39 protein-coding genes and 1 riboswitch (1 of these 40 only partly in view) are annotated in these 51,134 nt (G+C 69.5%); of the genes, 19 read left to right on the top strand and 20 right to left on the bottom strand.

The window, feature by feature from the left end; genetic code table 11:
- Window positions 1-171: 171 nt before the first annotated feature.
- On the top strand, window positions 172-546 hold the full coding sequence (locus UYS_RS18515) for a hypothetical protein (RefSeq protein ID WP_156821618.1): 375 nt from the start codon (window positions 172-174) through the stop codon (window positions 544-546).
- Window positions 547-720: 174 nt separating this feature from the next.
- On the opposite strand, the gene recD is transcribed toward UYS_RS18515, so the two are convergent.
- The 3 genes from recD to recC are packed head-to-tail and all read right to left on the bottom strand — an operon-like array spanning window position 721 to window position 10,453.
- Window positions 721-2,940, bottom strand: a complete 2,220-nt coding sequence (gene recD / locus UYS_RS0212435; RefSeq protein ID WP_016855846.1) for an exodeoxyribonuclease V subunit alpha — start codon at window positions 2,938-2,940, stop codon at window positions 721-723.
- Window positions 2,937-6,800, bottom strand: coding sequence for an exodeoxyribonuclease V subunit beta (recB, locus tag UYS_RS0212430; RefSeq protein WP_016855845.1), 3,864 nt, complete (start codon window positions 6,798-6,800; stop codon window positions 2,937-2,939). Before recB ends, recD begins: the two co-directional genes overlap by 4 nt.
- Window positions 6,797-10,453 carry an exodeoxyribonuclease V subunit gamma gene (gene recC / locus UYS_RS0212425; RefSeq protein ID WP_016855844.1) on the bottom strand — a complete coding sequence of 1,219 codons (3,657 nt, stop codon included), beginning with the start codon at window positions 10,451-10,453 and terminating at the stop codon, window positions 6,797-6,799. Before recC ends, recB begins: the two co-directional genes overlap by 4 nt.
- A gap of 169 nt (window positions 10,454-10,622) precedes the next feature.
- Here recC and UYS_RS0212420 point away from each other — a divergent pair, with 169 nt between their 5' ends.
- Together UYS_RS0212420 and UYS_RS0212415 are read left to right on the top strand one after the other, a co-directional pair.
- A complete protein-coding gene (locus UYS_RS0212420; RefSeq protein ID WP_016855843.1) occupies window positions 10,623-10,952 on the top strand; it encodes a hypothetical protein in 330 nt (109 codons plus the stop codon).
- A gap of 13 nt (window positions 10,953-10,965) precedes the next feature.
- Complete coding sequence (locus UYS_RS0212415; protein ID WP_016855842.1) at window positions 10,966-11,454, top strand: metallophosphoesterase family protein; 489 nt, start codon at window positions 10,966-10,968, stop codon at window positions 11,452-11,454.
- Between the two features lie 86 nt (window positions 11,455-11,540).
- On the opposite strand, the gene UYS_RS0212410 is transcribed toward UYS_RS0212415, so the two are convergent.
- The 9 genes from UYS_RS0212410 to UYS_RS0212370 form a co-directional block, all read right to left on the bottom strand.
- Complete coding sequence (locus UYS_RS0212410) at window positions 11,541-13,064, bottom strand: malonate--CoA ligase (RefSeq protein ID WP_016855841.1); 1,524 nt, start codon at window positions 13,062-13,064, stop codon at window positions 11,541-11,543.
- Window positions 13,061-14,428 (bottom strand): malonyl-CoA decarboxylase, encoded by a 1,368-nt coding sequence (locus UYS_RS0212405; RefSeq protein ID WP_016855840.1) that lies wholly within the window; start codon window positions 14,426-14,428, stop codon window positions 13,061-13,063. The genes UYS_RS0212410 and UYS_RS0212405 overlap by 4 nt, the downstream gene beginning before the upstream one ends.
- Before the next feature lie 13 nt (window positions 14,429-14,441).
- Entirely contained in the window at window positions 14,442-15,776 is a 1,335-nt protein-coding gene (locus UYS_RS0212400) for a TRAP transporter large permease (protein ID WP_016855839.1), read from the bottom strand.
- Window position 15,777: 1 nt separating this feature from the next.
- Window positions 15,778-16,302 (bottom strand): TRAP transporter small permease subunit, encoded by a 525-nt coding sequence (locus UYS_RS0212395; protein WP_016855838.1) that lies wholly within the window; start codon window positions 16,300-16,302, stop codon window positions 15,778-15,780.
- Window positions 16,303-16,363: 61 nt separating this feature from the next.
- Window positions 16,364-17,365 (bottom strand): TRAP transporter substrate-binding protein DctP, encoded by a 1,002-nt coding sequence (dctP, locus tag UYS_RS0212390; protein WP_026068536.1) that lies wholly within the window; start codon window positions 17,363-17,365, stop codon window positions 16,364-16,366.
- A 383-nt stretch (window positions 17,366-17,748) separates the two neighbouring features.
- Window positions 17,749-18,240: a methylated-DNA--[protein]-cysteine S-methyltransferase gene (locus UYS_RS0212385; RefSeq protein ID WP_016855836.1), complete on the bottom strand. Its 492-nt coding sequence runs from the start codon at window positions 18,238-18,240 to the stop codon at window positions 17,749-17,751.
- A gap of 26 nt (window positions 18,241-18,266) precedes the next feature.
- Complete coding sequence (locus UYS_RS0212380; RefSeq protein WP_016855835.1) at window positions 18,267-19,646, bottom strand: AlkA N-terminal domain-containing protein; 1,380 nt, start codon at window positions 19,644-19,646, stop codon at window positions 18,267-18,269.
- A 316-nt stretch (window positions 19,647-19,962) separates the two neighbouring features.
- Window positions 19,963-20,091 carry a putative transporter small subunit gene (locus UYS_RS18885; protein ID WP_016855834.1) on the bottom strand — a complete coding sequence of 43 codons (129 nt, stop codon included), beginning with the start codon at window positions 20,089-20,091 and terminating at the stop codon, window positions 19,963-19,965.
- Window positions 20,092-20,147: 56 nt separating this feature from the next.
- Window positions 20,148-21,860 carry a sodium:solute symporter family protein gene (locus UYS_RS0212370; protein WP_016855833.1) on the bottom strand — a complete coding sequence of 571 codons (1,713 nt, stop codon included), beginning with the start codon at window positions 21,858-21,860 and terminating at the stop codon, window positions 20,148-20,150.
- Window positions 21,861-22,455: 595 nt separating this feature from the next.
- Between UYS_RS0212370 and kynU the strand changes: the two genes are divergently transcribed.
- The 4 genes from kynU (at window position 22,456) to UYS_RS0212350 (ending at window position 27,571) form a co-directional block, all read left to right on the top strand.
- Entirely contained in the window at window positions 22,456-23,688 is a 1,233-nt protein-coding gene (gene kynU, locus UYS_RS0212365) for a kynureninase (protein WP_016855832.1), read from the top strand.
- A complete protein-coding gene (locus UYS_RS0212360; protein ID WP_016855831.1) occupies window positions 23,688-24,485 on the top strand; it encodes an alpha/beta hydrolase in 798 nt (265 codons plus the stop codon). Before kynU ends, UYS_RS0212360 begins: the two co-directional genes overlap by 1 nt.
- 87 nt (window positions 24,486-24,572) lie before the next feature.
- Window positions 24,573-25,880: a DUF2252 domain-containing protein gene (locus UYS_RS0212355; RefSeq protein WP_016855830.1), complete on the top strand. Its 1,308-nt coding sequence runs from the start codon at window positions 24,573-24,575 to the stop codon at window positions 25,878-25,880.
- A 212-nt stretch (window positions 25,881-26,092) separates the two neighbouring features.
- Entirely contained in the window at window positions 26,093-27,571 is a 1,479-nt protein-coding gene (locus UYS_RS0212350) for a protein adenylyltransferase SelO (protein WP_016855829.1), read from the top strand.
- A 52-nt stretch (window positions 27,572-27,623) separates the two neighbouring features.
- Here the strand turns inward: UYS_RS0212350 and UYS_RS0212345 are convergent, their stop codons facing one another.
- From UYS_RS0212345 to katG, 4 genes are all read right to left on the bottom strand, one after another.
- The gene (locus tag UYS_RS0212345) at window positions 27,624-28,163 is read right to left on the bottom strand and encodes a GNAT family N-acetyltransferase (protein ID WP_016855828.1); all 540 of its coding nucleotides are present in this window, start codon (window positions 28,161-28,163) and stop codon (window positions 27,624-27,626) included.
- A 45-nt stretch (window positions 28,164-28,208) separates the two neighbouring features.
- Window positions 28,209-29,258, bottom strand: coding sequence for a homocysteine S-methyltransferase family protein (locus UYS_RS0212340; protein WP_016855827.1), 1,050 nt, complete (start codon window positions 29,256-29,258; stop codon window positions 28,209-28,211).
- A 254-nt stretch (window positions 29,259-29,512) separates the two neighbouring features.
- A complete protein-coding gene (locus tag UYS_RS0212335) occupies window positions 29,513-30,436 on the bottom strand; it encodes an AEC family transporter (RefSeq protein ID WP_016855826.1) in 924 nt (307 codons plus the stop codon).
- Between the two features lie 243 nt (window positions 30,437-30,679).
- Window positions 30,680-32,857, bottom strand: a complete 2,178-nt coding sequence (gene katG, locus UYS_RS0212330; protein ID WP_026068535.1) for a catalase/peroxidase HPI — start codon at window positions 32,855-32,857, stop codon at window positions 30,680-30,682.
- A gap of 432 nt (window positions 32,858-33,289) precedes the next feature.
- Here katG and UYS_RS0212325 point away from each other — a divergent pair, with 432 nt between their 5' ends.
- The 3 genes from UYS_RS0212325 to UYS_RS0212315 all read left to right on the top strand — a co-directional run bounded on the left by UYS_RS0212325 (window position 33,290) and on the right by UYS_RS0212315 (window position 36,418).
- Entirely contained in the window at window positions 33,290-34,789 is a 1,500-nt protein-coding gene (locus tag UYS_RS0212325; protein ID WP_016855824.1) for a CoA-acylating methylmalonate-semialdehyde dehydrogenase, read from the top strand.
- A 392-nt stretch (window positions 34,790-35,181) separates the two neighbouring features.
- Window positions 35,182-35,532, top strand: a complete 351-nt coding sequence (locus tag UYS_RS17385) for a YbaY family lipoprotein (RefSeq protein WP_016855823.1) — start codon at window positions 35,182-35,184, stop codon at window positions 35,530-35,532.
- Window positions 35,533-35,647: 115 nt separating this feature from the next.
- The gene (locus UYS_RS0212315) at window positions 35,648-36,418 is read left to right on the top strand and encodes a hypothetical protein (RefSeq protein ID WP_016855822.1); all 771 of its coding nucleotides are present in this window, start codon (window positions 35,648-35,650) and stop codon (window positions 36,416-36,418) included.
- Window positions 36,419-36,542: 124 nt separating this feature from the next.
- On the opposite strand, the gene UYS_RS0212310 is transcribed toward UYS_RS0212315, so the two are convergent.
- A complete protein-coding gene (locus UYS_RS0212310) occupies window positions 36,543-37,220 on the bottom strand; it encodes a hypothetical protein (protein ID WP_026068533.1) in 678 nt (225 codons plus the stop codon).
- Between the two features lie 112 nt (window positions 37,221-37,332).
- A riboswitch (TPP riboswitch) is annotated at window positions 37,333-37,445 on the top strand.
- Here UYS_RS0212310 and UYS_RS0212305 point away from each other — a divergent pair.
- Window positions 37,435-38,823, top strand: coding sequence for an SLC5/6 family protein (locus UYS_RS0212305; RefSeq protein WP_016855820.1), 1,389 nt, complete (start codon window positions 37,435-37,437; stop codon window positions 38,821-38,823). (Overlaps the previous riboswitch by 11 nt.)
- Before the next feature lie 69 nt (window positions 38,824-38,892).
- Window positions 38,893-40,581, top strand: a complete 1,689-nt coding sequence (gene ilvD / locus UYS_RS0212300) for a dihydroxy-acid dehydratase (protein WP_016855819.1) — start codon at window positions 38,893-38,895, stop codon at window positions 40,579-40,581.
- Window positions 40,582-40,671: 90 nt separating this feature from the next.
- On the opposite strand, the gene UYS_RS0212295 is transcribed toward ilvD, so the two are convergent.
- Both UYS_RS0212295 and UYS_RS0212290 read right to left on the bottom strand, forming a co-directional pair.
- On the bottom strand, window positions 40,672-41,343 hold the full coding sequence (locus UYS_RS0212295; RefSeq protein WP_016855818.1) for a hypothetical protein: 672 nt from the start codon (window positions 41,341-41,343) through the stop codon (window positions 40,672-40,674).
- Between the two features lie 89 nt (window positions 41,344-41,432).
- Window positions 41,433-41,708 (bottom strand): XRE family transcriptional regulator, encoded by a 276-nt coding sequence (locus UYS_RS0212290; RefSeq protein ID WP_026068532.1) that lies wholly within the window; start codon window positions 41,706-41,708, stop codon window positions 41,433-41,435.
- Window positions 41,709-41,956: 248 nt separating this feature from the next.
- On the opposite strand from UYS_RS0212290, the gene UYS_RS0212285 reads away from it, so the two are divergent.
- The 6 genes from UYS_RS0212285 (at window position 41,957) to UYS_RS0212260 (ending at window position 49,691) form a co-directional block, all read left to right on the top strand.
- Window positions 41,957-43,375, top strand: coding sequence for an APC family permease (locus tag UYS_RS0212285; RefSeq protein ID WP_016855816.1), 1,419 nt, complete (start codon window positions 41,957-41,959; stop codon window positions 43,373-43,375).
- 178 nt (window positions 43,376-43,553) lie between these two features.
- Complete coding sequence (gene glaH / locus UYS_RS0212280; protein ID WP_016855815.1) at window positions 43,554-44,534, top strand: glutarate dioxygenase GlaH; 981 nt, start codon at window positions 43,554-43,556, stop codon at window positions 44,532-44,534.
- A gap of 91 nt (window positions 44,535-44,625) precedes the next feature.
- Window positions 44,626-45,822 (top strand): L-2-hydroxyglutarate oxidase, encoded by a 1,197-nt coding sequence (lhgO, locus tag UYS_RS0212275; protein ID WP_016855814.1) that lies wholly within the window; start codon window positions 44,626-44,628, stop codon window positions 45,820-45,822.
- A gap of 188 nt (window positions 45,823-46,010) precedes the next feature.
- Window positions 46,011-46,973 carry a TAXI family TRAP transporter solute-binding subunit gene (locus tag UYS_RS0212270; RefSeq protein WP_016855813.1) on the top strand — a complete coding sequence of 321 codons (963 nt, stop codon included), beginning with the start codon at window positions 46,011-46,013 and terminating at the stop codon, window positions 46,971-46,973.
- A 23-nt stretch (window positions 46,974-46,996) separates the two neighbouring features.
- On the top strand, window positions 46,997-47,620 hold the full coding sequence (locus UYS_RS0212265) for a DUF1850 domain-containing protein (RefSeq protein ID WP_016855812.1): 624 nt from the start codon (window positions 46,997-46,999) through the stop codon (window positions 47,618-47,620).
- Window positions 47,621-47,684: 64 nt separating this feature from the next.
- Window positions 47,685-49,691 (top strand): TRAP transporter permease, encoded by a 2,007-nt coding sequence (locus UYS_RS0212260; protein WP_016855811.1) that lies wholly within the window; start codon window positions 47,685-47,687, stop codon window positions 49,689-49,691.
- A gap of 89 nt (window positions 49,692-49,780) precedes the next feature.
- On the opposite strand, the gene UYS_RS17755 is transcribed toward UYS_RS0212260, so the two are convergent.
- A complete protein-coding gene (locus UYS_RS17755) occupies window positions 49,781-50,518 on the bottom strand; it encodes a YbaY family lipoprotein (protein WP_016855810.1) in 738 nt (245 codons plus the stop codon).
- A 305-nt stretch (window positions 50,519-50,823) separates the two neighbouring features.
- Between UYS_RS17755 and purE the strand changes: the two genes are divergently transcribed.
- A protein-coding gene (gene purE / locus UYS_RS0212250) for a 5-(carboxyamino)imidazole ribonucleotide mutase (protein ID WP_016855809.1) crosses the window boundary here: on the top strand, window positions 50,824-51,134 show its 5' portion. 199 nt of this gene lie beyond the right edge of the window; the window shows 311 of its 510 coding nt (coding positions 1-311); its start codon is at window positions 50,824-50,826; the stop codon falls past the right edge of the window.

Below are 51,134 nucleotides of genomic sequence, written 5' to 3'. Positions count from 1 at the left end.
GGTGTGAGAGTGATAGCTGGCTCAACATTGGATTATGGGAGATGTATAAAATATTGACAGGGACGGGGATGAAAACTGAAGTTCTCAGGGTTTATCCATTGAGGAATGTTGTCTTCGGGCAATAAAAGGGGTGACGGTATGCGAAGTGGGTTACTGTTGGGTGGGCTCTTAATGGTGTCCTCTACAGCTATTGCGATGGATTACAGCCATCCTGGCTCACCATCCAGCACGACAGACTGCGTACAATACGCAACCTATGTTACAGATGGTGTTAAAGACTTCATATCATTAGAGGCGCCAAGGGATTTATCTAGAGAAGACCTTGATGAACTGATGGAGAAACGTGATGCAGAGCAAGGCGAGGAATTTTATAACGAGATTAGAAGAATGATGATTTACGATGCTTATGCTTGGTACAGAAGCACCAAATACGCTTACGACCCCGAAATGATGTATATGGAAATTCGTATGGAGTGCGAGATGGCCATAGCTGATAAGGATTATGAAGAGGACATGAAGGATTTGGAACGGCTGATGGGGGACTGACGGTGTGTACAGTAACGGTAGTTAGCTTAAACAAGTAAATCCAGCCGATCTTTAAACCACTACGCGTTTTTTCGGTAGACTGACTTGATGGTCACATTATAATCGCCTGAATGTCTGCTCCTGGCCGAAAGCTGACCTGCAATTTTGCCGAAATAAGAAGGGAGATGAAGACCATCAACTCCCCAACCCACTCACCCGCATCACTCTTCTCTGCGCCGCGTCCATCAGCTGGCCGCGGCCGGTTTCCACCAGCGTCAGCCAGTGGCGCGCGCGGGTGATGCCGGTGTAGACCAGCTCCCGGGTGAGGATGGGGTTCGGCGCGTCGGGCAGCACCAGGGCAGCGTGGGTGAACTCCGAGCCCTGGGACTTGTGCACCGTCATCGCGAACACCGTCTCCACCGCCTGCAGGCGCGAGGGCAGCACCCACTTGATGCGGTCGGTGCCGTCACCGGCGGGGAAGGCCACCCGCAGCAGGCGGCTGCCGTCGCCAAGCGCATTGTTCGGGCGCTGTGAAGAGTGCATTGCATCCGGGCGCGGCATATCCAGGGTGATGCCGATATCGCCGTTCATCAGCCCCAGGCCGTAGTCGTTCTTGGTCACCAGCACCGGGCGGCCGGGGTACCAGCGCTGGCGGCCGTCCTGGCTGTCGATCAGCTTTTCCCGCTCCAGCGCCTGGCGCACCCGCTCGTTCAGGCCTTCCACGCCCCAGGGGCCGCGGCGCAACGCGCACAGCAGCTGGAAGTCGCCGTGGGCGGCTAGCACCTCTCTTGCCCAATCATCGAAGGCGTCCTGATCCGCCTCAATCGCCGGGCGCCGCTCGGCCATCACGCTCAGGAAGTGGCGGTAGCCCACCGGCGGCGCGATGGCGGCGCGGGCGCCGGGCTGATGGCGAGAAAAGCGCTCCGGGCAGCCGGTCACGGCCAGGCGGGCCAGGCCGCGCTCGTCGTCGGCGGAGAGCTTCTGATGCGAGAGGTCGGCGAAGCCGGCGCTCAGGGCGTCGCCAATCGCTTTGCGCTTGGCGGAGGGCTCGGCTTCCAGGTTGATCGCCGCGGCCAGTTGGCCGATGCCGCTGTCGGCGGTGAAGCGGTGGCTGACGCGCAGCATGGCGATGGCTTGGTCCAACGGCTGGCCGTTGGCGTCCCGCGTCTCCGCGGGCAGTGGTTGGCCGGTGGCCTCACCCAGCCACTCGGCGGTGGCCGGGGTGTAGTGGCCGCCTTCGGCCCGGGCGCACAGGTCGCCCAGCACCGATCCGGCCTCCACCGAGGCGAGCTGGTCCTTGTCGCCCAGCAGCACCAGCCGCGCCCGGGGCGGCAGCGCCTCGAGCATCGCGGCCATCATGCCCACGTCCACCATCGAGGCCTCGTCCACCACCAGCACGTCCAGCGGCAGCGGGTTGTGGCGGTCGTGGCGGAAGCGGCGGGTGTCCGGGCGCGAGCCCAATAACCTGTGCAGCGTGCTGACGTCCTTCGGAATCACCTCGCGCAGCCGCTCGGGATCCTCGGCCAGGCCGTCGAGGTCCAGCCGTGCCACCTGGCCGGCGATGGACTCGTTGAGCCGGGCCGCGGCCTTGCCGGTGGGCGCGGCCAGGCGGATGCGCAGGGGCGGTGCGCCGTCCGCTTCGCTTTCCTCGTCTTCGTTATTCCCCATGGCCAGCGCCTGGAGCAGGGCGAGCAGGCGCACCACGGTGGTGGTCTTGCCGGTGCCGGGGCCGCCGGTGATCACCGCGAAGCGCGAGCGGCCGGCCAGGGCGCAGGCGGCCTTCTGCCAGTCGATGGCTGGCGGCGCATCGCCCCGCTCGGGAAAAAGCGCATCGAGGATCGGGCGCAGGCGGGCGGCGTCCGGCGCCTCGTCATTCTCCCCGCTACCGAGCCGGGCGAAGATCCGGCTGTGGATATCCTGCTCGTGCTGCCAGTAGCGGCGCAGGTAGAGCCGCGGGCGCGCATCGGTACCGGCGAGCACCAGCGGGGTGCTGCCGGGGCCGTCGGCGACGAGCTCGGGCTGGGCGAGGGCGGCGCGCCAGGCGTCCAGCTCCAGCGCGGCCATCACCCGGCTGGGCAGCGGCGGCGGGTCGTCCAGGCTGTCGCCCTCCGGCGGCAGCGAGAGCGCCAGGTCCGGGGTGGCCAGCGTCTGGGCCAGGTCCAGGCACACGTGGCCGCGGCCGAGCTGGTGGCTGGCCAGCGCCGCCGCCAGCAACAGCAGGGGTGAGGCCTCACTCATCCCGTTGGCCGCCGTCGCCTCGCGATGCAGGAAGGCGGCGAAGGCGCGGTCCAGCGAGCGCAGCCAGCCGCGTGCCACCCAGCGGTCGAGCAGGGCGAACAGCGCCGCGTGATCGGCCAGCGCGGTTTCGGGTGCTTGTTCGGACGCGGCGTCGTGGTTGGGGATATCCGGGGTCATGCGACGGCCTCCTCGGCGGCGCGGAACAGGGCATCGAGCGCGAGGATCAGCTCGCTCGGCGGGCGTTCGGCGTGCACGCCGCGGGAGGGCGCGCGGGTGCCGCGCAGGAAGACGTAGAGCGCCCCACCCAGGTGGCGCTCGATGTCGTAGTCCGGCAGCCGGGCCTCGAGCAGCCGGTGCAGGGCCAGCAGGTAGAGGCAGTACTGCACGTCGTAGCGCTTCTCGAGCACGGCCTCCGCCATCGCCGCCTCGGTGTAGGCGGCATCGTCCGCGCCCAGGTGGTTGGACTTCCAGTCGAGCACGTAGAAGCGCCCCTCGTGCTCCACCACCAGGTCGATGAAGCCCTTGAGCATGCCGTTCAAGGTATCGGGCTCCAGCGCCGGCCGCGGACGCCCGCCGAGTGTGTGAGCGCTTACGAGGGCGTCCATCCTGCGGGTGTTGACCCTGTGCGCGGCGAACCAGAACTCCAGCTCGACCCGGTAGCCGGCAAGCGCATCGAGGCTCAACGGTGCGGCCTCGCCATCGCCCGGCTTCGGCACCGGCAGCGGCGTGGTCAGTAGCTCCGGCAGCCACTGTTCGAGGGCGGCGATCTGGCCCTCCCAGCCGCGGCGGTTGGCGCGCCGGGCCAGGGTGTCGGCGCGCAGCTCGGCGTCTTCGGCCACCCGGGCGAAGCCTTCCTCGCCGGCCCACTCCAGCAGGCCGTGCAGGAAGGTGCCTGCAGAGGGCCCGCGGGGGAAGCGGTGAAGCGAACCCTCGCTCACCGTGGCGGCACTGGCATCGAAGGGTTCGTGGATCACCTCCATCGCCGTGGCCTCGTCGGCGGTGGTGGGCTCGGGCGACGGCTCGGCCTCGGCGGCGGCGTCGTCCGTTCCCTCGTCATCCGGCGTGGCGCCGGTGCGCAGCGCCGAGTAGCTGGCGATCCACCAGTGCTCGCGGATCGCCCGGGTGGGCGCGCGGGCCTCACCCAGCGGCGCGTCGTCGCCGGCGAGCTCGACCGGCGTGGCATCGGCCTCGGGGGCGTCCTGCACCGCGACCCGCCCCTCGCCATCGGCCAGTGCCTCGAGGGCCGGGCGCAGGTTGTCGGGCGAGAGCGCCTCGCCCCCGGAGAGCAGATGGCCGACGGCGCTGCGCTCCATGGCGTCCAGCGGCGCCAGGCCGAGCCAGGTGGCGTGGCGGGCGCGGGTCAGGGCGACGTAGAGCTTGCGCAGGTCCTCGCCCAGGCGCTCGTGGTCGGCGCGGGCGAGTATCGCCTCGTCGGCGGAGAGCGTCAGGCGCAGGTGGCCGTCGTCGTCATGCCAGCGCAGCGGCAGGTCGCCCTGCTTCACCGGGCGGAAGGCGGCGATGAAGGGCAGGAACACCAGCGGGTACTCCAGGCCCTTGGACTTGTGGATGGTGACCACCTGCACCAGGTCGGCGTCGCTCTCCAGGCGCAGGCGGTGGGTGTCGGACTGTGCGTGCGGATGCGCGCGGGACTCTGCCAGAAAGCGCAGCAGGGCGTGCTCGCCGTCGATCTCGGTGCTGGCCTCCTGCAGCAGCTCGCCGAGGTGCAGCAGGTCGGTGAGCCGTCGCTCGCCCTCGGGCACCGCCAGCAGGCGGCCGGGCACGGCGAAGTCGGCCAGCAGCCGGTGCAGCATGGGCAGCACGCCGCGGCGCTGCCACTGGCGATGATAGTCGCGGAACTGCATCACCCGCGCCTCCCAGGCGAGCTCGTCCTGCTGGGGGCCGCCGTTCAGGGCGTCGAGCTCGGAAAGCGAGAGCCCCAGGCTCGGCGTGGCGAGTGCCGCGCGCAGGCAGCGCTCGTCGTCCGGCGCGGCGCAGGCGGCCAGCCACCCCTCCAGCTCGGCGGCGGCCTCGGTCTCGAACACGCCCTCCTTGTCGGAGAGATAGACGCTGCGGATGCCGCGGGCAAGCAGGGCGGTGCGGATGGCGCGGGCCTCGCCGGCGTTGTTGACCAGCACGGCGAGGTCCGACGGCGCCAGCGGGCGCAGCTCGCCATCTTGGGTAAAGCCCGTCTGCCCGGCCTGGCCCTCGCGCAGCAGGCTCGCCATCTCGGTGGCGCAGCGCGCGGCCAGCTCGGTCAGGTAGGCCCCCTTGGGCAGGGTGTCGTCGGTGGCCAGGTGCCAGAGCGTCATCGCCGGCTGTGCGGCGCCGTGCCGGGTGAGTGAGTCCTTGCGACCGTTGGCGTCGACGGGGGCGAAGGGGACCGGGTTATCGTCCCCGCGGCGGAACAGGAAGGCGCCGGATTCGCTCTGCTCGGCGTGGGCGAACACCCGGTTCACCGCCTCGACCATGGGCGTGGCGGAGCGGAAGTTGGTGCCCAGCGTGACGTGGCGGCCGGCGGTGTCGCGCCGGGCCTGGAGATAGGTGTGGATATCGGCGCCGCGGAAGGCGTAGATCGCCTGCTTGGGGTCGCCGATCAGTAGGACGGCGCTGTCCTCTCTGTTTTCTTCCAGCTCATAGACCCGGTCGAACAGCCGGTACTGCACCGGGTCGGTGTCCTGGAACTCGTCGACCAGCGCCACCGGGAACTGCTCGCGGATGCGCGCGGCCAGCGTCTCGCCGGCCTCGCCCGCGAAGGCGGCGTCCAGCCGGTGCAGCAGGTCGTCGGGGCCGAGCTCGGCGCGGCGGCGCTGCACGGTCTCGCGGCGCGCGGCCATCCAGTGCACGGCGTGGGCGAGCAGGTCGGCGAACGGGTCGGGCAGCGCGGCGAGGCGCTCCGGGAGCTCGGCCAGCGCCTCCAGCGCCGGCAGGTTGGGCACGGGATCTTCCTTCCAGATCTCGGCGATGCCGTCGGGCGTCAGGCGCTTCCAGGCGGCGGGGGTGAGATCGGGGCTCGCGAGCTCGGCGTCATGGGCCCAGTCGCGCAGGGCGGCGAGCCAGTTGGCGCGGCTCCTGGCGTTGAGCTTCTGGCCGTTAAAGGCCTTGCGCTTGGCGGCGGCCTCGAGCAGCGCCTCCAGCTCGTCGAGCCAGGCCGGCCAGGGCGCCTTCAGCTCGGCCAGCGCCGCGGCGCGCTGCTCGCGGTAGTTCGAGAGCGCCTCGAACGGCGGCGGGGCCGCGGGCAGGGCGGCGGCGTGGGTGCGCAGCCGGGCGGCGGTGTCGTTGAGGGCGTCCGGCGTGGTCCAGTAGCGGGCGACGATGGCCAGCGCCTCGGGGTCGAGGTCGTAGTAGAAGCTGCGCCAGTAGTCCCGGGCGATCTCCAGGTCCATCTCCGACTGGTCCAGCGACATTTCCAGGGCGAACAGGCTGCCGCTGTCGAAGGCGTGCTCGCGCAGCATGCGGTGGCACCAGGCGTGGATGGTGGAGACCGCGGCCTCGTCCATCCACTCGGCGGCCAGCCGCAGCCGGCGGGCGCAGGTCGGCCAGCTCTCGCGGGGGTAGCTGTCGCGCAGGGCGAGCAGCGGATCGCCGCCCGGCGGGTCGCCGCTGGGCGGCGTTTCACCATCGGGCTCTGGATTATCCACACCCGGTTCGGCGAACAGGTCGCCGGTCTCGTTGGGAAACAACTCGGGCGCGGCGTCGGGCGCCTGAACCGGCATACCCTCCGGCTGGAAGGCGTCCGCCGCCTCCACCAGCCGGGCGCGGATGCGGTCGCGGAGCTCCTGGGTGGCGGCGTTGGTGAAGGTGACCACCAGGATCTCCGGCGGCGTCAGCGGCCGCGGGAAGCTGGCCGCGTCCGCTTCATCGCGCGGGCCGAGCACCAGCCGCAGGTAGAGCAGGGCGATGGTGAAGGTCTTGCCGGTGCCGGCGCTGGCCTCGATCAGCCGGCTGCCGGTGAGCGGCAGCGCCACGGGATCGAGCCGAGGCGTCTCGGCCGCGTGCAGGGTTTCTACGTTATTTCGAGCGGTATCGGGCGAGTTCATGAGTTCTTGCCTCCCTGGCCCTTACTCCCGTTCTTCTTGGCCTTCACCGCGTCGTGGAGGGGCGCGTAGAGCGCCGCGGTCAGTTCGGTGAAGCGCCGCCCGGCGGCCTCATGGCGCACCAGACCTTCGAGGTCGCGCCACTGGCGGGCGAGATACGGGTCGCGGCCCAGCTCGCCATGGTCGCCGTTGTAGCCGGTGCCATGGAAGGCGGTGACGGCGGCCTTCCAGGCCTTGTGATCGGCTTCTTCCGCCTTCTCCTCGCTGCCGAAGACGCGGGCCAGGGCGTCGGGGTCGCCGCCCTTCTCGTGCCAGGCGAAGGCGGTGTCGCGGGCCAGCGGCAGGGGGGTGGCCATGCCGGCGCGCCAGGCCCGGGCGATGGCCTCCAGGTGCGCGCGAGCGGTGCCGGCGTCCAGCGGCGCCAGGGTGCCGCCGCCGGCGCGGGAGAGCAGCACCGTGGTCATGGGGCCGAGGGCGAGCTGGCCGGCCAGGTGCGCGACCCAGGGGGCCAGCCAGTGCTTCCAGTGGTACTTGCCCTTGTTGACCAGGCTGCTGGTCATCAGCACCAGCCGGCAGCGCTCGCCGGCGGCGTTCTCGCGCAGGCCGTCCAGCCAGTCCTCGATGCGAAGGGGATCGCTATCGGTGGCGAGCTCCAGCGACACGGCGGCCGGTGTCTCCCAGGCGTGGGGCCAGGCCTCGAGCTGGTCGGCGTAGTCGCCGAGCAGGCCGTCCAGCGGCTCGACCAGGTGCTCGCGCATCAGCTCGGCGAAGCCGCCCATGGCCAGGCGACCCTCGCGTTCCAGGCGTTCCAGGGTGTCGTGCACGGCGGGCATCGGCGGCTCGGCGGCATCGACGGCGCGGCGCCCGGCCTCGATCAGCGCCTGCTGGAGCTGCCAGTGGTCCAGGCCGTCCAGGGCGAAGGGCTCGTGGTCGGGGCTCTCCAGCGCCTCGCGCTCGAGATACACGCCGAGGCGAGTGGTGAAGAAGGCCTTCACCGGGTCCTTGAGGAAGCCACTGAGGCGCGACAGCGTCAGCGCCGTGTCGAGCTCGATCGGTGGCAGCTCGCCGTCGGCGTCGGCCTCCGGCGTCGGCCGGCCGGTGTGCACCGCCCGCCACTCCCGGGCGTAGGTAAACAGGCCCGGGTTATCTGAAAGGCCTTCTACCGCGCCCGACCCCGCGCGGCTTCCTACCGTGCCCGACCCCGCACGGAAGTATTTTCTGCTGAACGGCTGCAGCGGGTGTTCGGTTGTCAGGGCGTCGACCAGGGCCTGGCCGGCGTCGTCCTCGTTTTCGTGGCCGGCGAGCGTCCAGCCGGCGGCCAGATGATCGCGCAGCTGGCCGAGCAGCACCGAGGGCGGGCGCGGCTCGTTGTCGTGGATGCTGCGGCCGACCCAGCTGACCATCAGGCTGTCGCGGGCCGAGAGCAGCGCCTCGAGGAACAGGTAGCGGTCGTCCTCGCGGCGCGAGCGGTCGCCGGGGCGGTAGTCGTGGCCCATCAGGTCGATGTCCAGCGGGCGCTGTACCCGCGGGTACTCGCCGTCATTCATGCCCAGCAGGCACACGTGGCGGAACGGGATGGCGCGCATCGGCATCAGGGTGGCGACGTTCACAGCGCCGGCCAGGAAGCGCTGGGAGAGGTTGGCCTCGTCGAGCTGGCCGAGCCAGTGCTCGCGCACCACCGAGAGCGGCAGCGCCTCGGTGAGGCCGGCGTCTTCGCTGGTTTCCTGCCAGGTCTCCAGGCCCTCCTCCAGGCGGCTCAGGGTGGCGAGGTCGGCCTCGTCCTCGGCGGCGAAGCAGGCGGCGAGCAGCCCGCGCAGGCGGCGGCACCAGGTGGGCACGTCGGCGGGCTCTGTGAGCGCGCGCCACTGGGCCTCGAGGGCGTCGAGCAGGTCCATCAGCGGTCCGGCCAGCGCCGCCTCCAGGCCGCCGATGTCGCCGTAGGGCTCGATGTCGTGCCAGGGGCCGTCCGCGGTGTCGCCGACGGCGTAGCCCAGCAGCAGCCGGCGCAGGCCGAAGGCCCAGGTGTTGGCGGTGAGCCCGCCGGGCAGGTCGAGCCGGGCGCGCTGCTCGGCGTCGAGCCCCCAGCGGATGCCGGCGCCCTCGATCCAGCGCCGCAGCACCGGCAGCGCCTCGGCGTCCAGGCCGAAGCGGGCGCGCAGGGCGGGCACTTCCAAAAGGTCCAGCAGGTCGCTGACCGTCAGCCGCGCCTCCGGCAGGTGCAGCAGCGCCTCCAGCGCCACCAGCAGCGGCTGGCGATGGCGGCTGGTCTGGTCGGAGAGCGTGAACGGAATGTGGCGCGGGTCCTCCGGCGGCAGGCGGCCGAACACCGCCTGCACGGCGGCGGCGTAGGTGTCGATGTCCGGCACCATCACCAGCACGTCGCGGGGGCGCAGCGTGGGGTCGGCGTCGAAGGCGGCCAGCAGCTGGTCGTGGAGGATCTCGACCTCGCGCAGGGCGCTGTGGGCGACGTGGAAGCGCAGGCTGCGATCATGGGCCGGGTCCACCGCCGGCCAGGCCTCGCGGGTCTCCTGGGGCGGGCGCAGCTCGAGCACGTCGTCCTGCAGCTGCTGCAGCAGACCCGGCGCCTCGCCGTCGGCGGGCGAGTCGAACAGGTCGATGCGCATCGCCTCGGCGTCGAACAGCGCGCGGTAGGCGTCCTGGTCGTCGAACTCGTCGAGCAGGCGCAGGTAGTCACGACCCTGCTTGCCCCAGGCGGCCAGCAGTGGCTGGGCGTGGAGGTGCAGCTGGGTGTCGTCGAGCTCCAGAGGCATGCCGGGGCGCTGGCGCTGGCGCCGGCGGGCGGCCCGCAGCAGGTCCTTGTGCTCGATGATGTCGGCCCAGAAGTGGCGGCAGGGATTGTGCACGCAGAGCAGCACCTGGGTGACCTTCGACACCGCGGCCAGGGCCTCGAGCGTCTGGCGGGGCAGCGAGGAGATGCCGAACACCACCACCCGGCGCGGCAGCCCAGGCGGTCTCGTCTCGGGCGTCAGCTCGCGGCAGGCCTCGAGGAAGCGGGTGTGGACCCAGGCGCGGCTGGTGGCGAGGCCATCCTCGCCGATGTCGTCGCGAAGACGCCGCCACAGCGCCGGCTGCCAGCGCTGGTCCTCGGCCAGCGGCCGGGCCTGGCCGCGGGCGTCGATCAGCTCGTCGCGGCCCTCGGCCCAGGTGGCCAGCCAGTCGGCGCGATAGACCTGATACTGGTCGAACAGGTCTGCCAGGCGCTCGGCCAGCTGGTGGCGCTTGCGGCGGTCCTCGTCGTCGGCCAGAAAGCGCGCCAGCGGGGCGAAGGTCTCGTCGTCCGTGAGCTCCGGCAGCAGGCGCATCAGCCGCCAGATCAGGCGCGGCTTGTCCAGCGGCGAGGCCGGCGGCACGGCCTCGTTGCCCAGCACCGCGCGGTAGGCCTGCCACAGGTAGCGCGCCGGCAGGGTGACGTCCATCGCCGCGGCGATACCGGCGCCGGCGGGCGGATCGGCCGCCAGCGCCAGCTTCAGCCACTGGCTGATGCCGTTGCTCTGCACCAGGATCACCTCGTCCTCGAGCGGCCCCAGCGGGTGATTGCGCAGCCATTCCACCGCCAGGTCGCGCAGCGCCTCCAGGCGATTGCCGTGGATCACCATGAAGCCGGGCGTCAGTTCGGTCTTGGCGGTGGCGAGCATGACGAATCCTTCGCGGCGATGAAACGGGGTTCAATGGTGCCGCAAAACGCCGGGGGCATGAAGCGGGCCGAGGGCCGGATGAACCTCCGCGGCGGGCACGAGTCGAGAAGGCATGCCGGCCTTGCCTGGCACACCTCGAACGCTCACCTGGCAGGGAGGCACCTTCACCATGAGCTCATCGACGCCGCTGACCACGCCGGACGGCCGCTATATCGTGGTCCGCGGCCGCCTGTGGCGCTGCACGAATCCCGAGCTGCCCGAGGCGCAGCGTGAGGCGTGGGTGCGGCAACTGATGCGGGCCCGGCGCGGCGTGGCCCAGGCGAAGCGTGCCCACGATCCGCAGGCCGAGCGCGAGGCTCGCGCTCGGGTCGACGAGGCCAAGCGGGCGCTGGGCGAGCGCGGGCCGGTGTGGTGGCAGGACGGCGCGCCGGACTATACCCGGTGCAAGGTCGAGAACACGCCCTATGCAGACTGGTATGCCGCGCTGGAAACGACCTGAAGGGAGGCTCTCCATGGATCACGAGCGCTTCGAGCTCGACGCCCCGATCGGCGTGATCGCCGACACCCACGGCACGCTGCGCGACGAGGCGCTGACGCTGCTCGAGGGCTGCGGGCTGATCCTGCATCTCGGCGACGTGGGCAGCCGCGACCGCGATGCGGCGATCCTCGCGCGGCTGGGCGAGCTGGCGCCGGTGCTCGCCGTGCGCGGCAACGTCGACACCGCGGACTGGGCCGAGCGGCTGCCCTGGCATCGCGACCTCATGGTCAACGGCTGGCGCCTGCATCTGGTGCACGACATCGCCGATCTCGCGCCCGAGACGCCCAGCGACGCCGTGCTCCACGGCCACTCCCACAAGGCGCGCAACGAGTGGCGCGACGGCCGGCTGCTGTTCAATCCCGGCGGCGCCGGCCGGCGGCGCTTCTCGCTGCCGCTGACCCTCGGCAAGCTGTGGGCCGATGCCTCGGCCCTGCGCGGCGCCATCCTGCATCTGCCGCTGTAGGCGCTGTCAGACTCCCCAACGACGACGGCACCGCCGTGGCGGTGCCGTCGTGTGCGTGGCGGCGGTGTGTCGCCCGCCTCGCAGGCCTAGCGATAGGTGGCGTCGAAGCGCTGGCGCAGCTCGTTCTTCTGCACCTTGCCCATGGTGTTGCGCGGCAGGGCGTCGATGAAGAACACCCGCTTGGGCTGCTTGTACTTGGCCAGCCGGCCCTGCAGGTGGGCGATCACCCGGGCCTCGTCGAGCCGGGCGCCGGGCCGGCACACCACCGTCGCGGTGACGCCCTCGCCGAAGTCCGGGTGGGGCAGGCCGATCACGGCGGATTCCAGCACCTCGTCCATCTCGTCGATGACCTGCTCCACCTCCTTGGGATAGACGTTGTAGCCGCCGGAGATCACCAGGTCCTTGTCGCGGCCGACGATCTGCACGTAGCCGCGCTCGTCGCGGGTGACCAGGTCGCCGGTGATGAAGAAGCCGTCCTCGAGCAGCTCCTCCTTCGTTTTTTCGGGCTTGCGCCAGTAGCCGACGAAGACGTTGGGGCCGCGCACCTGGAGGATGCCGATCTCGCCGTCGGCGACCTCCTTGCCGCCGTCGCGGTCGACGATGCGGATCTCCACCCCGGGCAGCGGCATGCCCACGGTGCCGGCGCGGCGGTCGCCGTCGTAGGGGTTGGAGAGGTTCATGTTGGTCTCGGTCATGCCGTAGCGCTCGAGGATGGCGTGGCCGGTCTTCTCGGCGAACAGCTCGTGGGTCTCGGCGGTCAGCGGCGCCGAGCCGGAGACGAACAGGCGCATGTTGGCGGTGACCTCGGGGGTGAGGCGATCGTCGGCCACCAGCCGGGTGTAGAAGGTCGGCACGCCCATCATCACCGTGCCGCGGGGCAGCTCCTCGAAGATCACGTCGGCGTCGAACTTCGGCAGGAACAGCAGGCTGGAGCCGGCCATCAGGGTGACGTTGCAGGCCACGAACAGGCCGTGGGTGTGGAAGATCGGCAGCGCGTGGATCAGCCGGTCCTCGGGGGTGAAGCGCCAGGCCTCGACCAGCGCCGCGGCGTTGGAGCCGAGGTTGCGGTGGGTGAGCATCGCGCCCTTGGAGCGCCCGGTGGTGCCCGAGGTGTAGAGGATCGCCGCCAGGTCGTCGTCGCCGCGGGGCACGGCGTCGTCGAAGGGCGTGGCGGCCGCGGCGCGCTCCATCAGCGAGCCGTCGGCGGCGGTGCCGAGGGTCTCGACCGCCGGGCAGCCGGTCTCGTCGGCCAGCGCGCGGGCTTCCTCGAGCACCGCCGGGCGGCACACGAACAGCGCCGGCTCGGCGTCGCTCAGGAAGTAGCGGATCTCGTCGCCGGTGTAGCCGGTGTTGAGCGGCAGGTAGACCGCCCCGGCGCGCAGCGTGGCCAGGTAGAGCAGGATCGCCTCGGGGCTCTTGTCGACCTGCACCGCGACCCGGTCGCCGGGCGAGACGCCGAGCGTGACCAGGGCGCCGGCCAGCCTGGCGCTCTCGACCAGGGCATCGGCGTGGGAGTAGCGGCGGCCGTCGCGGGTGGTGATGAAGTCGGCGTCGCCGCGGGCCTGCATGCGGGCGGCGAAGGTCTTGAACAGGTTGTTGTTATCGGTCATCTGGCGGTGTCTCCCTTGCCTTGCGCCTTGCGGGCCTTGCGCACGAGGTCCTTGACCTCGCCGGAACGCGCCACGGTGGCGTTGGCGGTGTAGTTCTCGTGATTGCGCTCGATGTCGTTGAGCACGTAGAGGTAGTTGACCATCAGCCCGGCGGCCTGCTCGAGGCCCTTGGCCGAGGTGTCGCCGAGCCAGTTGATGCGATGCAGCTCGGCGCCGTTGCCCAGGTGGAAGCGGGCCACCGGGTTGAGCGGCAGGCCCCTGGGGTTCTTCTCCTCGGCCAGGTAGCGGGCGGCCAGCGGGCGCACGATGGCCTTGAGCGCCTCGGCCCGCTCGGCGTCTTCGTGCCAGCCGGGCGCCTGGAGCTCGGCCAGCGCCTCGCGGGTGGATTCCGGCAGGGTGGTGTCGTCCTGGCGCTCGGCCAGCCACTGGGCGAAGCCCGGCACCGGCGAGAGCGTGACGAAGTGCTTGAGCTGCGGCAGCTCCTGCTTGAGCTCCTGCACCACCTGCTTGATCAGGAAGTTGCCGAACGAGATGCCGCGCAGCCCCGTCTGGCAGTTGCTGATGCCGAAGAAGGCGGCGCTGTCGGCGTCCTCGGGCTCCTCCACGTGGCCCTTGTCGTCGTGATCCCCGGCCAGGATCGGCTGGATGCGCTCCGGCAGCCCCTTGCACAGCGCCACCTCGACGAAGATCAGCGGCTCGTCGCCGGTGGCCGGATGGAAGAAGGCGAAGCAGCGCCGGTCGCGGGCGTCGAGCCGGCGGCGCAGGTCGTTCCAGTCCTGGATCTCGTGCACCGCCTCGTAGCGGATGATCTTCTCCAGGATCGAGGCCGGGGTGTTCCAGTCGATGCGCTTGAGCATCAGGAAGCCGCGGTTGAACCAGGAGCCGAACAGGTGGGCGAAGTCGGCGTCGATGGCCGTGAGCTCGGGATGCTCGCGGCGCAGGGCCAGCAGCTGCTCGCGCATGCGCACCAGCTGGTAGGTGCCCTCGGGGGCCAGGTTGAGGCGCCGGAACAGCTCCTGGCGCTTCGGCTCGCAGGCCTCGAACAGCGCCTCCAGCGAGGCGTTGTCGCGGGTCTCGCGATAGGCGGCGTAGCTTTCGTCGATGCGCTCGGGGTCGGCGGCGAACTCCTCGGCCAGGCGCATGAAGAAGTGCCTGCGCTGGTCGGCGTCGAGCCGTGCGTACATGGCCAGGGCGCGGCTGGCCAGGGTGATGCTCGAGGCCTCGCCGTCGCTCTCGAGCAGGGCGCGACAGGCCTCGACCAGCGCGTCCGGGTTGGGGGCGTCGTCGCCGTCCGAACGCCGCCAGCGCAGGGCGTCGCGCTGGGTGATGTTGTTGAGCAGTTCCTGGAGGAAGGTCATGTTCATGGCGGCGTCTCCTTCAGCCCATGATCAGGTCGGGGAGCCACAGGGCGATGCCCGGGAACAGGCACAGCAGCACGATCGCCAGCACCATGCACAGGGCGTAGGGCAGGCTGCCGGTCAGGATGCTGCGCAGCGAGATATCCGGCGCGATGCCCTTGATGATGAACAGGTTCAGGCCCACCGGCGGCGTGATCAGGCCGATCTCCAGGTTGATGGTCAGCACCACCGCGAACCAGTAGGGGTCGAAGTCGGCGGCCAGGATGATCGGCAGCAGGATCGGCGCGGTCATCACGATCACCGCCACCGGCGGCAGGAAGAAGCCGGCCACCAGCAGGAAGACGTTGATGACGCCCATCAGCACCCAGCGGTTGACCTCCAGGTCGGCGATGGCGCCGGCCACGGTCTGGGTGATGAACAGCGACGACAGGGCGTAGGCGAACACCTCGGCGCAGGCGATGACCAGCATGATCATCACGCTCTCGCGCAGCGAGTCGCGCATGATCAGCTTGATCGGCCCGGCCTGCCACATGCGGTAGATCAAGATCGCCAGCGCCAGGCACAGGAAGGCGCCGACGCCGGCCGCCTCGGAGGGCGTGGCCACGCCGCCGTAGAGCGCGAACAGGATGCCCGCCACCACGGCGAGGAAGGGCAGCACCCGCACCACCGCCTTGAGGTTGGAGTCGACGTTGGCCTTGACCGTCTCCTTGAGCCGGCCGGCGGCCTCGGCCGCGGGGTTCTGATAGCCCCCGGCCAGCTTGCAGGCGATGATCGTCCACACCATGAACAGCCCGGCGAGCATGAAGCCCGGCACCACCCCGGCGATGAACAGGCGGCCGATGGAGGTCTCGCTGGCGATGCCGTAGATGATCATGGTCACCGAGGGCGGGATGAGGATGCCCAGGGTGCCGCCGGCGGCGATGCAGCCGGCGGCCACGCCGTCGGGATAGCCGCGGGTGCGCATCTCGGGGATGCCCATCTTGCCGATCGCCGCGCAGGTGGCCGGCGACGAGCCGGAGAGGGCGGCGAAGATCGAGCAGGCGCCGATGTTGGAGACCGCGAGCCCGGCCGGCAGGCGGCCCATCCACAGGTCCAGCGAGCGGTAGAGGTCGCGGCCGGTGGGCGAGGAGGCTACGGCGGCGCCCATCAGGATGAACATCGGGATGGCGACGAAGCCGAACTCGGCGATGCGCTCGAAGAAGGTCTCGCCGAAGTAGGTCAGCTCCGGCATGCCGCGGTCGTAGAGCAGCGCCATCAGCGAGACGCCGCCCAGGGCGAAGGCGATGGGGGTGCCGATGGCCATCAGTACGATGAGGCCGACGGCGACGATGATGCCCAGCGTGATCGGATCCATGTCAGTTCTCCTCGCCGCGCAGCAGTTCGGCGACGTACTGCAGCGTCAGCAGGGTGGCGCCGAGCGCCACCGGCAGCAGGGCCGGCCACAGCGGCGGGTTCCACACCGTGCCGGTGGTCCACTGGCCGTGATAGGCCTCGGCGACATAGACCCAGCTGCCGTAGGCCAGCGCGGCGCAGAAGGCCAGGCCGACCAGCGAGCCGAGCAGCAGCATGAGCCTGCGGCCCAGGCCACCGACCAGGTCCGGCAGCAGGGTGATGGCGACGTGGCCGCCGGTCATCAGCACGTAGGCGCTGCCCATCAGCATGGCGCCGGTGACCGAGAAGATGGTGAATTCGGTCTGCCAGCTGGTGCTCATGCCCAGCGCGTAGCGCACGAAGACCATGTGGCAGATGGCGCCGACGCCGGCCAGGAACAGCGCGCAGGCGACGTAGGCGGCGCCGCGGGAGACGCCGTCCATCAGGCGGATGTAGCCGCCGACCAGCGGCAGGCGTCGGGCGAGGGGTGAGGTATTGGCCATGGCCATGTCGTCCTCCCGGAGTCGGAGACACCGGCCCGGGGGCCGGTGTCGTGAGGCGAAAACCCGGTTACTCGACGGCCAGGGCGGCGTCGATCAGGGCCTGTCCGTTGGGGACGTTCTCGGCGAAGTTCTGGTAGGAGGTCTGCTTGGCGATCTCCAGCCAGGCGTCGTAGTCCTCCTGGCTCATGGTCACCACCTCGACGCCGTTCTCCTCGTAGGCGTCGACCATCTTCTGGTCGAGCCCGGCGGCCTCCTCGGCGAAGAAGTCCTCGGCGGCCTGGCCGGCGGCGGTCAGCGCCTGCTGTTGTTCCTCGCTGAGGCCCTGCCAGCTGCGCTCGGAGATCAGGATCGGCTCGTACATGAACCACAGGGCGTGCTCGCCCGGCGCGGTCATGCAGCTCACCTGCTCGTAGATGCGGTAGGAGACGAAGGACATCGAGGAGGTGTTGGCGGCGTCCAGTACCCCGGTCTGCAGGGCGGTGTAGATCTCGGACGACGGCATGGAGGAGATCGAGGCGCCGGCGCCGGCCAGCATTTCCTCGAAGGCCGGGCCGGCGGCGCGGAAGGTCTGGCCCTCGACGGTGTCCGGCGAGGTGATGCACTGCTGGCTGGAGGCGAAGCCGCCGGCCAGCCAGGCATCGGCCAGCACCCGGGCGCCGCCTTCCTGGATGACGTCCTTGATCATGTCCATGAACTCGGAGTCGTTGAGGCGGCGGGCGTGCTCGTGGTTGCGCACCACGCCGGGCATCAGGGTGGCGGAGAATTCCGGGTGGCGGCCGCTGGCGTAGTCGAGCGGCAGGGCGGTGATGTCCAGGCGTCCGCGGGACAGCGCGGCCCACTGCTCGCGGGCCTTGAACAGCGACTGGCCGGGATAGACCTCGATCTCCAGGCCGACGTCGGCCTCGGCGACCTTGTCGGCCATCAGCTGGACCATCTCGTCGCGCACGTCGCCCTGGCCACCGGGGAACTGGTGGGAGGCGCGCAGCACGGTGTCGGCCGAGGCGGCGGTGCCGGCGAGGGAGGCGGCGAGAGCGGTGCCCGCGACGAGGGGGAGCATTGAGCGTTTCATGGCGTCTCCAGATTGGCGTTGTTGTTATGGGCCGTGGGTTGGGAGCGACTTCTCTTTACCGCAACAGCGCGAGAGCGGCTGTTGTACGAAGCTTTCTTGTATGAAGTGTCTATCAGCGGTGCTGATATATATTTCAATAGGCGAAGTGAAATACTACTGTCAAACCGGGCGGCTTAGACAAAGGCATCAGCTGCGATGCAGCAAAGACGCCGGAAGGCGCTCGTGGCGGGCGATCGGGCGGGATGGAAGAAAATCGTGGGCAAGCCCGCCGCGACGCCCGCACGAGGCGGGGCATCGCGACGGCGAAACGATCCGGGGCCCGGCTCGGTACCGAGACGCCTGGTTCAGAGAAGCCCGGTGCCGGGTGCTCGGTTCAGCGCGGCTCAGTTCAAGGAAAAGGGAATCTCGCCGGCCTCGTGCGCCAGCAGCCACTGCTTGCGGCCGATGCCGCCGGCGTAGCCGGTGAGCCGGCCGTCGCTGCCGATCACCCGGTGGCAGGGCACCACGATGGCCAGCGGATTACGGCCGTTGGCCGCGCCCACCGCGCGCTGGCCGCCCTTGCACCCGAGCTGCTCGGCGATCTCGGCGTAGCAGCGGGTCTCGCCGAAGGGAATGGTCGAGAGCGCCTGCCAGACCCGGCGCTGGAAGTCGGTGCCCTGCGGCGCCAGCGGCAGGTCGAAGGCCTGGCGGAGGCCGTCGAAGTATTCGGCCAGCTGGGCGCGGGCCTGCTCGGTGTGGGCGTTGGGCCGTGCCGGCTCGTCCTCTTCCATGACGAAGGCGATCTCGGTCAGCCCGGCGTCGGAGGCGCCGAGGCGGATCAGGCCGAGGGCCTCGGTCTCCGGCGGGCGGAAGTAGTCCAGGGCATCGTCGGTCATCGGCTTGGCTCCTTGTTGTATGAACCTCAGGGGGTGGAAGACCAGAGCTGCAGGGTCAGGTAGCTGCGCCAGGGCGCTCCCCGGGCCGGCTCGGCGCCCGCCAGGCGGGGCAGGGCGCGGCGCACGCCGGCATCGCCGTCCAGCCAGATATCGGGGGCGCCGGTGCCGCGCAGCGCCGCGTAGTTCGCCGTCCAGGGCCCGATGCCTTTCAGCGTCGTCCAGGCCTGCGGATCGTCGTCGGCATCGCCTTCAGCGTACCAGCTCGCGAAGCGCCTGAGCGTCGCCTTGCGGGCGCCGGGCATGCGCAGTTCGTCGAGTTCGCTGTCGGCGATGGCCTCGGGCAAAGGGAAGTGATGGCCGTGCTCGGTCGGCTCGCCCCGCGCTTCCACCAGTCGCGTGACCAGGCCGCGGGCGGCGTCGGTGGAGACCTGCTGGCCGAGGATGGCGCGGATGCCGGCCTCGAAGGGCGACCAGATGCCGGGCAGCCGCAGCCCCTCGACCAGTGCAAGGCCGGGGAAGGCGCCGGCCAGATGGGTCTCGATGGTGGTGGTGTCGGCGTCCAGATCCAGCACCCGGCGGATGCGCCGCACCACCGGCGACAGTGCGCGCAGGTCGTCGAGCACGAGGCGGACCCGGAAGGCGTGGCGCTGCGGGACGTGTTCGGCGGTGAACGAGCCGCGCGCGCCGCCCCAGCGGATATGCCGGCCGTAATATGCCTCGCCGACCCACTCCAGGCCGGCAATGGCACGGCCGGCGTGGAAGTCTCGCAGCGCCGGCCAGGCATAGGGCGGGCGATAGGCCAGCCACAGCGTCAGCGGCTCGCCGTTCTGGCCGCCGTTGGCGCTATCGGCGGCGCTTCGGCGCAGTTCCCGCGGTGCCAGGCCGAGGCGGGTCATGAAGGCATCGTTAAAGCGTCGCAGGCTGCGAAAGCCGCTGGCGTAGGCGATGTCGGTGATCGGCAGCGTGGTCTGGTGCAGCAGCTGCTTGGCGAACAGGCACTGGCGATACTGGGCGTAGGCCTTGGGCGAGACGCCGAGTCCGTCGTGGAACAGCCGCCTCAGGTGACGCTCGCCGACGCCGAGTCGCTGGCACAGGTCGCCCAGCGAGCCGTCGCTCAGGGCGCCGTCGTCGATCAGCCGCAGCGCTCGCTCGAGCGTGGTGCGGGTGCCGCGCCAGGCGGGGGAGTCGGGGGCGCTGTCCGGCCGGCAGCGCAGGCAGGGACGGAAGCCGGCCTCGGCGGCGGCCAGGGGCGAATCGAAGTAGCGCACCCGGGTGTCTTTCGACGGGATGGCCGGGCAGATCGGTCGGCAGTAGATGCCGGTGCTGGTCACGCCGACCACGAAGCGGCCGTCGAAGCGCGCATCCCGGGCCAGGCGCGCCTGACGGCACTGAGCGGCATCCAGCATGGCGGCGTTCCTCGGTCTCGGTTCCTGATCGTAGTGTAACGCGCCGGCGCGGCGAGACTCGCCGGAAACGGACGTCAAGCCGGACGCTTCGTGCAGGTCACGCGGCGTCTTTGCCTGATTGTGCGTCGAGTGCGCGTCGACCGTTAGCGCAGCCGCGCCCGGTGGCCTTCCATCGAGCGCTGGCCGAGGGCCTCGGCCTCCGGCGGGCGGCTCAGTCTAGCCTCCCGTGTCGTTGGATTGAACGAAAAGGACCCCGCCGGCAGTGGCCGGCGGGGTCCTTGGCAGGGCGGCGATCAGGGGATCGCCAACCTCCGCGTCAGACGAGCTCGCGCTGCTCGCGCCTGGCGTCGCGGCGGTCGCGCAGCACCGCGCGGCAGATCAGTACCAGCACGCCCAGGGTCAGGGCGGGCCATACGAGCACATAGAAGCCATAGAGCAAGTTCATGGCGGTTCTCCTCGTGGCGGCGCCGGCACCCGGCGCCGTGGTGGATGGGCCCCGGCTCAGCGCTGGCCGGCCAGGGGGGTGGCGTCCTTGGGCGGGGTCGGCTGGCGGCGCGATGCCTCCGCGGGCGCGCCCTGGATATGGTCATAGTCGCCGACCCGTTCGCCGATGGTGGCGAAGTCGAAGCGCTCCTGACGGCTCGCGAGGCTCATCACCACGCACACCAGGGTGCTGGTGCCGTAGGCGGTCAGCGAGGCCAGCAGCACGGTGTATTCGCGCAGGAAGCCGGTGGCGAAGACCAGCATGGCCGCGAGTGCCAGGATGCCGGCGAGGAAGCCCATCGTGCGGCCCAGGAAGCCGAACACCATCAGGCCGATGATCACGCCGCCGCCGATGCTCGCCAGCAGTTCGAAGAGCAGGCCGGTGGCGCCCGCCAGCGGCAGCCACTCGAAGCGCGCCAGGCAGAACATCACCATGGCCACCAGCACCGAGGTGGTGAAGGCCGCGTTGGTGATGCGGTCCCAGAAGCAGCTGGCGATCACCGGGAAGACGATGGCGCCCCACAGCGCGCCGACGAACACCAGCATCACCAGGATATCCAGCGAGAAGCTGGCGAAGACGATGCCCGCCGCGGTGGCGATGATCATGGTCAGGCGGCCCACCAGCAGCATGCGCTGGGGGTCGGCCTTGCCGCGGGCCAGGTTCTTGCCGTAGACGTCGGCCATCATGATCGCCGACAGCGCCGAGAGGTCGGAGTCGGCGGTGGAGGAGAGCGAGCCGATCACAAGGATGAAGAACAGCGCGATGAACACCGGCGGCAGGTAGCTCGACACCATCTGCGGGATCAGGTTATTCATGTCGCCATTGAGCGGCTCGATGCCCAGCGTCAGGGCCATCAGGCCGATCATGCCGAGGCCGATGACGATGGCGCCATAGCCGACGGTGGCGGTGAGGAAGGTCGGCTTGATGTGCTCCTCGTTCACCGCGAACAGGCGCTGGGAGATGGTCTGGTTGCCGATGGCGTAGGCCAGCACGGCGACGAAGAAGGGCGCGCCCTGGTTGAGGATGGCGTCCATCGAGAAGAAGTCGGCCTGCTCAGCGGTCAGGTTGTCGAGGCCGGCGACCAGCTCGCTCGGGCCGCCCATGGCGAAGAACACCGCGGGGATGATCACCACGGCGATGGCCATCAGGGCCACCAGCTGGGCGAAGTCGGTCAGCACCGAGGCGCGGAAGCCGGACCACAGGGTGTAGAGCAGCACGCCGACGCCGGCGATGATGACCCCGGCCTGGAAGGAGAGCGGCGAGAGCACCGAGACCAGGGCGCCGGCGGCGGTGAAGTTGACCATCAGGCTGATCACGCTGCCCAGCACGTTGGAGAGCGCCAGGATCAGCTGGCTGGAGCTGCCGTGGCGGGCGTGGATCAGCTCGCCCAGGGTGTGGGCATTGGGGGCGAGCTTGCGAAAGCGCCGGCCGAACGGGTAAATGAAGAGGATCATCAGCGCGCCCCAGAGCCCGTAGTGGATGGGGCCGGAGACGCCGTAGGTGTAGCCGGAGGTGGCGGCGGCGTAGAAGGAGGCGGCCCAGATCCAGGTGGCGGTCATGCTGGCCGCGCCGATGCCGAAGCCGATGCGGTGGTTGGAGACCATGAAGGCGTCGGCGTCTTCCTTCTTCTTGCGGATGCCGAGCGTGAGCAGGTAGGTGCCGCCGTAGAAGGCGAGCATCAACAGGAGGATGGTCGGGGTCGAGAATTGATGAAGCGATGCGCTGTTCAAAAGCAATCCCTCGGTGAGTGGAAGGGGCGCGTCACGAAACGGCCACGCAGGGGTGCCGGCCGGACGCGATGGTCGGGTGGGTCGTGTTGATCGCGCACGCGATGACGCCATCGGGGCGTGAGCCGATGAGGCGACGATGGAATGACGCTCGGGCCGCTCGAGGCGGCGCCGCGTGGCGTTACCCGGGGAAGGGAGAGGCTGGGGGCGGGCGGCGCGGCATGCAGCGGCCCTGTTCACTGTAGTGGGGCGACATGGATTCCTTCTCTATCGATGACGTCGACGACGGACAGTCGAAAGCGGGGTGATCCAGTCTGCGGTGAAGCGAGACCAGTCGGTCACGAAGGGTGACCACCTCGGGCGCGGTGTCGATGTTCCCGGCCGAGGCGCCATTACCCTACTGACTCGACGGCAAGATGTCCAATCGTCACCCAGATGGCGGGCAACGGACGCCAGTGTCTCGAAAATTGAGAAGAAACGTCTGGGAGGAGGGGGTAACCGCGACGGCCTCGGAGAGGGCGCCGAGGATCGGGCGGGCGTCGCCCGTCCTCGCCTAGAATGATCGCAGGCCTTTCCCCTGTCCCTGCGGAGACCCGACATGAGCGTCAGCCTGGACCGCGTTCGCGAGCTCGATCGCCACGATCCCCTGGCGGGCTTCAAGCCCCTGTTTGCCCTGCCCGACGGGGTGATCTACCTCGACGGCAACTCCCTCGGTGCCCAGCCGACGGCCGCCCGGGAGGCCGTCGCCGCGACCCTGGATCAGTGGCGCGACGAGCTGATCGGTGGCTGGAACCAGGGCTGGTTCGACGCCCCTGAGCGCCTCGGCAACCGGTTGGCGCCGGTGATCGGCGCCCACGACGGTGAGGTGGTGGTCACCGACAACATCACCCTCAACCTGTTCAAGCTGCTAGGCTATATCCTCGAGCGGCGCGGCGATGGCAACCGTGGCGCGGTGCTCAGCGAGGGCGGCAACTTCCCCACCGACGGCTACATCGCCCAGGGCTTCTGCCGGCTCGGCGGCGTCGAGCATCGCGTGCTGCCCGAGGGCGCCGAGCTCGCCGAGCACCTGGACGGCGTGGCCGTGGTGGTGCTCAGCCAGGTCAACTATCGCACCGGCCGGCTGCGCGACATGGCGGCCACCACGCGCCGGGTGCACGACGCCGGCGCCGAGGTGATCTGGGACCTGGCCCACTCGGCCGGCGCGCTGCCGGTGGACCTCGCCGGCAGCGGCGCCCGCTACGCGGTGGGCTGCACCTACAAGTACCTCAACGGCGGCCCCGGCGCGCCGGGCTTCCTCTACGTGCACCGCGACCACCAGGACGGCGGCTGGCAGCCGCTCTCGGGCTGGCACGGCCATGCCGCGCCCTTCGCCTTCGACGGCGACTATGCCCCGGCCGGAGACATCACCCGCTTTCGCACCGGCACCCACTCCGCGCTGGCCTACAGCGCCCTGGAGGCGTCGCTTTCGATGTGGGGCGATGTCGACATGGCGGCGCTGCGGGAGAAGAGCCTGGCGCTGGGCACGCTGTTCCGCGACGGCCTGGCCGACCTGTTCGAGGCGCACGGCATCGAGGACATCACCCCGCCGGCGGGCGAGCGCGGCAGCCAGGTGTCGCTGGTGGATGCCGACAACGGCTACGCCATCGTCCAGGCGCTGATCGCTCGCGGGGTGATCGGCGACTACCGCGAGCCGGGGCTGATGCGCTTCGGCTTCGCGCCGCTCTACCTGAGCTTCGAGGACGTCTGGCAGGCGGCGCGGCACTTCCGCGAGGTGGTCGAGGGCGGCGAGTACCGCGAGCCTCGCTTCCACGTGCGCGGAGCGGTGACCTGATGGCCGGTCGCGACGCGCAGGCGGCGCGGGATCATGACTATTCGCCGAGTCGCTTCGCCCGCGACGTCGAGGCGACGCTAGCGCGCCAGGCGCACGTCGGCCGCGCGCTGGCGGCCCGCCATCGGCCGCTCGAACTGGTCGACGGCGACGATGCCGAGGCGCGGCTGGACCTGTTCATTCCCGAGGGCGTGTCCGGGAGCATGTCCGGGAGAGAGGCTCCCTGGCCGCTGATGGCCTTCATCCACGGCGGCTACTGGCAGGAGCTCGATCATACCGCCAGCGACTTCCTCGCCGAGCGCTATCTGGCCCGGGGCATGGCCTTCGCCTCGCTGGGCTACGGGCTGGCGCCGGGGACCGCGATCGAGGCCATGATCGCCCAGTGCGCCCGCGGCCTCGCCATGGCGCGGGAGGCGCTGGAAGCACGCGGCGGCGCCGGGCGGGTGATCCTCGGCGGCCACAGCGCCGGCGCCCAGCTGGCGTGTCGGGTGGCCGCCGAGGCGAAGGGAGAGGTCGACGAGCTGCTGCTGGTCAGCGGCGTCTATGACCTCACGCCGCTGGTGGATACCTACATCAACGCGCCGCTGGGGCTCGACCGGGCGCGGGCCCGGGCGCTGAGCCCGCGCTTCGGCGAGCTCGCCGGGCTGCCGCCGAGCCGGGTGGTGATCGCCGAGCGCGATCCGCCGGCGTTTCGCTCCCAGGGCCGCGACTTCGCGGTCGCGCTCGAGGCCGCCGGTGGCGTGGTCGAGCTGACCGACCTGGCCGGCTGCGATCACTTCGACGTGCTCGATCATCTGTAATCCTTGCCGTCGACGCCGGGGCTTGCTTGACTGAACGCTGCGCCCGCCGGCGTTCGTCGCACCGCCCATGTCGGAAAAGGAAGCTCCATGACGCCACCGCTGACCCGCCACAATCGCCCTCGCCAGGTGCTCGATGCCATCGCCGCCGCCAACGCCTCGCTTGCCGATGAGGACCGCGAGGCCAAGTACGCCAAGCTGGCGGAATCGCCGTATCGCTTCTTCCGCGGCACCAACCACCTGTACTGGGGCGACGTCTGGCACGACTGGCGCTTCGCCCTCTACGGCGGCCTGCCGGAGACCCAGACCTGGCTGCAGGGCGATGCCCACGTCTACAACTTCGGCGCCTACGGCCACCACGACGATGCCGTGCGCTACGGCATGGACGACTTCGACGACGCCATGGTCGGCGACTACCAGTACGACCTCTGGCGGCTGGCGATCAGCCTGGTGCTGGACGCGCGGGAGAACGCCGGGCTCTCGCGCAAGGGCATCGACAAGTCGCTCGAGACGCTCATCGAGGCCTACCTGGACGAGCTCGACGACCACGCCGAGGGCGAGGTGCCGGGGGCGGTGACCCTGGACACCGCCAAGGGGCCGCTGGAGCCCTTCCTGGAGAAGGTGGCGCGCAAGGAGAGCCGGGCCAAGATGCTCGACAAGTGGACCGTGCTCGGCGACGACGGCCGGCGCTTCGCCGTCGACGAGCGCCCGGAGAAGCTGGCCCGGCTGCCGGCCCACCTGGCCAGCCAGCTGCGCAAGGCCGTGGAGGAGGAGTACCGCGAGACGCTGCGCGGCGCCCGCGCCGAGGCCGAGGAGGATCACTTCCGGGTCAAGGACATGGCACGGCGCCTCGACGCCGGCACCGGCTCGCTGGGGCTCGAGCGCTACTACGTGCTGATCGAGGGCGGGCGCGACCACGTTCACGACGACGTGATCCTCGACGTGAAGCAGCAGACCGCGCCCGAGGGCTGGCGGATGATGAACGCCGCCGAGAAGCGCGACTGGCGCCGGGCCTTCGCCCACGAGGGCGCCCGCCACGCCGCCGCCTTCACCGCCATCGCCGAGCACCCGGACATCTACCTGGGCTGGCTGCACCTGGGCGACACGGTGTTCTCGGTGCGCGAGCGCTCGCCGTTCAAGGAGGACTTCCCGACCCACAAGATCGACGGCGACAAGCCCTATCGCAAGCTGGCCAAGCAGTGGGGCCGGATCCTGGCCCGCGAGCACCTGCGCGGCGCCCAGGCGCTGACCCCCGACGATCCCGGCGCCTTCGCCCGGGCGGTGACCGGCCGGGTCGAGGGCGGCCAGGAGCACTTCGTGGACATGATCTCGACGCTGGCCTTCGGTTACGCCGACTGCGTGGCCCGGGATCACGCCACCTTCGTCGATTCTCTGTAAACGGGAACCGATGTGCTCGCCGTCGACGGGGCTGCGAGGGGCGCCATGAAACCCTCCCCGGGCGCTACCGACGCCTTCCCTGGCGCAGGACCCCTCTTCGCCCCGTCCCCGGCATGTTCCACGTTCAGCGCCGTTCTGAATCGCGCCGATACGCCTTGGGTGCAGCCCCCCGGTCGCTGTAGGCTGGGGGCAATTCGCATTCAGGAGGCGCCATGTTTCCCCCCTTCACGCTGCGCTATGCGCGCTTCCCCGACCGGCTGCGGGCGCCCGCCCGGCCGGCGCCCGTCGAGCGCCCCGAGCTGGTGGCCTTCAACCGGCCGCTGGCCGAGTCGCTGGGCTTCGATCTGGACGCCTTCGACCCCGAACGGGCCGCCGAGCTGTTGTCCGGCAACGCCCTGCCCGAGGGCGCCGAGCCGGTGGCGCTGGCCTACGCCGGCCACCAGTTCGGCAATTTCGTGCCCCAGCTCGGCGACGGCCGGGCGGTGCTGCTGGGCGAGGTGACCGACCGCGCCGGCCGGGTGCGCGACCTCCAGCTCAAGGGCAGCGGCCGCACGCCGTTCTCCCGCGGCGGCGACGGCCGCGCGCCGCTGGGCCCGGTGCTGCGCGAGTATCTGGTCAGCGAGGCCATGCATGCCCTGGGCGTGCCGACCACCCGGGCGCTGGCCGCGGTGACCACTGGCGAGACGGTCTATCGTCACGTGCCGGAGCCCGGCGCGGTGCTGACCCGCGTCGCCGCCAGCCACCTGCGGGTGGGCACCTTCCAGTACTTCGCCGCCCGCGACGATCAGGAGGCCGTGCGGCTGCTGGCCGACGAGGCGATCGAGCGCCACTATCCCCATCTCGCCGACCGGGACGAGGGCGAGCGCTATCTGGGCCTGCTCGAGGCGACGGTGGAGCGCCAGGCCGAGCTGGTCGCCCGCTGGATGGGAGTCGGCTTCATCCATGGGGTGATGAACACCGACAACGCGGCGATCTCCGGCGAGACCATCGACTATGGTCCCTGCGCCTTCATGGACGCCTACGACCCGCGCACCGTGTTCAGCTCCATCGACGAGCGCGGCCGCTACGCCTTCGTCAACCAGCCACCGATCGCCCAGTGGAACCTGGCGCGCTTCGCCGAGACGCTGCTGGCGCTGATCGACGAGGATCGCGAGCGGGCCATCGAGCGCGCCACCGCGGTGCTGAAGGCCTTCGAGGATCGCTTCGAGGCCAGCCGGATGCGGGTGATGCGGGCCAAGCTGGGCCTCGTGACGGAGGAGGAGGGCGACGCCGCCCTGGTCGAGGACTGGCTCGCGGCGATGCAGGCCGCCCGCGCCGACTTCACCCTGAGCTTCCGCCACCTGGCCGATGCCCTGGAAGGCCCCGAGGGCGAGGCGCGCCTGGCGGCCGAGCTGTTCGGCGACCGTGAGGCGCCTGAGGCGTGGCTGTCACGCTGGCGCGAGCGGCTGTCCCGCGAGGACGCCGATGCCGCCGAGCTGGCGCGGCGCCTGCGCGGCGTGAATCCGGCGGTGATCCCGCGCAACCATCGCGTGGCGGAGGCCATCGCGGCGGCCGAGAACGACGACTTCGGCCCCTTCGAGGCGCTGCTGGCGGCGATCACCCGGCCCTTCGAGGCGCCGACCGGCGAGGTCGACTACACCCGCCCGCCGCAGGACGACGAGAGGGTGCTGCGGACCTTCTGCGGCACCTGACGCGAGCGCATCGTCACCGCGACAGGGGCCCACGACTCGCCCGGCGCGTCTGTCACCAGAAGGCCGGGTCGTTGAACGCCTCGACACAGCGGGCCCTGCCCCTCAGCGGCGTCATCTCGGCCTCGGTGAGCGGTTGTGCGAGCCAGCCCTCGGGGTATTGCAGCGCGAACGGCGCCGGGATGATGGTCGTGGTGACCGGCGCAAAGCCGACACGCGAGTAGTAGGTCGGGTCACCATAGGTCACGACGATGTCGATGCCTGCCTCACGCAGCGCCTGCAGGGCATGGGTCAGCAGCTGCCGTCCGACCCCCTGGCCTTGCCACTCGGTCGCCACCGCCACCGGGCCGAGCACCCGCACGCGCCGGTCATCCTGGTCGTAGGTCAGCCTCGAGAAGATCGCCGCGCCGATGACCGCACCATCGGACTCGGCGGTGAAGACATGCCGATCCGGCGCGGGTGTGCGAGACAGCAGGTTACCCACCAGATCGCCGATCAGCGTGCCTTCCGACGCTCCCTCGGCGGCGGTGAAGGTCGCCGTGAACAGTTCGACGAGCGCCTGATCGCGCCCTTGGGCGCCTTGCGAGAATTCCATGCGGATTCCTTGGCTGCCGTACGCAGGTTCAGGGTAGCGGCCCCTTCAGGCCTTTTCCCCCAGGGCGGCGATGTGGTCCGGCAGGCGATCATGGGAGCCGTACATGAAGTGGTTCTCCATGCGCTCCGCAAACTGGGCGGCTTCCGGTTCGCGTCCCACCGCCATGGCGACCTCACGCACGTGCATCGGCGATGCGCCGCAGCAGACGCCGAGGTAGTTGACCCCCTGGGCATGAACGTCGCGAGCAAAGGCGCCGAGTTCGTAGCGGTTGCAGAACAGCGGATCCAGGGCGGTCGGGAAGGGGCGTCCATGGGGCGCCGGGCAGCCGCATCCCTGCTGGTCGGAGAGGTTGAAGAAGGTCGGCTCCTGCTCGGTGGTACGATAGGTGACCGGCAGCGCCGCTACATGGCAGGCCACGGCATCGCGAATCCGCTGGATCCAGGGCCGCATGGTATCCGGGCCTCTGAAGCAGTTCAGGCCGACCACGCTGGCGCCCTTCTGCTCCAGGGCGAGGCAGGTTTCCACGATGCCGGGGCCATCGATCATGCGATCCTCGGCCATCGGCGCCAGGGTGACGACGGCGGGCAGCCCCTTGGCCTTGATCGCCTCCAGGGCCGCCTCGGCTTCTCCGGCATAGTAGAAGGTTTCCGCGATGATGAAGTCGGCGCCTTCCTCGACGGCCCACTGCACCATCTCGTCGAACATGTCGCGCACGCTCTGCTGCGAGGCCGGATCCTCGGGGTCCCAGACGTTGCTGTTGGAGATGTTGCCGGCCATCAGGTTGCCGGCCTTCTCATCGGCCACCTTGCGGGCAATCCTCAACGCGGCCCGATTCAGCGGTTCCAGCAGATCCTCCTTGCCGATGACCTTCATTTTTTCGCGGTGGCCGTTGTAGGTGAAGGCCTGAACCACGTCTGACCCCGCATGCTGGAAGTCCCGGTGCAGCGTTTCCAGCGCGTCCGGGCGCAGCAATGCCACTTCGGGAACGAACTCGCCGGCGGAGAGATAGCCGCGCCGTTCAAGCTCGAACAGGAAGCCCTCGGCACAGATGAGGGGGCCCCGGTCGAGTCGTTGGGTGATCAGGTCGTGTGCCATGGATGCATGCCTCCGCGGTGGCAGGTGTCTGGAGTCAGGCCGCATTCTGGCAGTCGTTCAGGCCCCGTCACCAATGAAGGTTTTCCGGCTTCAAGATGAATCGAATTCATCCCAATTGATGCTTGCAGCAATTGCATGAATGTTCGCCGGGCGTCCTTGACGCTCGAGGCATCGGCGGGCCTCTATCACCGGCAGCGCCGGCCTCCCGCCTCCGGGTGATATCGCCGACACGGATCACGTCGCCTCTACTGCCGCTAGAGCCAGTAGAGGCACAGTGACAGCGTTACCACCGAGCCCAGCGTCGAGAGCAGCACGGTGCGCGAGACGACCGCCGCCTCGCGCCCGTAGAACTCCGCCAGCATGTAGGGCCCGGTGCCGGTGGGCAGCGCGCTCATCAGCAGCGCCGACTTGGCCCACAGCGGCGGCAGCGCGAAGACGTGGAACGCCAGCACCCAGGTGAGCAGCGGATGCACCAGCAGCTTGAGGCCGACCAGCCCCCAGGCGCCCTCGGCGGAGCCGCTCTGCTTCTGGGCCAGGAACAGGCCCAGCGAGACCAGGGCGCAGGGCGTGGTGGCATCGCCCAGCAGGCGCAGGAAGTCGTCGAAGGGGCCGGCCAGCGACGGGCCGCCGAGCGCCCACAGCGCGCCCAGCAGCGGCGACACCACCAGCGGGTTCCTGGACAGGGCCTTGAACACCTTGCCGAGTGCTCGGGCGAAGGAGGGCTCGTCCTGCAGGCCGATCTCGATGCAGACGACGGCGATGGCGAACAGCACGCAGACCACGATGAGGGTGGCGACCAGCGCCGGTGCCAGGCCCGCCTCGCCCAGTACCAGCAGGCTCAGCGGGATGCCCACGTAGCCGGTGTTGGCGTAGGCGGCGCCGAGGCCGTCGATGCTGGCGTCGACCAGCCGGCGCCGGCCGCGCAGGCGATAGCCCACGGTGACCGCGAACAGCAGCAGCGTCGGCAGGGTCACGGCGGCGATGAAGCCCGGATGCCAGATCTCTTCCCAGCGGGCGCTGGCCGTGGTGCGGAACAGCAGCGCCGGCAGGCACAGCCAGACCACGAAGCGGTTGAGTTCGGCGGCGGCGGTCTCGCCCAGCCGGCCGGTGCGGCGGCACAGGTAGCCCGCCAGGATCAGGCCGAAGATGGGCAGAACGACACCGAGAACGGACGACATGACGGGGCGGCTCCTGGGCGATGACACGATGAAGGGGTCAGCCTAGGCGGATCTGATACTACCGTCTAATGTCCTTTGGTCCGGTGGTCGAGGCGTCGCCCGCCCGAGGCGGCCCAGGCGCCCGCGGGCGAGGGGTGAGGGGTGAGGGGCAAGGGGCAAGGGGGCGGACCAACGAAGCGCGCCGGCCACGAGGGCCGGCGCGATGTCTTCATGGGCCGCCGCGGGCGCGGCGGCGAGAGGCGATCAGGCCAGATCGAAGCGATCGGCGTTCATCACCTTGGTCCAGGCGGCCACGAAGTCCTCGACGAACTTGGCCTGGCTGTCGTCCTGGGCGTAGACCTCGGCGTAGGCGCGCAGGATGGAGTTGGAGCCGAACACCAGATCGGTGCGGGTGGCGGTCCACTTCACCTGGTCGGTCTTGCGGTCGCGGATCTCGTAGAGCCCCTTGTCCGCGGGTTTCCAGCTGTAGGCCATGTCGGTCAGGTTGACGAAGAAGTCGTTGGTCAGCTGGCCCACGCGGTCGGTGAACACGCCGTGTTGGGTGCCGCCGTGGTTGGTGCCGAGGACCCGCATGCCGCCGACCAGCACGGTCATTTCCGGCGCGGTGAGGCCCAGCAGCTGGGCGCGGTCGAGCAGCATCTCCTCGGAGGCGACGACATAGTCCTGCTTCTGCCAGTTGCGGAAACCGTCGGCGAGCGGCTCGAGCGCCTCGAAGCTGTCGGCGTCGGTCATCTCGTCGCTGGCATCGCCGCGTCCCGGCGAGAAGGGCACGGAGATCTCGGTGCCGGCGGCCTTGGCGGCCTGTTCCACGCCGACGTTACCGGCCAGCACGATGGTGTCGGCGATCGAGGCACCGGCCTCTTCGGCCAGCGGCTCGAGCACGGACAGCACCTTGGCCAGGCGCTCGGGCTCGTTGCCGGCCCAGTCCTTCTGCGGCGCCAGGCGGATGCGGGCGCCGTTGGCGCCGCCGCGCTTGTCGGAACCGCGGAAGGTGCGGGCGCTGTCCCAGGCGGTGGCGATCAGATCGGCCATCGGCAGGCCTGCGGCCGCGATCTTGGCCTTCAGGTGGCCGATGTCGTACTGGGTCTCGCCGGCCGGCACGGGGTCCTGCCAGATCAGGTCTTCCTGCGGCACGTCCGGGCCGAGATAGCAGGCCTTGGGGCCCATGTCGCGGTGGGTCAGCTTGAACCAGGCGCGGGCGAAGGTCTCGGAGAAGTACTCCGGGTCGGCCATGAACTTCTGACAGATCGCGTTGTAGGCCGGATCCATCTTCATCGCCATGTCGGCGTCGGTCATGATCGGCAGGCACTTGATCGACGGGTCTTCCACGTCGGCGGGCATGTGCTCCTCGCGGATGTCGATGGGCATCCACTGCCAGGCGCCGGCCGGCGACTTCTTGAGCTCCCACTCGTAGCCGAAGAGCATCTCGAACCAGCCCATGTCCCACTGGGTCGGGTGGCTGGTCCAGGCGCCCTCGATGCCGGACACCACGGTGTCACGACCGATGCCGCGGCCCTTGGTGTTCATCCAGCCGATGCCCTGGTATTCGACGTCCGCCGCTTCCGGATCCTCGGAGAGATCGTCCGCGTTGCCGTTGCCGTGGCACTTGCCGATGGTGTGGCCGCCGGCGGTCAGCGCCGCGGTCTCCTCGTCGTTCATCGCCATGCGGGCGAAGGTCTCGCGCACCTGGGCGGCGGTCTTCAGCGGGTCGGGCTGACCGTTGACGCCTTCCGGGTTCACGTAGATCAGGCCCATCTGCACGGCGGCCAGCGGGTTTTCCATGGTCTCTGGCTGGTCGACGTCGTCGTAGCGCTCGTCGGAGGGGGCGAGCCATTCCTTCTCGGCGCCCCAGTAGGTGTCCTTCTCGGGGTGCCAGATGTCCTCGCGACCGAAGGCGAAGCCGAAGGTCTTCAGGCCGGCCTGTTCGTAGGCGATGGTGCCCGACAGGATGATGAGGTCGGCCCAGGAGATCTTGTTGCCGTACTTCTTCTTGATCGGCCACAGCAGGCGGCGGCCCTTGTCGGTGTTGACGTTGTCCGGCCAGGAGTTCAGCGGCGCGAAGCGCTGGTTGCCGGTGCCGCCGCCGCCGCGGCCATCGGCCAGGCGGTAGGAGCCGGCGGCATGCCAGGCGACGCGGGCGAACATGCCGACGTAGGACCCCCAGTCGCTCGGCCACCAGTCCTGGCTGTCGTTCATCAGCTGGCGCAGGTCGTTCTTCAGCGCCTCGACGTCCAGCTTCTTGAGCTCTTCACGGTAGTCGAAGTCGGCACCCAGCGGGTTGGTCTTGGTATCGTGCTGATGCAGGATGTCGAGATTCAGGGCATTCGGCCACCAATCCATGACCGAGTCGCCGGTCTCGGTCATCCCGCCATGCATGACCGGGCACTTTCCTGCTCCGCCTTGCTGAGTAGCGTCACCCATCTTGCTCTCCTTCGATCGCGTGTTGTGCTGCTCCTGACGAGCAGAGGTCGTGTCGCTGGTCCGTCATCGATCATCGACAGCGCCGTTTTCGAGCGGGTTCCAGCCTTTCCACCCAGTTTAGTGGCGGCAAAAGAGACCGCCATTTTTCTTTCCCGAAGACATTGATAGCAAACCTTTATCGTCTTTCGACGATGAGAGGGCGCCGGCGTTCCGCGAGGCGGCGACTCGTCCATTGGTCGCCCCCCGGTTGCCTGGCGATTTGCGGCCTACCTACACTCGATGGCTCGGTAATCGTGAGCCTGCATGAGCGTTTCGTCGTTCTCGATCCGCCCCCATCGAGGCCTCGACGGGGCCGGACCTCGGATAACAATCACAAACCGCGGGCCCGGGGAGGGCAGGAAGCCTTTCCCGGGGTCGCCAAGGAGCCGCTAGATGTCCGTCAGAGAGATCCCGCTGTATATCGATGGCCAGGCCGTCACCTCGCAGAGCCAGGAATGGCGCGACGTGCTCAATCCGGCCACCCAGGAGGTGGTCGCCCGGGTGCCGTTCTGCACCGTCGAGGAGGTCGATCGTGCCGTGGCCAGCGCCAGGGCCGCCTTCTTCGAATGGCGCCGCACCCCGCTGGCCAAGCGTCAGCGCATCATGCTGCGGCTACAGGCGCTGATCCGCGAGCACACCGAGGAGCTGGCCGCGCTGATCACCGAGGAGCACGGCAAGACCCTGCCCGACGCCGCCGGCGAGGTAGGGCGCGGGCTCGAGGTGGTGGAACACGCCTGCTCGATCACCTCGCTGCAGCTCGGCGAGCTGGCCGAGAACGCCGCCACCGAGGTCGACGTCTACACCCTCAACCAGCCCCTGGGCGTCGGCGCCGGGATCACCGCCTTCAACTTCCCGATCATGCTGCCGTGCTTCATGTTCCCGCTGGCCATCGCCACCGGCAACACCTTCGTGCTCAAGCCCTCCGAGCAGGATCCGAGCTCGACCATGCGGCTGGTCGAGCTGGCCCACGAGGCCGGCGTGCCGGACGGCGTGCTCAACGTGGTGCACGGCGGCCCGGACGTGGCCAACCGCCTCTGCGACCACCCGGACATCAAGGCGATGTCGTTCATCGGCTCGACCCACGTCGGCACCCAGCTCTATCGCCGCGCCTCCGAGGCCGGCAAGCGCGCCCAGGCGATGATGGGGGCCAAGAACCACTGCGTGGTGATGCCCGACGCCAACCGCAGCCAGGCCATCAACAACCTGCTGGGCTCCGCCTTCGGCGCCGCCGGCCAGCGCTGCATGGCCAACTCGGTGGTGGTGCTGGTGGGCGAGGCCCGCGAGTGGCTGGACGAGCTGGCCGAGGCCGCTCGCCACATGAAGGTCGGCCCCGGCACCCAGCGCGACGCCGACCTCGGCCCGCTGGTCTCGCCGGCCGCCCAGGCGCGGGTGGAGGACCTGATCGCCACCGGCGAGAAGGAAGGCGCCCGGCTGCTGGTCGACGGCCGCGGCTGCGAGGTCGAGGGCTATCCGGACGGCAACTTCGTCGGCCCGACCCTGTTCAGCGACGTGACCGCGGAGATGGCCATCTACCGCGAGGAGATCTTCGGCCCGGTGCTGTGCGTGGTGAGCGTGGAGACCCTCGACGAGGCGATCGCCTTCATCAACGCCAACCCCAACGGCAACGGCACCTCGATCTTCACCAACTCCGGCTGGGTGGCGCGGCGCTTCGAGACCGAGATCGACGTCGGCCAGGTGGGCATCAACGTGCCGATCCCGGTGCCGGTGGCCTACTTCAGCTTCACCGGCTCGCGGGCCTCCAAGCTCGGCGACCTGGGCCCCAACGGCAAGCAGGCCATCGCCTTCTGGACCCAGACCAAGACCGTCACCGCCCGCTGGTTCGAGCCCGAGAACGTCTCCGGCGGCATCAACAGCACCATCTCGCTGAGCTGATCCCCTCCCGCTCGGCGGTGAGCGACGGCCCCGTCTCGAGAGAGGCGGGGCCGTTGCGGTTGGGGCGGCTTGCCCGGTAGACGGTACGGCGTTTGGCGCCTGGGAGATTCCATGCCCTGGGTCATGTCAGGCCTCCCGCTCGCCCTACCGGGACGCCGAAACCTTGCTACCTTGAGGTGGTATCGAACTGGAATGAACCCGCCTTGGCGTCACGGGCCTATCCGGGGTGACGCGGCCAGCGGTGTCGAGTCTTCTCTCCGCCCTAGTACATGAAGGAGTCATCAATGAGATCGAAAAATGGAATCGCGGCAGTGATCGGCCCTTGGATGATCGGCGTTTTCGTCCTGTTGCTGGCGGCATGCAGCCAGCAACAGAGGGCGGGGGAGCAGTCGATGCAGCAGCCGGACAACTCCCTGATGAGGGTCATCAGCGGCGAGGTGTGGTATCGGGAGCGCATGGCGCTGCCGCCGGGGGCCGAGGTCATCGTGACCCTGGAGGATCAGTCCCGCGCGGATGCTCCCGCCACCGTCATTACCGACTACACCCACGTGGTCGACGGGGACCAGCCACCCTATCCGTTCCGGCTGGTCTATGCCCCCTCGGCCATCGATGAGCGCATGACCTATGGCGTGCGGGCCCGCATCGTTCACGACGGTAAGCTGCTGTTCACCAGCATGGAGCATGTCGATCCCTTCGCCGGCGAGCCAGGCGAACCCGTGCGCATCAGGGTCTCGCGGCAGTGACGGCTTCGATGTCAGGGAGTGGAGATGATGCCCCGCGCTGAGAGCTCAGTGCGCGGCTCTTTCGGTGCGCGCCTGCCAGGGCTCAGGGACGACAACTAGAGTCAGGGAGTCACGGATGTCTGCACTTAACAAGCTGGTGATCGCTACCTTCTCGACCTTGCTTCCCCTGGAGGTAGCCAGCGCACAACAGGATGGACTGGGCTCGGAAGCCAACGATCCGACGGCCTCCGTCATGGCCTTCCAGCTGCAGGACTTCTACACGTACCGGTACCACAACCTCGACGACGAGGACGGAAACCGCCTGCAGTTCCGCGCCGCCATTCCGTTCTCGCTGGGTGACTACAGCAACATCTTCCGACTCACCGCACCTTACGTGACCGACTCGCCGAATGACTCGAGCGGATGGTCCGACATGACGCTGTTCAACCTGGTGACCTTCGACCGCTCATGGGGGCGATTCGGCGTCGGTGCGGTAGCGCTGTTGCCGACCGGGGAAGACGACCTGAGCGCCGAAAAATGGGGTCTCGGTCCCGCAGTGGGCTTCGTGGCCAGCCAACCCTGGGGGATATGGGGGCTGTTCAATCAGAACGTGTTCACGGTGGCGGGAGACGACGACTACCGCGACGTGAATATCTCGATCGTGCAGCCGATCGTGAACTACAGCCTCGGGAATGGCTGGTCGGCGGGGGCCTCCGACATGTCGATCACCTATGACTGGGAGCAGCATGACTGGGTGAGCCTGCCGCTGGGCGTTGCGCTCAACAAGCTGGTGAGGATTCGGGAGTATCCGGTGCAGTTCACGGCCAGCTATGAGCACAACTTCTACGACGAGGGAGTGAGCGCCTCGGACACCCTCAACCTCACCGCGAAGCTGCTGTTGCCTTGAACGGCAGCGGTGAATAGGGGCCGCTGGTCGCCTCCGAAGCGCTAAAGATCAATGACGCCTCAGGCGATCCTGGCCCCTTCCAGGGAGGCTTTTGCCTCCTCCTGAGGCCCCGCTCCGGTATCGCCTAGGAGCGGATTAGGGCCATCTCCAGCAGCTCGCCCACCGGCGCCAGCTGGCTCTCGTGCAGCAGCAGGTGGCTCTCGCCGGGAGCGTCGCCGGCGGGGCGGACCACGGCGAACTCGCCTTCCTCAAGATGAAATTCGTGGATCTCGCGGAGGCCTCCGGGCGTCTCGCAGCGGATCGAGCGGTAGGCCTCGTCCTCGCCGTAGGTCAGGCGGTGGTAGACCTTGAAGAAGGTATAGAGCGACAGCCCCCGGGGAAACGCCGGCCAGCGGGCCGGGTTGGCGCGGGTCTCGGCGTCGATCTCGTGACCCTCGGTCTCGGCGCCGTGGATGGCCGAGGCCAGCGGTGCGGCGAGCAGGGTGGCGGCCTCGCCGGGCAGCGGCGCCAGCGCCTCGACGGCCTGCCGGTAGCGCTCGGCCGCGGCGTGCAGGTCGGCCATCGTGCGCAGCGGATGGTCGCTGTGGCGCAGGTCCTCTGGCGCGCAGACGCCGTTCTCCCAGCCGTGGATCACCCTGAGCGTCAGTCGCCCCTCGCGCATCGGCGCCTCCAGCAGGGCCTGGAGGGCGACGCGCAGATGCAGCTGGCGCTCGGGGACGCCGTTGGCGAAGGCGGCGTAGGGCTCGGCGAAGATCCGGTGCAAGCAACCGGGGGCGTGTTCCTTGGCTTCGGTAAACGGCATGGCGGGGTCCGGGCTGGTTGTTCGAATGGCGGGAAGGATGTGTCATGCTGGCGCGGCTATCCGGATATCGGCCATGTTGGCCCTGTCTTGAGGATCGCCACCACCATTCATTCACTGTCGCCAGGGGAGTCTCGCCGGCATCGGCGGGGCTGAGAGAGCGTGCGTCGCTGACCCTGGAACCTGATCCGGTTCATGCCGGCGGAGGAAGTGCGACATGCCTTATCTGACGTCAGCCGTGCTTGGCGCGGCGCTTTTGTGTTTCACCGTGCTGGGCCTGCGTGCCCGTCGGGCGGACGGTCCGCTCGACGACTACGTCACCGCCCGCAACTCCCAGTCGGCCCCGACCCTGGGGCTCTCCTTCCTGGCCTCCGGCATGGGCGCCTGGATCCTCTTCGCGCCGCCCGAGATCGGCGCCTTCGTCGGCCCGCTGGGCCTGGCCGGCTATGCCATCGGCTCGGCGCTGCCGTTCATCGTGCTCGGCGCCTTCGGCCCGGCCATCCGCCGTCGCCTGCCCGAGGGACGCAGCATCGGCGAGTACGCCGAGGCCTGCTTCGGCGCCGGCATCCGCCGCTGGGTGGCGCTGGTCTCGGTGCTGTACATGGGCTGCTTCCTGGCCGCCGAGCTGACCGCCATCGGCGCCATCACCGGGCTGCTGTCGGACGTGCCGGTGGCGCTGGTGGTGGTCGGCGTGGCGGCGGCGACCCTGCTCTACACCGCGCTGGGCGGGCTGCGCGCGAGCCTGGCCACCGATCGCTGGCAGGCCTGGCTGCTGCTGGCCCTGCTGCTGCTGGTGGGCGGCGTGGCGCTGGCCCGGCTGCCGGAGCTGCCGGCCGAGGCCGCGCTGCCGTCGATTCCCGCCGCTGACGCCCTGTCCGTGGCGCTGACGCTGGTGATCGCGGTGACCGCGGCCAACCTCTTCCACCAGGGCTACTGGCAGCGGGTGTGGGCGGCCCGGGACGACCGGGCGCTGGGACGCGGCGCCTGGCTGGGCGGGGCCGTCACCGTGCTGGTGGTGGCGGTGGTCGGCGGCCTCGGCATGCTGGCCGCCATGGCGGGGGTGTCGCTGGGCGAGCCGCCGATCCCGTTCTTCGCGCTGCTCGCCGAGGCGCCGGGCTGGCTGGCGCTGCCGGCGCTGGTGCTGGCGGTGACGCTGGTGGCCTCCAGCGTCGATACCCTGCAGAACGGCATCGCCTCGCTGGTGGTGGCCGGCAGCGGCCGCCGCGGCCTGTCGCTCAGGGCGGCGCGGCTGGTCACCGTGGCGCTGATGGTGCCGGTGGTGGCGATCGCCCTGCAGGGGCTCTCGGTGCTGCGGCTGTTCCTGATCGCCGATCTCTTGTGCGCGGCCATCGTGGTGCCGGTGCTGCTGGGGCTGTGGGCGCGGATGAGCGCCGCGGCGGCGCTGGCCGGCGGCCTCGCCGGGCTGGCCGGGGCGGTGCTGCCGGGCTGGGTCGCCTCGGGCAGTGCCCTCGACGGCCTGCTGGCGGCGAGCTTCCCCGGTGGGGTGCCGACCCTGCCGCCGTTCCTCGGCGCGCTCCTGGCCTCCAGCGCGGTGGCGCTGCTGGTGGCCTGGTGGCGCCCGGCCGCGGTGCGGCGCACGGCCTGAACGGTTGCCAGGCCGGCGGATGACCGCCACCCTCTGAGGGTCATCCCGACCTGACGAAGGAGCCGTGCCATGAGTGATACGCCACAGGATCCACGCCGTCGCCATTCCGCCCCGGTGGTGGACGGCGTCGGCAAGTCGGCCAGCCGTGCCATGCTGCGCGCGGTAGGCTTCAATGACGACGACTTCACCCGGCCCCAGGTGGGCATCGCCTCCACCTGGAGCCGCGTCACGCCCTGCAACAGCCATATCGGCGAGCTGGCCGAGCAGGCCAGCGCCGGCGCCGATGCGGCCGGCGGCAAGGGCGTGATCTTCAACACCATCACCATCTCCGACGGCATCGCCAACGGCACCGAGGGCATGAAGTACTCGCTGGTGTCGCGGGAGGTGATCGCCGATTCCATCGAGACGGTGGCCGGCTGCGAGGGCTTCGATGGCCTGGTGGCCATCGGCGGCTGCGACAAGAACATGCCCGGCTGCCTGATCGGCCTGGCACGGCTCGACCGGCCCAGTGTCTTCGTCTACGGCGGCACCATCCTGCCCGGCGAGGGGCACACCGACATCGTCTCGGTGTTCGAGGCCATGGGCGCCCACAGCCGCGGCGATCTCGACCTCATCGACGTCAAGCGGATCGAGGAGACGGCGATTCCCGGGCCCGGTTCCTGCGGCGGCATGTACACCGCCAACACCATGGCCTCGGCCATCGAGGCGCTGGGCATGAGCCTGCCCGGCAGCTCGGCGCAGAACGCCGTGTCGCGCAACAAGCGCGACGACAGCCGGGCGGCGGGGGAGGCGGTGCTGACGCTGCTCGAGCGCGACATCACGCCCTCGGACATCATGACCCGCGAGGCCTTCGAGAACGCCATCACCGTGGTGATCGCCCTGGGCGGCTCCACCAATGCGGTGCTGCACCTGATCGCCATGGCCGACGCCATCGGCGTGTCGATCACCCTCGACGACTTCACCGCGATCGGCAAGCGGGTGCCGGTGCTCGCCGACCTGCGCCCCAGCGGCCAGTACATGATGAGCGAGCTGGTCGAGATCGGCGGCATCCAGCCGCTGATGAAGACCCTGCTCGACGCCGGGCTCTTGCACGGCGACTGCCTGACCGTGACCGGCGCCACGCTGGCCGAGAACCTGGCCAAGGTGGCGCCCTATCCCGAGGACCAGGTGATCATCGCGCCCCTCGAGGCGCCGCTGAAGGCCCAGAGCCACCTGCGCGTGCTGCACGGCAACCTGGCCCCGGAGGGGGCGGTGGCCAAGATCACCGGCAAGGAGGGCACCCGCTTCTCGGGCACGGCCCGGGTGTTCGGCTCCGAGGAGGAGGCCCAGGCGCGCATCAACGACGGCAGCGTGGTGGCCGGCGACGTGGTGGTGATCCGCTACGAGGGGCCCCGCGGCGGGCCCGGCATGCGCGAGATGCTCACCCCGACCTCGGCGATCATGGGGCGCGGGCTCGGCAGCGAGGTGGCCCTGATCACCGACGGCCGCTTCTCCGGCGGCAGCCACGGCTTCGTGGTCGGCCACGTGACGCCAGAGGCCTTCGACGGCGGCCCGTTGGCGCTGGTCGAGGACGGCGACACCATCACCCTCGACGCCGAGGCCGACACCATCAATGTCGCGCTCACCGTCGAGGAACTCGAACGCCGCCGCGCGGCCTGGCAGCGGCCGGCGCCGCGCTACACCCGCGGGGTGCTGGCCAAGTACGCGCGCACGGTGAGCTCCGCCTCGACCGGGGCGGTGACCGACCGGGCCGACTAGCGTCGCCACACGCCAGACACGACGACGCCGCCCCGAGGGGCGGCGTCGTTCGTGGCGGGCCGGTAAGGCAAAGCCCGGTGGCGGCCGCGCTTACTGCGAGAGGGCGTCGCCCATCATGTCGTCGAAGGTCATGGCGTTCTCGGGCAGCTCGAAGGCCGAGGCGGCCGGCGTCTCGTCGGACAGCGAGGCGATCCGGAAGCGGTCGCCGAAGCGCAGCATGCCGAGTCCTTCTTCCTCCAGCGCCGTGGCGATCGGGTCGGGCTCGCCGGTCATGGTCCGCTGGTAGGCGTGGAAGGCGCTCATCAGCTCGCGGACCTGATCGTCGTCGCTCAGCACCAGGGTATCGTCGTGGGCGTTGCCGGCCTTGTCGGTCCAGGCCAGCTGGTAGACCTCGCCTTCCAGGCCGGCGATGGTTTCCTGCTCGCCGGTGGCCTCGAGGGACTCGATCGAGTCGGCCTGCTGGCTGGTCAGCCCGGCCATGGCCTGGTCGTTGCCCATGCTCTCGGCCATCTGCTTGAGGCGGGCCATGTCCATGACCAGGGTCTGGCCCTGCATCTCGGTCACCATGTAGCCGTTGCCGTCCTTGAGCAGCATGAAGCCCGCCTGGGCCTGCTGGGGGAAGTCCATGCGCAGGTCATCGCCCGCCCAGCTGACTTCCATGGTGGCGTTGCCCTGGTCTGAGCGGCTCTCGAGGGTGGCCTGGCCATCGGCCAGGGCGGGCAGCGAGGCGGCCAGCAGCAGGCCGGTCACGAGGTGGCGCATCGGGAATCTCCCTGATCTCGAATCCATGAGGCAGAGGGCCGGACAGGCCGGCCCGGACCCTGGTCGCGGGCGAGCGGATCGCCGGGCGGCTAGGGTGGCGTGAGTTCGTGGTCGATGGTGTTGCGCAGTGCCTGTAGCTCATCGAGGGTGAGCTGCTCCAGGCGGCCGGCGAGGAGGTCGCTGATCTTCTGCATGGGCAGGCCCGCGCGGCGGGCGATCTCGCGGTTGCCGAGATCCGATACGGCGATCAGCCGGGTGATGATGCGCATGAGGCGCGTACGTTGTTCCAGGTCCCTGACGTCGAGGTCAGGGCATCGTCGCGGAGGGTCGAGGAGTTCCGCGTTGGAAAAGCTTGCCGTGCTCATGATGCTCCACAGGACAGAATCGACCGCTACAGCATGAAGCCTTTTGACGCGTTTCGCTAGTGGTCGAAAGGGGGAGAGTGGTCGGGAGAGGAGCCGGTGTCGCGTACGAGATTTCTCGATGGCGGAAACCGCAAAGGCAAGGCCTTCTCTGGCCAGGGAAAGAGTTTGAATTCGTCGCAATTGTTGTTTATTTTCAACATCGTTCGATAAATACAACGTTTCATGTCGCGACTCAAGGACACTGTAAAATGAACAGCGATACAACGCATCTCTCGCGCGTGCTGGCGCGCAAGGACGTGCTGGCCCTGGCCTTCGGCGCGATGATCGGCTGGGGCTGGATCGTGATGACCGGCAACTGGATTCAGTCGGCGGGCAGCCTGGGTGCCATCACGGCGTTCCTGATCGGTGGCGCGGTGATCGTGCTGGTGGGGCTGACCTATGCCGAGCTTGCCTCGGCCATGCCCCAGGTGGGCGGCGAGCACGTCTACAGCTATCGCGCCATGGGCCATTTCCCTTCCTTTCTCTGCACCTGGGCCATCACCCTGGGCTATGTCAGCGTGGTGTCCTTCGAGGCGGTGGCGCTGCCCACCGTGGTCGAGCATCTGTTTCCCGACTATGCGGTGGGACAGATGTGGACCATCGCCGGCTGGGACGTGAAGGCGACCTGGGTGGCCGTCGGCGTGGTCGGCGCGCTGGCGATGACCTGGATCAACTACCTCGGCGTGCGCACCGCCGCGCTGGTGCAGAAGGTGGTGACCCTGCTGATCCTGGCGGTCGGCGTGATGTTCATCACCGGGTCGCTGTTCGAGGGCAGCACCACCACCATGGAACCGCTGTTCAACGTCGAGGGCGGCGTGATCGGCGGCATCATGACGGTGATCATCATGGTGCCGTTCATGTTCGTCGGCTTCGACGTCATTCCCCAGGCCGCCGAGGAGATCGACCTGCCGTTCAAGGAGATCGGCCGGGTGCTGATGATCTCGGTGGTGCTGGCGGTGTTCTGGTACGGGCTCATGATCCTCGGCACCGCGCTGATGCTGGATCCTGCGGCGCTGTCCGAGAGCTCGCTGGCGGTGCCGGCGGCCATGCAGGCGGTCTTCCAGACGCCCTGGGCGGAGAACCTGATGATCCTGGCCGGCATCGCCGGCATCATCACCAGCTGGAACGCCTTCTTTATCGGCGGTTCCCGGGCGATCTATGCCCTGGCGCACTCCGGCATGCTGCCGGCCTTCCTGGCCCGGCTGCACCCGGAGCATCGCACGCCCACCAACGCCGTGCTGGTGATGGGGGCGCTGTCCGCCGCCGCTCCGCTGCTGGGGCGCCCGGCCCTGGTGTGGCTGGTGGTCGCCGGCGGGCTGGGCATCGTCATCGCCTACCTCTTCGTGTCGCTGTCCTTCGTGCTGCTGCGTCGCCGCGAGCCGGAACTGGTGCGACCCTTCAAGGTGCGCCGTGGCAAGACCGTGGGGGCGCTGTCGGTGATCCTCTCCCTGGCGCTGATCGGCCTCTACCTGCCCGGCAGCCCGTCGGCCCTGTCGCCCTTCGAGTGGGCGCTGTTCGCCGGCTGGATGCTGGTCGGCCTGGCCCTCTACGGCTGGTCGCGGGCGCGTTACGGCGTCGACTACAGCGATCGGATGATGCAGCGCGAGCTGGCCCAGTCCTCGTCCTGACGGGCCTGATATCGCCGCCCGCCTGACCGAGACCCCGGCCCTGTGGCCGGGGTCTTTTTGTTGCTGGTGCTTCGACTCTTCTCCAATGCGGCTCCTGTGGGGTAGGCGGTATTTTGTTGATGTTTTATAAAAATGTAGATATTTTTGATCCATCGATCCTCGACACCCTGGAGCCCCGATGACCGCGCTGACCCGGATTCCCGAACTCGCCATGCCGCTGCCCGCCGACCCGCAGGGCTTCACCCTGACGCCGTCGGCGCAGTCGCCGCGCCTGCTGCAGATGACCTTCTCCCGCGAGGTCGTCGAGGCCTTCGTCGAGGCCGTGGCCGACTGGCCGGTGCAGGCGCTGGAGTACAAGTCGATGCTGCGCTTCCGGGTGGCGAAGATCCTCGATGACCTGTGCGGCAACACCCTGCAGCCGGTGCTGATCAACAGCCTGGTGGATCGCGCCACCGGCGGGCTGCAGGTGGTGCCCGAGGGCCTGGACGACGTCGCCCAGGCCGAGGAGATGGTCAAGTTCGCCACCGCCGTGGCGCACCTGATGGGGCGTTCCAACTTCGATGCCATGAGTGGCCAGTTCTATGCGCGCTTCGTGGTCAGGAACGTCGACGAGTCCGACAGCTACCTGCGCCAGCCGCATCGGGTGATGGAGCTGCACAACGACGGCACCTTCGTCGAGCAGGACACCGACTACGTGCTGATGATGAAGATCGACGAGCAGCACATGCAGGGCGGCGATTCGCTGCTGCTGCACCTGGACGACTGGGAGGAGCTGGAGCGCTTCTATCGCCATCCGCTGGCGCACCGCGAGATGCGCTGGGCGGCGCCGCCGAGCAAGAAGGTCGCCGCGGATGTCTTCCATCCGGTGTTCGACGTGGATCGCGAGGGGCGGCCGGTCATGTCCTACATCGACCAGTTCGTGCAGCCGAAGGACTTCGAGGAGGGCAACTGGCTGTGCGATCTGTCCGCGTCGCTGGAGGGCAGCGCGGGGATCCTCTCGGTGCCCAATCCGGTGGGCAGCTTCCTTTTGATCAACAACCACTTCTGGCTGCACGGCCGGGATCGTTTCACGCCGCATCCTGAGCTTCGCCGCGAGCTGATGCGCCAGCGCGGCTACTTCACCCACGCCGCCACGCTGCGCCGCTCGCGTCAGCGTTGAAGACGCCGCGGGCCATGGGCCGGTCCGGGGCCTATCGAGGGCTCCGGAAAACGCGCCTAATGGACGCCCCTACAGCAGGAACGAGGACGGCATGTACGATTTCATCATCATCGGCGGCGGCATTCTCGGCATGTCCACCGCCATGCAGCTCCAGCAGGCCTATCCGGACCGCCGGATGCTGGTGCTGGAGAAGGAGCGCGAGCCGGCCTGTCACCAGACCGGCCACAACAGCGGCGTGATCCATGCCGGGGTCTACTACACCCCGGGCAGCCTCAAGGCGCGCTTCTGCCTGGAGGGCAACCGCGCCACCAAGGCCTTTTGCGACGCCCACGAGATTCCCTACGACAGCTGCGGCAAGCTGCTGGTGGCCACCAACGACCTGGAGATGCAGCGCATGCAGGCGCTGTGGGAGCGCACCGAGGCCAATGGCCTGGAGCGCGAGTGGCTGGGCCCGGAGGCGCTGGCCGAGCGCGAACCCAACATCACCGGCGTCGGCGGCATCTTCGTGCCCTCCAGCGGGATCGTCGACTATCGCGCCGTGACCCGCGCCATGGCCGCCGAGTTCGAGCACCTGGGCGGCGAGATCCGCTACGGCGCCGAGGTCGAAGGGCTCGAGGAGCGGCGCCAGGAGGTGGTGGTGACGACCGCCGCCGGCGAGTTCCGCGGGCGCTATCTCGTGACCTGCTCGGGGCTGATGGCCGACCGGGTGGTGCGCATGCTGGGCCGGGATCCGGGCTTCACCATCTGCCCCTTCCGCGGCGAGTACTACCGGCTGCCCGAGCGGCACAACGCCATCGTCAATCACCTGATCTACCCGATCCCGGACCCGTCGATGCCGTTTCTCGGCGTGCACCTGACGCGCATGATCGACGGCTCGGTCACCGTGGGGCCCAACGCCGTGCTGGCGTTCAAGCGCGAGGGCTACCGCCGGCGCGACGTCTCGCCGATCGACCTGGCGCGCATGTTCACCGACCCCGGCATTCTGCGGGTGCTGGGCAGGAACCTGCGCCCGGGGCTCGTGGAGATGAAGAACTCGCTGCACAAGCGCGGCTACCTCGAGCTGGTGCGCAAGTACTGCCCGAGCCTGACCCTCGAGGACCTCACGCCCTATCCGGCCGGGGTGCGCGCCCAGGCGGTCTCGCGGGACGGCCGGCTTGTCGACGACTTCCTGTTCGTCAACACGCCGCGCACGGTGAACGTGGGCAACGCGCCGTCGCCGGCGGCCACCTCGGCGCTGCCGATCGGCGCCCATATCGTCGCCAAGGTGAAGGAGCTGGTCGGAGAGTGACGGCCCGGCCGACAGCGCAGGGGGAGAGTTAAGAAAAGTCTAAATTCGTGACCTGTATCGACGTTGGTGGTGTGGTCGATTCGACGAGGGGCTGCTAGCGTTTTTTCAGACGCATCGGCGAGTTAGCGACTGGCTCGGCGCTGCCCAACAAGCACAACAATTCTCTCGAATCGCCTGCAGGAGGCTTCATGCTCGCACTCAAGACGGCACTCGCCGCGACTCTGCTGGTCGCCGCGCCCGCGGCCCTGGCCCAGCAGCAGCTGTCCATCGCCACCGGTGGCACCGGCGGCACCTACTATCCCTACGGCGGCGGCCTCGCCGAGCTGATCAACGAGCACGTCGAGGGCTACGACGCCGTGGCCGAGGTCACCGGCGCCTCGGTGGAGAACATGGGGCTGGTCTGGCGCGGCGACTCCGACCTGGCGCTGGCGCTGGCCGACACCGTCTACCAGGCCTATAACGGCACCGGCGACTTCGAGGGCCGCCAGCTCGAGAACATCCGCGCCCTGGCGTCGATCTATCCCAACGCCGTGCAGATCGTGACCATGGCCGATTCCGGCATCGAGTCGCTCTCCGATCTGGAAGGCAAGGTCGTCTCGGTGGGCGCGCCGGGCAGCGGCACCGAGATCAACGCCAGCACCCTGCTGGAGGCCAACGGCATCACCTACGACGACATCGATGCCCGCCGCCTCAACTTCAACGAGACCGCCGACGCCCTCCGCGACGGCGACATCGACGCCGGCTTATGGAGCGTGGGCCCGCCCACCAGCTCGATCATGAACCTGGCCACCACCCGCGACATCCGCCTGATCGGCCTCTCCGACGAGGAGATCGCCAACGCCCAGGCCGAGGAACCGGTGTTCGCCGCCTATGAGCTCAAGACCGGGCTCTACGAGGGCATGGAGGAGGCGGTGCAGACCATCGGCATCCCCAACGTGCTGGCGGTGAGCAGCGAGATGGACGAGGAGCTGGCCTACCGGATCACCCAGACGCTGTTCGAGCACACCGACCAGCTGATCGCCATCCATCCGGCGGCCAACGACACCACCGTCGAGTTCAGCGTCGAGTCCACGCCGATCGCCTTCCATCCCGGCGCGCTGCGCTACTACGAGGAAGTCGGCGCCGAGATCGCCGACCGTCAGCGTCCCTGAGGGGCGCCGCGATGAGGTGTTCGATGACCCCGGGGCGAGCCGTCAGGCTCGCCCCGTCGTCGTGGCGGGCCCTGGCAAAGGCCCTGCTGGCGGTGCTGCTGCTCGGCGGGCTGGCGCCGCCCGCGCTGGCCGGCTGCCCCGGCCATGCGCTGACGGTCCGCGACGCCGAGCACCGGCCGCTGGTTCGCCTGCCGATGCCGGAAGGCGAGGGCTGGTGCCTGGCCTGGAACCATTCGGTGGAGGGCTTCACCGTCCTCGACTGCTATCGCAACGTCGCCGGGCACATGGTGCTCACGCGCAGCCATCTGCCGGACTTCGCCGCCGGTCTCGACCACATTCCCGGCCGCGGCCGCCAGGTCTCCGACGGCCACGGCGGCTACTGGATCGAGGCCATCGACGAGCCGGTGCCCGGCGATGCCTATCGGCTCCGGGTCGGGTCGCCGCGTGTCGATCATCGCCTGGTCGCTCGCCCCGAGGGCGCGCCGCTGGTGGCCCTGCTGGACGCCGCCCGGGACTGCGCCGCCGGCGAGGGATATCCCGAGGCGGCCGAGTCGCCGATGGTCGTGAGCCTGAGTGCACTCGCCGCCAACGAGCGGGTGACGCTGGCCCTGGAGGTCGCGACGTCCGACGACGGGGGCGCCCGATGAGGATCGACCCGCAGCGTCGAGCAACGGCTTGCTTCCATCCCACTGCAACAAGAGAGACACGCCCATGAGCGAAGCGGGTGCATCCCCCATTGTCCCCGGCAGCCAGGCGCCACACTCGCGCCCGGTGCTGTGGCTGATCAGCCTGGTAGCCGTGGCGCTGTCGCTGTTCCAGCTCTACTCCGCCGGCATCGAGCCGCTGGGGCTGTTCTACCAGCGCAGCATCCACCTGGCGCTGATCATGATGCTGGCGTTCCTGATGTTTCCGGTGTTCGGCGCCCGGCACGGGCGGGGCCCCCTGGGCGGGGCGATCGACCTGGCGTTCTTCGCCGGGGCGGTGATCACCGGCGGCTACATGGCGCTGTATCTCGACGAGATCATCAATCGCGCCGGCTTCTGGAGCCAGACCGACATCACGGTCGGCATCATCGCCACCGTCACCGTGCTGGAAGCCAGCCGACGGGCGGTGGGGCTCGGCATGACGGTGATCGGCGTGCTGGCGATCCTCTACGCCTTCTCCGGCCCCCGCGGCGAGCTGCCCTGGCTGGGCGAATGGCTGCCCGGCATCCTCGAGCACCGCGGCTACGGGCTGGATCGCCTGGTCGGCCAGCTCTACCTGGGGCAGGAGGGCATCTTCGGGCTGCCCATGGGCGTGGCGGCCACCTATATCTTCATCTTCGTGCTGTTCGGCGCCTTCCTCGAGATCACCGGCGCCGGCAAGTTCTTCATCGACCTGGCCTACGCCGCCACCGGCCGCCAGCGCGGCGGGCCGGCCAAGGCGGCGGTGATCGCCTCGGCCGGCATGGGCTCGATCTCCGGCAGCGCCATCGCCAATGTGGTGACCACCGGCGCCTTCACCATCCCGCTGATGAAGCGCCTGGGGTACAAGCCCCACCAGGCCGGCGGCATTGAGGCGGCGGCCTCCACCGGCGGCCAGATCATGCCGCCGCTGATGGGCGCCGGCGCCTTCCTGATCGCCGAGTACACCCGGATGCCCTACCTGGACGTGGTCAAGGTCAGCATCCTGCCGGCGATCATGTACTTCGGCACCGTCTACCTGTTCGTGCACATCATCGCCCTCAAGCAGGGCATGCAGGGCATGGCCAGAAGCGAGCTGCCACAGCTGCGCGACGTGATGAGCGCCGGCTGGCACTTCCTGCTGCCGCTCGCGGTGCTGGTGTGGCTGCTGGTGATGAACATGTCTCCGATGCGGGTGGGCTACTACGCCATCCTCACCATGCTGGCGGTGGCGGCGCTGCGCTTCGCGGTGTGGTTCTGCTTCGTCGCGCCGAAGCGCGGCGAGCCGGTCACCGGGGCGGCGCTGGTCCAGGCGCTGAAGCTCGGCGGGCTCAAGGTGATCGAGGGCCTGGAGCTCGGCGCGCGCAACGCCGTGGCGGTGTCCATGGCCTGCGCCGTGGCCGGCATCATCGTCGGGGTGGTGGGCCTCACCGGGCTGGGACTCAAGTTCTCGGCCATGATGATGGCGTTCTCCGACGGCAACCTGCTGCTGGCGCTGGTGATGGTGCTGCTGGCCAGCCTGGTGCTGGGCATGGGGCTGCCGGTGACCGCCAGCTACATCGTGCTGATCGTGCTGGTGGGGCCGGCGCTGACCTCGGAATTCGGCGTGCCGCTGCTGATCGCCCACCTGGTGGTGTTCTGGTACTCCCAGGATTCCAACGTCACCCCGCCCATCGCGCTGGCGGGCTTCGCCGGGGCGGCGATCGCCGGGGCGAAGCCGATGGATACCGGCTTCCAGGCCTGGAAGTTCGCCAAGGGGCTCTACCTGATCCCGCTGTTCATGGTCTTCAACCCGGAGATCATCATGGGCGGCCCGCTGCCGCTGCTGGCCTGGACCACGCTGACGGCCTTCCTGGCCCTGGCCGCCTTCGCCGCGGCGCTGGAGGGCTACCTGTTCACGCGCATGTCGACGCCGGTGCGGCTGGTGCTGCTGCCGGCCATCGTCGGGGTCTTCTACCCGAGCCTGATCGCCGAGGCCGCCGGCGCGGCGGTGATGGTGCTGGCGCTGGCCGGGAACTGGGTCGCCAGCAGGCGAGAGGCCGCCGTGGCCGGTTGAGGGCTTTCCCTGCGGCCGGAGACATGGCCAGACGACAGACGGCCCCGCCCGGGCGATCCGGGCGGGGCCGTGTCATGGAGCGCGATGGCTTATTGAGCCGTCTGGGAGTCGTCCTCCATCATTTCCTCCACCTCTTCGTGGGCCTCCTCGGCGGCCTCTTCGCTCGCGGCGGCGGCGTCCTCGGCGGTCTCCTCGGTCGCCTCGGCGGCATCGCCGGCGGCATCGCCGGCGGCCTCGACGGCATCACCGGTGGTGTCGGCCACGGCATTGCCGGCCTGATCCGCGGCGTTCTCGGTGTCCTCCAGCGCCTGGCCGGCGATGGAGCCCTGGCTGGCCACCGGCTCCAGGCTCACGGTGATCGGCGCCTGCTCGGCGTCCGGGCCGACCTCGACCTGATGGCGCTGCGGGCTGGTCCACAGCAGGTTGCCGTCGTCGTCGCGAATCTCGGCGCGCACGGCGTGGGCATGGCCCGGGTCGACCTGGGCGGTCGGGTAGTCGAGGCTGAACTCGACCGGGTCGTTGCCGCTCACGTCGACCGTGGTCTCGCTGATGGTGGTGGCCGGCGCGTCGGCCCGGGCCACGTCGAGCAAGCTGACCTTCACTTGCGCGTCGTCCGGCAGCGGCGTATCGGTGGCGACGAACTCCATCACGCCCTCGAGGGTCCTGCTGGCCTGCTGCTGGTCGGTCTGGGCCTGTTCGCCAGCGGTCGTCTGTTCGGTCTGGGTGGCGGTATTGGCCGCGTTCTGTTCGCTGTCGTCGGCCTGGTCACAGCCGGCCAGCGCCAGGGTGCCGGTCAGGGCTGCCGCAATGAAAAGTTGACGCTTCATGGTCGGTCTCCTTAACACGTGTGCCGTGTGGGGGGGTGTGGTCGCGTCCCTGTCGACCGCTTCGATCATCACCCTAACAAGGCAATCTGCAGGAAGGTTGAAACCCGTTGTCGCCTGGTGGCAACGGGCGTGCCGCAAGGGAACGGTGCGCATCGGGACCACCTGCCGCGATCGCCCCCTTTCCCGGCGCTGTGGGAGAGGTCGGCGAGGCGCGGCTCTGTTAGAATAGTGGGCTTCCAATTTTCATCATCCGCCCGCGGCATCGGCTGCGAGGTGGTGTCATTCCCGTTTTTCAGGAGCCCAGGATGACAGCATCGAAGGAGACGCCGCGGGTCGGCGTGATCATGGGGTCGAAGTCCGACTGGCCGGTCATGGAGCATGCGGTGACCATGCTCGAGCGCCTCGGCGTGCCCTACGAGACCCGCGTCGTCTCGGCCCACCGCACCCCGGACCTGCTGTTCGACTACGCCAAGTCCGCCGCCGAGCGCGGCCTGCAGGTCATCATCGCCGGCGCCGGCGGGGCGGCGCACCTGCCCGGCATGGTGGCCTCCCAGACCGCGCTGCCGGTGCTCGGCGTGCCGGTGGAGTCCAAGGCCCTCAAGGGGCTGGATTCGCT

Origin of the sequence: Halomonas smyrnensis AAD6 (assembly GCF_000265245.1) — a bacterium.
Taxonomy (GTDB): domain Bacteria; phylum Pseudomonadota; class Gammaproteobacteria; order Pseudomonadales; family Halomonadaceae; genus Halomonas; species Halomonas smyrnensis.
The sequence above is the reverse complement of the archived record's forward strand: the minus strand, read 5'-3'. Positions and strand labels throughout refer to the sequence as shown.

Bases quoted from the DNA above. Each gene is read 5' to 3' on its own strand.
- UYS_RS0212265 (WP_016855812.1), top strand. From the start codon at position 46,997: ATGACCCCGGGGCGAGCCGTCAGGCTCGCCCCGTCGTCGTGGCGGGCC.
- katG (WP_026068535.1), bottom strand. From the start codon at position 32,857: ATGGGTGACGCTACTCAGCAAGGCGGAGCAGGAAAGTGCCCGGTCATG.
- lhgO (WP_016855814.1), top strand. From the start codon at position 44,626: ATGTACGATTTCATCATCATCGGCGGCGGCATTCTCGGCATGTCCACC.
- UYS_RS0212295 (WP_016855818.1), bottom strand. From the start codon at position 41,343: ATGCGCCACCTCGTGACCGGCCTGCTGCTGGCCGCCTCGCTGCCCGCC.
- glaH (WP_016855815.1), top strand. From the start codon at position 43,554: ATGACCGCGCTGACCCGGATTCCCGAACTCGCCATGCCGCTGCCCGCC.
- UYS_RS0212420 (WP_016855843.1), top strand. From the start codon at position 10,623: ATGAGCTCATCGACGCCGCTGACCACGCCGGACGGCCGCTATATCGTG.
- UYS_RS0212285 (WP_016855816.1), top strand. From the start codon at position 41,957: ATGAACAGCGATACAACGCATCTCTCGCGCGTGCTGGCGCGCAAGGAC.
- UYS_RS0212315 (WP_016855822.1), top strand. From the start codon at position 35,648: ATGTCTGCACTTAACAAGCTGGTGATCGCTACCTTCTCGACCTTGCTT.
- ilvD (WP_016855819.1), top strand. From the start codon at position 38,893: ATGAGTGATACGCCACAGGATCCACGCCGTCGCCATTCCGCCCCGGTG.
- UYS_RS18515 (WP_156821618.1), top strand. From the start codon at position 172: ATGGTGTCCTCTACAGCTATTGCGATGGATTACAGCCATCCTGGCTCA.
- UYS_RS17385 (WP_016855823.1), top strand. From the start codon at position 35,182: ATGCAGCAGCCGGACAACTCCCTGATGAGGGTCATCAGCGGCGAGGTG.
- UYS_RS0212325 (WP_016855824.1), top strand. From the start codon at position 33,290: ATGTCCGTCAGAGAGATCCCGCTGTATATCGATGGCCAGGCCGTCACC.
- UYS_RS0212355 (WP_016855830.1), top strand. From the start codon at position 24,573: ATGACGCCACCGCTGACCCGCCACAATCGCCCTCGCCAGGTGCTCGAT.
- UYS_RS0212415 (WP_016855842.1), top strand. From the start codon at position 10,966: ATGGATCACGAGCGCTTCGAGCTCGACGCCCCGATCGGCGTGATCGCC.
- UYS_RS0212260 (WP_016855811.1), top strand. From the start codon at position 47,685: ATGAGCGAAGCGGGTGCATCCCCCATTGTCCCCGGCAGCCAGGCGCCA.
- recD (WP_016855846.1), bottom strand. From the start codon at position 2,940: ATGACCCCGGATATCCCCAACCACGACGCCGCGTCCGAACAAGCACCC.
- dctP (WP_026068536.1), bottom strand. From the start codon at position 17,365: ATGAAACGCTCAATGCTCCCCCTCGTCGCGGGCACCGCTCTCGCCGCC.
- UYS_RS17755 (WP_016855810.1), bottom strand. From the start codon at position 50,518: ATGAAGCGTCAACTTTTCATTGCGGCAGCCCTGACCGGCACCCTGGCG.
- UYS_RS0212310 (WP_026068533.1), bottom strand. From the start codon at position 37,220: ATGCCGTTTACCGAAGCCAAGGAACACGCCCCCGGTTGCTTGCACCGG.
- UYS_RS0212385 (WP_016855836.1), bottom strand. From the start codon at position 18,240: ATGACCGACGATGCCCTGGACTACTTCCGCCCGCCGGAGACCGAGGCC.
- UYS_RS0212350 (WP_016855829.1), top strand. From the start codon at position 26,093: ATGTTTCCCCCCTTCACGCTGCGCTATGCGCGCTTCCCCGACCGGCTG.
- UYS_RS0212380 (WP_016855835.1), bottom strand. From the start codon at position 19,646: ATGCTGGATGCCGCTCAGTGCCGTCAGGCGCGCCTGGCCCGGGATGCG.
- UYS_RS0212395 (WP_016855838.1), bottom strand. From the start codon at position 16,302: ATGGCCATGGCCAATACCTCACCCCTCGCCCGACGCCTGCCGCTGGTC.
- UYS_RS18885 (WP_016855834.1), bottom strand. From the start codon at position 20,091: ATGAACTTGCTCTATGGCTTCTATGTGCTCGTATGGCCCGCCCTGACC.
- UYS_RS0212360 (WP_016855831.1), top strand. From the start codon at position 23,688: ATGGCCGGTCGCGACGCGCAGGCGGCGCGGGATCATGACTATTCGCCG.
- UYS_RS0212305 (WP_016855820.1), top strand. From the start codon at position 37,435: ATGCCTTATCTGACGTCAGCCGTGCTTGGCGCGGCGCTTTTGTGTTTC.
- UYS_RS0212340 (WP_016855827.1), bottom strand. From the start codon at position 29,258: ATGGCACACGACCTGATCACCCAACGACTCGACCGGGGCCCCCTCATC.
- kynU (WP_016855832.1), top strand. From the start codon at position 22,456: ATGAGCGTCAGCCTGGACCGCGTTCGCGAGCTCGATCGCCACGATCCC.
- UYS_RS0212405 (WP_016855840.1), bottom strand. From the start codon at position 14,428: ATGAACATGACCTTCCTCCAGGAACTGCTCAACAACATCACCCAGCGC.
- UYS_RS0212345 (WP_016855828.1), bottom strand. From the start codon at position 28,163: ATGGAATTCTCGCAAGGCGCCCAAGGGCGCGATCAGGCGCTCGTCGAA.
- UYS_RS0212270 (WP_016855813.1), top strand. From the start codon at position 46,011: ATGCTCGCACTCAAGACGGCACTCGCCGCGACTCTGCTGGTCGCCGCG.
- recB (WP_016855845.1), bottom strand. From the start codon at position 6,800: ATGAACTCGCCCGATACCGCTCGAAATAACGTAGAAACCCTGCACGCG.
- UYS_RS0212290 (WP_026068532.1), bottom strand. From the start codon at position 41,708: ATGAGCACGGCAAGCTTTTCCAACGCGGAACTCCTCGACCCTCCGCGA.
- UYS_RS0212335 (WP_016855826.1), bottom strand. From the start codon at position 30,436: ATGTCGTCCGTTCTCGGTGTCGTTCTGCCCATCTTCGGCCTGATCCTG.
- UYS_RS0212400 (WP_016855839.1), bottom strand. From the start codon at position 15,776: ATGGATCCGATCACGCTGGGCATCATCGTCGCCGTCGGCCTCATCGTA.
- recC (WP_016855844.1), bottom strand. From the start codon at position 10,453: ATGCTCGCCACCGCCAAGACCGAACTGACGCCCGGCTTCATGGTGATC.
- UYS_RS0212410 (WP_016855841.1), bottom strand. From the start codon at position 13,064: ATGACCGATAACAACAACCTGTTCAAGACCTTCGCCGCCCGCATGCAG.